This is a genomic window from Streptomyces sp. NPDC051677 (genome assembly GCF_044453465.1).
GTDB lineage: Bacteria > Actinomycetota > Actinomycetes > Streptomycetales > Streptomycetaceae > Streptomyces.
This window is the reverse complement of sequence record NZ_JBITCT010000021.1, coordinates 1-57,671: the sequence shown is the minus strand read 5'-3', so window position 1 is coordinate 57,671 and position 57,671 is coordinate 1. Positions and strand designations below refer to the sequence as shown.

The 57,671-nt window shown below is 72.3% G+C and carries 35 protein-coding genes and 1 riboswitch (1 of these 36 running past the window's edge); of the genes, 17 read left to right on the top strand and 18 right to left on the bottom strand.

Annotated elements, in window-relative coordinates:
- The 7 genes in view from ACIBAF_RS24625 to ACIBAF_RS24595 are tightly spaced (at most 60 nt apart) and all read left to right on the top strand, a layout consistent with a single transcriptional unit that may run on beyond the window.
- Window positions 1–19,132, top strand: partial view of a non-ribosomal peptide synthase/polyketide synthase gene (locus ACIBAF_RS24625; RefSeq protein WP_399465665.1) — the 3' portion only. 5,042 nt of this gene lie to the left of the window's left edge; 19,132 of the gene's 24,174 nt are visible here — the last part of the coding sequence; its start codon lies off the left edge, out of view; its stop codon occupies window positions 19,130–19,132.
- Complete coding sequence (locus tag ACIBAF_RS24620; protein WP_399465663.1) at window positions 19,129–19,362, top strand: MbtH family protein; 234 nt, start codon at window positions 19,129–19,131, stop codon at window positions 19,360–19,362. The genes ACIBAF_RS24625 and ACIBAF_RS24620 overlap by 4 nt, the downstream gene beginning before the upstream one ends.
- Window positions 19,359–20,606: a cytochrome P450 gene (locus tag ACIBAF_RS24615; RefSeq protein ID WP_399465660.1), complete on the top strand. Its 1,248-nt coding sequence runs from the start codon at window positions 19,359–19,361 to the stop codon at window positions 20,604–20,606. The genes ACIBAF_RS24620 and ACIBAF_RS24615 overlap by 4 nt, the downstream gene beginning before the upstream one ends.
- A gap of 5 nt (window positions 20,607–20,611) precedes the next feature.
- On the top strand, window positions 20,612–21,355 hold the full coding sequence (locus tag ACIBAF_RS24610; RefSeq protein WP_399465658.1) for an SRPBCC domain-containing protein: 744 nt from the start codon (window positions 20,612–20,614) through the stop codon (window positions 21,353–21,355).
- Entirely contained in the window at window positions 21,355–21,531 is a 177-nt protein-coding gene (locus ACIBAF_RS24605; protein WP_399465657.1) for a hypothetical protein, read from the top strand. The genes ACIBAF_RS24610 and ACIBAF_RS24605 overlap by 1 nt, the downstream gene beginning before the upstream one ends.
- Window positions 21,532–21,552: 21 nt before the next feature.
- On the top strand, window positions 21,553–22,341 hold the full coding sequence (locus tag ACIBAF_RS24600; protein WP_399465656.1) for a thioesterase II family protein: 789 nt from the start codon (window positions 21,553–21,555) through the stop codon (window positions 22,339–22,341).
- Between the two features lie 60 nt (window positions 22,342–22,401).
- Complete coding sequence (locus ACIBAF_RS24595; protein ID WP_399465655.1) at window positions 22,402–23,682, top strand: cytochrome P450; 1,281 nt, start codon at window positions 22,402–22,404, stop codon at window positions 23,680–23,682.
- A 127-nt stretch (window positions 23,683–23,809) separates the two neighbouring features.
- Here the strand turns inward: ACIBAF_RS24595 and katG are convergent, their stop codons facing one another.
- The 3 genes from katG to ACIBAF_RS24580 form a co-directional block, all read right to left on the bottom strand.
- On the bottom strand, window positions 23,810–26,020 hold the full coding sequence (katG, locus tag ACIBAF_RS24590; RefSeq protein WP_399465654.1) for a catalase/peroxidase HPI: 2,211 nt from the start codon (window positions 26,018–26,020) through the stop codon (window positions 23,810–23,812).
- A gap of 68 nt (window positions 26,021–26,088) precedes the next feature.
- On the bottom strand, window positions 26,089–26,526 hold the full coding sequence (locus ACIBAF_RS24585; RefSeq protein WP_399465653.1) for a Fur family transcriptional regulator: 438 nt from the start codon (window positions 26,524–26,526) through the stop codon (window positions 26,089–26,091).
- 153 nt (window positions 26,527–26,679) lie between these two features.
- On the bottom strand, window positions 26,680–27,885 hold the full coding sequence (locus tag ACIBAF_RS24580; RefSeq protein ID WP_399465652.1) for a cysteine desulfurase-like protein: 1,206 nt from the start codon (window positions 27,883–27,885) through the stop codon (window positions 26,680–26,682).
- A 144-nt stretch (window positions 27,886–28,029) separates the two neighbouring features.
- Here ACIBAF_RS24580 and ACIBAF_RS24575 point away from each other — a divergent pair, with 144 nt between their 5' ends.
- Window positions 28,030–29,655, top strand: coding sequence for a bifunctional 3-(3-hydroxy-phenyl)propionate/3-hydroxycinnamic acid hydroxylase (locus tag ACIBAF_RS24575; RefSeq protein ID WP_399465651.1), 1,626 nt, complete (start codon window positions 28,030–28,032; stop codon window positions 29,653–29,655).
- A gap of 19 nt (window positions 29,656–29,674) precedes the next feature.
- Here ACIBAF_RS24575 and ACIBAF_RS24570 read toward each other — a convergent pair whose 3' ends face one another.
- The 3 genes from ACIBAF_RS24570 to ACIBAF_RS24560 form a co-directional block, all read right to left on the bottom strand.
- Window positions 29,675–30,358, bottom strand: a complete 684-nt coding sequence (locus ACIBAF_RS24570; protein WP_399465650.1) for a response regulator — start codon at window positions 30,356–30,358, stop codon at window positions 29,675–29,677.
- Window positions 30,355–31,593 (bottom strand): sensor histidine kinase, encoded by a 1,239-nt coding sequence (locus ACIBAF_RS24565; protein ID WP_399465649.1) that lies wholly within the window; start codon window positions 31,591–31,593, stop codon window positions 30,355–30,357. Before ACIBAF_RS24565 ends, ACIBAF_RS24570 begins: the two co-directional genes overlap by 4 nt.
- A 146-nt stretch (window positions 31,594–31,739) precedes the next feature.
- On the bottom strand, window positions 31,740–33,956 hold the full coding sequence (locus ACIBAF_RS24560) for an MMPL family transporter (RefSeq protein WP_399465648.1): 2,217 nt from the start codon (window positions 33,954–33,956) through the stop codon (window positions 31,740–31,742).
- Between the two features lie 272 nt (window positions 33,957–34,228).
- On the opposite strand from ACIBAF_RS24560, the gene ACIBAF_RS24555 reads away from it, so the two are divergent.
- From ACIBAF_RS24555 to ACIBAF_RS24545, 3 genes are all read left to right on the top strand, one after another.
- A complete protein-coding gene (locus tag ACIBAF_RS24555) occupies window positions 34,229–35,035 on the top strand; it encodes a VOC family protein (RefSeq protein ID WP_399465647.1) in 807 nt (268 codons plus the stop codon).
- A gap of 312 nt (window positions 35,036–35,347) precedes the next feature.
- Window positions 35,348–35,569 carry a CbtB-domain containing protein gene (locus ACIBAF_RS24550; protein WP_399465646.1) on the top strand — a complete coding sequence of 74 codons (222 nt, stop codon included), beginning with the start codon at window positions 35,348–35,350 and terminating at the stop codon, window positions 35,567–35,569.
- A gap of 22 nt (window positions 35,570–35,591) precedes the next feature.
- The gene (locus ACIBAF_RS24545; protein ID WP_399465645.1) at window positions 35,592–36,350 is read left to right on the top strand and encodes a CbtA family protein; all 759 of its coding nucleotides are present in this window, start codon (window positions 35,592–35,594) and stop codon (window positions 36,348–36,350) included.
- A 137-nt stretch (window positions 36,351–36,487) separates the two neighbouring features.
- Here ACIBAF_RS24545 and ACIBAF_RS24540 read toward each other — a convergent pair whose 3' ends face one another.
- The 4 genes from ACIBAF_RS24540 to ACIBAF_RS24525 form a co-directional block, all read right to left on the bottom strand.
- Complete coding sequence (locus tag ACIBAF_RS24540) at window positions 36,488–37,090, bottom strand: histidine phosphatase family protein (RefSeq protein ID WP_399465644.1); 603 nt, start codon at window positions 37,088–37,090, stop codon at window positions 36,488–36,490.
- Between the two features lie 69 nt (window positions 37,091–37,159).
- Complete coding sequence (locus ACIBAF_RS24535) at window positions 37,160–37,975, bottom strand: ABC transporter ATP-binding protein (protein ID WP_399465643.1); 816 nt, start codon at window positions 37,973–37,975, stop codon at window positions 37,160–37,162.
- Entirely contained in the window at window positions 37,972–39,024 is a 1,053-nt protein-coding gene (locus tag ACIBAF_RS24530; RefSeq protein ID WP_399465642.1) for a FecCD family ABC transporter permease, read from the bottom strand. The genes ACIBAF_RS24535 and ACIBAF_RS24530 overlap by 4 nt, the downstream gene beginning before the upstream one ends.
- Window positions 39,021–40,067, bottom strand: a complete 1,047-nt coding sequence (locus tag ACIBAF_RS24525; RefSeq protein WP_399465641.1) for an ABC transporter substrate-binding protein — start codon at window positions 40,065–40,067, stop codon at window positions 39,021–39,023. Before ACIBAF_RS24525 ends, ACIBAF_RS24530 begins: the two co-directional genes overlap by 4 nt.
- Before the next feature lie 88 nt (window positions 40,068–40,155).
- A riboswitch (cobalamin riboswitch) is annotated at window positions 40,156–40,281 on the bottom strand.
- A gap of 114 nt (window positions 40,282–40,395) precedes the next feature.
- On the opposite strand from ACIBAF_RS24525, the gene ACIBAF_RS24520 reads away from it, so the two are divergent.
- Window positions 40,396–41,049, top strand: a complete 654-nt coding sequence (locus ACIBAF_RS24520) for a TetR/AcrR family transcriptional regulator (RefSeq protein ID WP_399465640.1) — start codon at window positions 40,396–40,398, stop codon at window positions 41,047–41,049.
- A complete protein-coding gene (locus tag ACIBAF_RS24515) occupies window positions 41,046–42,032 on the top strand; it encodes a DMT family transporter (RefSeq protein ID WP_399465639.1) in 987 nt (328 codons plus the stop codon). Before ACIBAF_RS24520 ends, ACIBAF_RS24515 begins: the two co-directional genes overlap by 4 nt.
- Before the next feature lie 2 nt (window positions 42,033–42,034).
- On the opposite strand, the gene ACIBAF_RS24510 is transcribed toward ACIBAF_RS24515, so the two are convergent.
- Window positions 42,035–42,433: a VOC family protein gene (locus ACIBAF_RS24510; protein WP_399465638.1), complete on the bottom strand. Its 399-nt coding sequence runs from the start codon at window positions 42,431–42,433 to the stop codon at window positions 42,035–42,037.
- A 35-nt stretch (window positions 42,434–42,468) separates the two neighbouring features.
- Complete coding sequence (locus ACIBAF_RS24505; RefSeq protein WP_399465637.1) at window positions 42,469–43,671, bottom strand: serine hydrolase domain-containing protein; 1,203 nt, start codon at window positions 43,669–43,671, stop codon at window positions 42,469–42,471.
- A gap of 133 nt (window positions 43,672–43,804) precedes the next feature.
- Between ACIBAF_RS24505 and ACIBAF_RS24500 the strand changes: the two genes are divergently transcribed.
- Window positions 43,805–44,914 (top strand): winged helix DNA-binding domain-containing protein, encoded by a 1,110-nt coding sequence (locus tag ACIBAF_RS24500; RefSeq protein WP_399465635.1) that lies wholly within the window; start codon window positions 43,805–43,807, stop codon window positions 44,912–44,914.
- A gap of 204 nt (window positions 44,915–45,118) precedes the next feature.
- Here ACIBAF_RS24500 and ACIBAF_RS24495 read toward each other — a convergent pair whose 3' ends face one another.
- From ACIBAF_RS24495 to ACIBAF_RS24485, 3 genes are all read right to left on the bottom strand, one after another.
- Window positions 45,119–45,910 (bottom strand): S1 family peptidase, encoded by a 792-nt coding sequence (locus ACIBAF_RS24495; RefSeq protein ID WP_399465634.1) that lies wholly within the window; start codon window positions 45,908–45,910, stop codon window positions 45,119–45,121.
- A gap of 306 nt (window positions 45,911–46,216) precedes the next feature.
- Complete coding sequence (locus ACIBAF_RS24490; RefSeq protein ID WP_399465633.1) at window positions 46,217–49,045, bottom strand: AAA family ATPase; 2,829 nt, start codon at window positions 49,043–49,045, stop codon at window positions 46,217–46,219.
- A gap of 222 nt (window positions 49,046–49,267) precedes the next feature.
- The gene (locus ACIBAF_RS24485; protein WP_399465632.1) at window positions 49,268–50,155 is read right to left on the bottom strand and encodes a response regulator transcription factor; all 888 of its coding nucleotides are present in this window, start codon (window positions 50,153–50,155) and stop codon (window positions 49,268–49,270) included.
- Between the two features lie 183 nt (window positions 50,156–50,338).
- Here ACIBAF_RS24485 and ACIBAF_RS24480 point away from each other — a divergent pair, with 183 nt between their 5' ends.
- Together ACIBAF_RS24480 and ACIBAF_RS24475 are read left to right on the top strand one after the other, a co-directional pair.
- Window positions 50,339–52,009, top strand: coding sequence for an AMP-binding protein (locus tag ACIBAF_RS24480; protein ID WP_399465631.1), 1,671 nt, complete (start codon window positions 50,339–50,341; stop codon window positions 52,007–52,009).
- 35 nt (window positions 52,010–52,044) lie between these two features.
- On the top strand, window positions 52,045–53,676 hold the full coding sequence (locus ACIBAF_RS24475) for an AMP-binding protein (protein ID WP_399465795.1): 1,632 nt from the start codon (window positions 52,045–52,047) through the stop codon (window positions 53,674–53,676).
- A gap of 38 nt (window positions 53,677–53,714) precedes the next feature.
- Here ACIBAF_RS24475 and ACIBAF_RS24470 read toward each other — a convergent pair whose 3' ends face one another.
- Window positions 53,715–54,443 carry a hypothetical protein gene (locus ACIBAF_RS24470; RefSeq protein ID WP_399465630.1) on the bottom strand — a complete coding sequence of 243 codons (729 nt, stop codon included), beginning with the start codon at window positions 54,441–54,443 and terminating at the stop codon, window positions 53,715–53,717.
- A gap of 203 nt (window positions 54,444–54,646) precedes the next feature.
- Here ACIBAF_RS24470 and gcl point away from each other — a divergent pair, with 203 nt between their 5' ends.
- Window positions 54,647–56,431, top strand: a complete 1,785-nt coding sequence (gene gcl / locus ACIBAF_RS24465) for a glyoxylate carboligase (RefSeq protein WP_399465629.1) — start codon at window positions 54,647–54,649, stop codon at window positions 56,429–56,431.
- 64 nt (window positions 56,432–56,495) lie between these two features.
- Here the strand turns inward: gcl and ACIBAF_RS24460 are convergent, their stop codons facing one another.
- Together ACIBAF_RS24460 and ACIBAF_RS24455 are read right to left on the bottom strand one after the other, a co-directional pair.
- Window positions 56,496–57,110: a TIGR04222 domain-containing membrane protein gene (locus tag ACIBAF_RS24460; RefSeq protein ID WP_399465628.1), complete on the bottom strand. Its 615-nt coding sequence runs from the start codon at window positions 57,108–57,110 to the stop codon at window positions 56,496–56,498.
- A gap of 130 nt (window positions 57,111–57,240) precedes the next feature.
- Window positions 57,241–57,477: a hypothetical protein gene (locus ACIBAF_RS24455; protein ID WP_399465627.1), complete on the bottom strand. Its 237-nt coding sequence runs from the start codon at window positions 57,475–57,477 to the stop codon at window positions 57,241–57,243.
- Window positions 57,478–57,671: the final 194 nt, after the last annotated feature.

Sequence of the window (57,671 nt, the reverse complement as noted above, 5' to 3'; positions counted from 1 at the left end):
TGTCGACCCCGGTGTGTCGGTGGACTGGCGGCATCCGGCGTATGTGATCTACACGTCGGGTTCGACGGGGCGTCCGAAGGGTGTGGTTGTTCCGCATGGGAATGTGGTGCGGTTGTTTGCGGCGACGCGGGCGTGGTTCGAGTTCGGGTCGGGTGACGTGTGGACGTTGTTCCACTCCTATGCGTTCGATTTCTCGGTGTGGGAGTTGTGGGGTCCGCTGTTGCATGGCGGTCGGTTGGTGGTGGTGCCGTTCGAGACGTCGAGGTCTCCGGAGGCGTTGCTGGGGCTGTTGGCGAGGGAACGGGTGACGGTTCTCAGTCAGACGCCGTCGGCGTTCTACCAGTTGATGCAGGCCGATCGGGAGAGTCCGGGCACTCGACTGGCGTTGCGTACGGTGGTGTTCGGCGGGGAGGCGCTCGAACCCGCCCGGCTTTCGGACTGGTACACGCGGCACGCGGACGATGCTCCCGTGCTGGTGAACATGTACGGCATCACCGAGACCACCGTCCACGTCACCCACACCGCCCTCACCCGGGACAGCGCGGTCGTCGGTGCCGCGAGTGCGATCGGGACGGCGATTCCCGACCTGCGCGTCCACGTGCTCGACGACCACCTGTGTCCCGTACCGACAGGTGTGGCAGGGGAGTTGTACGTGGCCGGGGCCGGGCTCGCCCGCGGCTATCTCAACCGGCCCGCGCTGTCCGCGTCCCGCTTCGTCGCCGACCCCTATGGCCCGCCCGGCGCGCGCATGTACCGCACCGGTGACGTCGTACGCCGCAACTCCTCAGGCGTGCTCGAGTTCGTCGGACGCGCGGACGACCAGGTCAAGGTGCGCGGTTTCCGGATCGAACTCGGGGAGATCGAAACGGCGTTGGCAGCCCATCCCGAGGTGGGTGACGTCACCGTCGTGGCGCGTCAGGACCGTGCCGACGACACCCGGCTCGTCGCCTACGTCGTCCCCACGCCCGGCAGCACGGCGCACGCGGCCACCCTTCGTGAACACCTCCGTGAACGCCTCCCGGAGTACATGATCCCGGCCGCCTTCGTCGTGCTGGAGGCGCTGCCGCTGACCGTCAACGGAAAGCTCGACCGGCGGGCGCTGCCCGAACCGCAGGTCGGCGGCGGTCTGGGCGCGGGCCGGGCGCCACGCACCCCGCAGGAGCAGATCCTGTGCGAGCTGTTCGCCGAGATCCTCGGTGTCGCCGAGGTCGGCGTGGACGACGGCTTCTTCGATCTGGGCGGTCACTCCCTGCTGGCCACCCGGCTCGTCGCCCGCGTCCGGGCCACCCTGGGCGTGGAGTTGGAGCTGCGCACCTTGTTCGAGGTCCCGACTCCGGCGGGGCTCGCCGCGAGCCTGGCGGGCGCCGGACAGGCCCGGCTCGCCCTCACGCCGCAGGAGGACCGGCCCGACCTGGTCCCGCTGTCGTTCGCTCAGCGCCGACTGTGGTTCCTGCACCAGTTGGAGGGCGCGAGCGCCAACTACAACATTCCGCTCGCCTGGCGGCTGGCCGGCCCGCTCGACCGCGCCGCCCTGGAACAGGCCTTCGCCGACGTCCTGGGCCGCCACGAGAGTCTGCGCACGCTGTATCCGCAGATCGACGGCACCCCGTACCAGAGGATCCTCGCGGAGTCGGCGGAGGAGGCCCGGCTGCGACTGAGGGTGCGGGAGACGACCGAGGCGGACCTGGACGAAGTACTGGCCGAGGCGCTGCGCCGTCCCTTCGACCTGGCCGTCGACCTGTCCCTGTACGCGGAGCTGTTCGCGCTCGGCACGGACGAGCACGTGCTCCTGCTGGTCATCCACCACATCGCGGGCGACGGCTGGTCCCTCGGCCCGCTGGCGCACAACCTCGCCGACGCCTACGCGGCCCGCTGCCGGGGCGCGGAGCCCGACTGGGCGCCGTTGCCCGTGCAGTACGCCGACTACACGCTCTGGCAGCACCGGCTGCTCGGCGACGCCACCGATCCCGACAGCCTGTTCGCGCGTCAGGCCGCCCACTGGACGAGCACACTGAGCGGTCTGCCCGAGCAGATCCAACTGCCCACCGACCGGCCCCGACCGGCCGTCGCCTCCCACCAGGGTGGCTTCGTCCGGGTCCGGCTGGACACCGAACTCCACCGCGATCTACGGGAGTTGGCGCGCAACCAGGGCACCAGTCTGTTCATGGTGCTCCAGGCCGGACTCGCCGCGCTGCTGAACAAGCTCGGCGCCGGCGACGACATCCCGGTCGGCAGCCTCATCGCCGGACGCACCGACCAGGCCCTCGACGACCTGATCGGCTACTTCGTCAACACCCTCGTCTTTCGCACCGACACCTCCGGCAACCCGACCTTCACCGAACTCCTCGACCGGGTCCGGGACGTGGCACTGGCCGCCTACGCGCACCAGGACCTGCCCTTCGAGTACCTCGTGGAGGCGCTCAACCCGGCCCGCTCCCTGGCGCACCACCCGTTGTTCCAGGTGATGCTCGTCCTGCAGAACGCACCCGGCGTCGATTTCGCCCCGCCAGGCCTGCGCACCAGCAGCGTCCAGCTCACCACCACCACGTCCAAGCTCGACCTGATCTTCTCCATGTCCGAACGGCACACGGACGACGGAGCCCCCCAGGGCATCGACGGCTTCGTCGAGTTCGCAGGCGACCTCTACGACCCCGAGACGGTCCAGGCCATGTGCGACCGCTGGGTACGTCTGCTGACCACGGCGGTCGCCGAACCGCACCGCAGGCTCAGCGACTTCGACGTCCTGGCGGAGGCGGAGAGGCGACTGTCGCTTTCCTCCGCCGTTCCGTCCGTCGTGGAGGACAGCCTGGTGGGGTTGTTCGAGGCGCGGGTGCGGGAGGCGCCGGGTGCGGTGGCGGTGGTGTCGGGTGAAGTGGCGTTGTCGTACGGGGAGTTGAATCGGCGGGCGAATCGGGTTGCGCATGCGTTGGTCGGGCGTGGGGTGGGTGTCGAGGACGTCGTCGCGTTGGCGTTGCCGCGTTCGGTGGATTTGGTGGTGGCGGTTCTTGGTGTGTTGAAGGCGGGGGCTGCTTATCTGCCGCTCGATCCGGACTATCCGGCTGCGCGGCGGGAGTTCATGGTCGCCGACGCCCAGCCGGTGTTGACGGTGGATGACGTGGCGGCGTTGGAGTCGGAGGGTGTCTCGGATGTCGACCCCGGTGTGTCGGTGGACTGGCGGCATCCGGCGTATGTGATCTACACGTCGGGTTCGACGGGGCGTCCGAAGGGTGTGGTTGTTCCGCATGGGAATGTGGTGCGGTTGTTCTCGGCGACGCGGGCGTGGTTCGAGTTCGGGTCGGGTGACGTGTGGACGTTGTTCCACTCCTATGCGTTCGATTTCTCGGTGTGGGAGTTGTGGGGTCCGCTGTTGCATGGCGGTCGGTTGGTGGTGGTGCCGTTCGAGACGTCGAGGTCTCCGGAGGCGTTGCTGGGGCTGTTGGCGAGGGAACGGGTGACGGTTCTCAGTCAGACGCCGTCGGCGTTCTACCAGTTGATGCAGGCCGATCGGGAGAGTCCGGGCACTCGACTGGCGTTGCGTACGGTGGTGTTCGGCGGGGAGGCGCTCGAACCCGCTCGGCTTTCGGACTGGTACACGCGGCACGCGGACGATGCTCCCGTGCTGGTGAACATGTACGGCATCACCGAGACCACCGTCCACGTCACCCACACCGCCCTCGACTCCTCGTGCGTCGACGACCCGTCCGGCGTGATCGGTACGCGGATCCCCGATCTGCGGACGTATGTGCTCGACCGATGGCTGCGTCCCGTACCGGCCGGCGTGGTGGGGGAGTTGTATGTCGCCGGTGCCGGGCTCGCCCGGGGTTATCTCAACCGGCCCGCCCTGACCGCCGAGCGCTTCGTCGCCGACCCCTACGGGCCGGCCGGCACCCGGATGTACCGCACGGGTGACCTGGTCCGCCTGCGGGGCGATGGCTCGCTGGAGTACGCGGGGCGTGCCGACGACCAGGTCAAGGTGCGGGGCTTCCGCATCGAACTCGGCGAGATCGAAGCCGCGTTGGCAGGCCATCCCGAGGTGGGTGACGTCACCGTCGTGGCGCGTCAGGACCGTGCCGACGACACCCGGCTCGTCGCGTACGTCGTCCCTGCCGGCACCGGGGCGGTCGACTCGGACCTTCTGCGGGGGTATGTGCGGGACCGGCTGCCCGAGTTCATGGTGCCGGCGGCGTTCGTCGCGCTGGACGCGCTGCCTTTGACCGTCAACGGAAAGCTGGACCGGAAGGGCCTGCCCGAACCGGAGTTCACGCCCGCCGCAGCCGGACGAGCGCCGCGCACTCCCCAGGAGCAGGTGCTCGCCGAACTGTTCGGGGAAGTACTCGGTGTCGAACGCGTCGGCCTGGACGACGACTTCTTCGACCTGGGCGGTCACTCCCTGCTCGCCACCCGGCTCGTCGCCCGCGTCCGCGCCGCGCTGGGTGCCGAACTCGAACTACGTGCCCTCTTCGAGACGCCGACCGTGGCCGGGCTGGCGGAGGGGCTGAGCGGGGCCGGGGAGGCGCGGCCCGCGCTGGCGTCGGCCCCGAGGCCGGAGCGGATTCCGCTGTCGTCCGCGCAGCACCGTCTGTGGTTCCTGCACCAACTCGACGGCAGCAGCCCCGCCTACCACATTCCGCTCGCCTGGCGATTGGACGGCCCGCTCGACCGGCATGCCCTGGGCCAGGCCCTCGCCGACGTGATGACCCGGCACGAGGTCCTGCGTACCCTCTACCCGACGTCCGTGGACGGAGTGCCCTACCAGCGTGTCCTGGACCCCGAAGAGGCCGGCCGGAACCTGCTTCTCACTGGGATCGCCGACACCGTCAAGACCGACGACACCGTCAAGACCGCCGACATCGACGAGGCCGCCGACATCGACGAGGCCGAACTGCCCGGGCTGATCGACCGTTCCGTACGACGGAGCTTTGACCTCGCCGTTGAACTGCCCCTGCGTGCCGAGCTGTTCACCACAGGCCCCGACCGGCACGTGCTGCTCGTCGTCGTGCACCACATCGCGGGCGACGGCTGGTCGCTGGGTCCGCTGTCGAGGGACCTGGCCGCCGCGTACGCCGCGCGCTGCGCGGGGCGGGAGCCGGACTGGGCGCCGCTGCCGGTGCAGTACGCCGACTACACGCTCTGGCAGCGTGAGCTGCTCGGTGAACCGGCCGACCCCAGGAGCCTGTTCGCGCGCCAGGCCGCTCACTGGACGAGCACGCTGAGCGGTCTGCCCGAGCAGATCCAGCTGCCCACCGACCGGCCGCGTCCGGCGACCCCGTCCTTCCAGGGCCGCCATCTGCCCGTCGCCCTCGACGCCGATCTGCACGCCGGACTCCTCGGCCTGGCCCGACAGCACGGCGCCAGCCTGTTCATGGTGCTTCAGGCCGCACTCGCCGCGCTGCTGAAGAAGCTGGGCGCCGGCGACGACATCCCGGTCGGCAGCCTCATCGCCGGGCGCACCGACGAGGCCCTGGACGATCTCGTCGGGTTCTTCGTCAACACGCTCGTGCTGCGCACGGACACCTCCGGCGACCCGACCTTCTCCGAACTCCTCGGCCGGGTACGGGAGTCGGCTCTCGGCGCGTACGCGCACCAGGAGCTGCCCTTCGACCACCTGGTCGAGGCGCTCAACCCGGCCCGGTCGCTGTCCCGCCAGCCGCTGTTCCAGGTGCTGCTCGCACTGCAGAACGTGCCGCGCGGCGACTTCGACCTGCCGGGCCTGCACTCCGAGATCCTGCCCGTGCACCACGCCACGGCCATGTTCGACCTGTCGTTCCACCTGGTGGAGCGCGGCACCGGCGAAGCGGCCGGCATCCACGGCTACGTCGAGTACGCCACCGACCTGTTCGACGACACCACCGTCGAGCGGGTCCTCGCCCGCTGGACGCGCCTGCTGCACGAGGCGGTCGCCCACCCGGACCGGCCGATCGGCCGCTTCGACGTCCTCCTCGACGACGAGCACGACCGGCTTCTCGGCGTGACCGAGGACGGGCCCACGACCGCCGCAAGCCTTCCCGAGCTGTTCCAGGCGCAGGTACGGGCTGCTCCGGACGCCCCCGCGATCGTCGTCGAGGACACCGTTCTGACGTATGCGCAGCTCAACGCCCTCGCCAATCGGCTGGCGCACGCACTGATCGGCCGGGGCGTCGGACCGGAGACGGTCGTCGCGCTCGTGCTGCCCCGCTCGACCGAGCTGGTCGTCGCGATCCTGGCGGTCCTGAAGACCGGCGCCGCGTACCTCCCCGTGGACCCGGAGTTTCCGGCCGCGCGCCGCGCGCTCATGCTGGACGACGCCCGTCCCGTTCTCGTGCTGGACGACCTGGACGACCTGGCAGCCCTGGACGCGGGCGACGGGCACACCGATCCCGCATCCGACCCCGACCTCGTGATCGACGGCCGTCATCCGGCGTACGTCATCTACACCTCGGGTTCCACCGGGCGGCCCAAGGCCGTCGTCATGCCGTCGGCCGCGCTGGTCAATCTGCTGCACTGGCACCACCGCGCCGTCGGCGGCGGCCCCGGCACCCGTACCGCGCAGTTCACCGCAGTCAGCTTCGACGTATCGGTGCAGGAAACGCTGTCAGCCCTGCTGTACCGCAAGACACTCGTGATCCCCAGCGAGGAGCAGCGGCGCAGCGCCGAACTCCTCACCGCCTGGCTGGAGACGCACCGCGTCGAGGAGTTGTTCGCGCCGACCCTGGTGCTGGAGGCGCTCGCCGAGGCGGCGGAGGAACACGGCCGGGACCTGCCCGACCTGAGGACGATCGCGCAGGCCGGCGAGGCGATGCGGCTGGGTGACGCGCTGCGCCGTTTCCACGCCCGTATCCCGGGTCGGCGACTGCACAACCACTACGGCCCGGCGGAGACCCACGTCGTCACCGCTCACACCCTCCCCGCCGACCTCGGCGACTGCCTGCTGCCGGTGCCCATCGGCCGGCCGGTCGAGCACACCCGCGCATACGTCCTCGACGCCGCGCTGCACCCCGTGCCTACCGGGGTCCCCGGCGAGCTGTATCTCGCCGGGGCCTGCCTGGCCCGCGGCTATCTGAACCGGCCCGGACTCACTGCCGAACGTTTCGTCGCCGACCCCTACGGGCCGGCCGGCGCCCGCATGTACCGCACCGGCGACCTCGCACGATGGCGTACGGACGGCGAGCTGGAGTTCCTCGGCCGCGCCGACCATCAGGTCAAGGTACGCGGTTTCCGCGTCGAACCCGGCGAGGTCGAGGCCGCGCTCACCGCTCACCCGACGGTCACGCGGGCCGCCGTCGTCTCCCGCGAGGACAGGCTCGTCGCCTACGTCGTCCCGGCCGCCGGGGCGAGCGTCGTACCCGTAGCACTCCTGGACCAGCTGCGCGACCGCCTCCCCGACTACATGGTCCCGTCGCACGTGGTCACCCTGGACGTCCTCCCGCTCACCCCCCACGGCAAGCTCGACCGTGCCGCCCTGCCCGACCCCGCCCCGGACACGCGGGGGAGCCGGGTGCCGCGCACCCCGCAGGAGCAGATCCTCTGCGACCTGTTCGCCGAGGTGCTGGGTCGCGAACGGGCCGGACTCGACGACGACTTCTTCGACCTGGGCGGCCACTCCCTGCTGGCCACCCGGCTCGTGTCCCGCGTCCGTGCCACGCTGGGCGTGGAACTGCCGCTGCGCCACCTGTTCGAGGCGCCCACCCCGGCCGGACTCGCCGCTCGCCTCGGCGAAGCCGCCGAGGCCCGCCCGGCCCTGACCCCGGCCCCGCGGACCGAGCAGTCGCCGCCCCTGCCGCTGTCGTTCGCACAGCGTCGCCTGTGGTTCCTGAACCGGCTGGAAGGCGCGAACGCCACCTACCACATGCCGCTCGCGCTCAGGCTGCGCGGACCCCTCGACCGGACCGCCCTCGTCGAGGCGCTCACGGACGTCGTCACCCGGCACGAAACGTTGCGCACCGTGTTTCCGCACACCGACGGCGTACCGCGTCAGCGGATCCTGCCCGCCGCCGAGGCCCGGATCCCCCTCACGGTCACCGAGGCGGCCGAGGCGGACCTCCCCGCGCTGCTGACCGCCGCCGCCCGCCACGACTTCGACCTCGCCACCCAACTACCGCTACGCGCCCACCTGTTCATGCTGGCCGAGGACGAACACGTCCTTCTCCTCGCGCTGCACCACATCGCCGCCGACGGCTGGTCCCTGCGCCCGCTGTCGACAGACCTGGCGACCGCCTACGCGGCCCGACGCGCCGGCCACGAGCCCCACTGGGCCCCGCTGCCGGTGCAGTACGCCGACTACACGCTCTGGCAGCGCGACCTGCTCGGCGACGAGTCGGTGCCGGACAGCACCTACGCCCGCCAACTCGCCCACTGGACGGACACCCTCACCGGTCTGCCCGACCGCCTCAACATTCCCGCCGACCGGCCGCGCCCCGCCGACGCCACCCATCGGGGCGGCCTGCTCACCACGTCCGTCGACGCCGGTCTGCACGGCTCGCTGGCCCGCCTCGCCCGCCGTAACGGCGCCAGCCTGTTCATGGTGCTCCAAGCCGGTCTCGCGGCCCTCTACACACGCCTCGGCGCGGGCACCGACATCCCCGTCGGCAGCCCCTTCGCCGGCCGCACCGACCAGGCGCTGGACGATCTCGTCGGGTTCTTCGTCAACACGCTCGTGCTGCGCACGGACACCTCCGGCGACCCGACCTTCTCCGAACTCCTCGGCCGGGTGAGGGAGAACGCCCTCGCGGCCTACGCCCACCAGGACGTGCCCTTCGAGCACCTGGTCGAGGCCCTGAACCCGGCGCGCTCCCTCTCTCACCATCCGCTGTTCCAGACGTTGCTGGCCGTCCAGAACGTCCCCGACGGCGACTTCGCCCTCGACGGCCTGGAGACCTTCCCGCAGCCCGTCCGCACCGGTACCGCCCGGCTCGATCTGGCCTTCGCCCTCACCGAACGGCGTCGCCCGGACGGCACGCCCGACGGCCTCGACGCCGTCGTCGAGTACAGCGCCGACCTGTTCGACGAGGACACCGTCCGCGCGCTGTTCGACCGGTGGGTGCGACTGCTCACCGCCGCCGTCGCGGCACCCGACCGCCCGATCGGCAGCCTCGACGTCCTCGACGCCGACGAACGGCACGCACTCCTGTACGACCACCACGCCGTCGAGATCCCGGAGACCACGTTTCCCGAGCTGTTCCGGCAGCAGGCGGCCCGCCGCCCGGACGCGGTCGCGGTCGTGTCCGGCGACACCGAGCTGACCTATGCCGAACTCGACGCGCGTTCCAACCAGTTCGCGCACGCCGTCGTGGCCAGCGGTGTGGGCGCGGAGGACGTCGTCGCCCTCGTGCTGCCGCGTTCGGTGGAGCTGGTCGTGGCGGTCCTCGGGACGATGAAGGCGGGCGCCGCCTATCTGCCCGTCGACCCCGGATATCCCGAGGCGCGCATCGCACACATGGTGGCGGATGCCCGACCGGCCCTGGTGGTCGACGACCTGGGATTCGCCGTCGGTCGGCCGGAGACGGATCCCGGGGTGCCGGTGGACGCACGGCAGCCCGCCTACGTCATCTACACCTCCGGCTCGACCGGCCGCCCCAAGGGCGTCGTCGTCACCCACGGTGGCGTGCCCAGCCTGGTCGCGGCGCAGGCGGAGCGGCTCGGCCTCGACGACTCCAGCCGGGTACTCCAGCTCAGCTCGCCGAGCTTCGACGCCTCCTTCTGGGACCTGTGCGCCGCACTGCTCACCGGAGCCCGCCTGGTCCTGGCGCCGGCCGATTCTCCTTTGACCGGCCTGACGTCGGACATCACGCATGTGACGTTGCCGCCGTCGGTGTTGGCGGCGGTGGAGGAGTTGTCGGTTGCGACGTTGGTGGTGGCGGGGGAGGCGTGTGGGCCGGAGTTGGTGGCGCGGTGGGCTTCCGGTCGGCGGATGATCAATGCGTACGGTCCGACGGAGACGACGGTGTGCGCGACGATGAGCGGGCCGTTGGCGGTGTCGGGGGGTGTGCCGTCGATCGGGCGGGCGATCGCCAATGCGCGGGTGTATGTGCTTGATGCGGGGTTGCAGCCTGTGCCGGTGGGGGTGCCGGGTGAGTTGTATGTGGCGGGTGCGGGGCTTGCGCGGGGGTATCTGCGGCAGCCGGGTCTGTCCGCTTCCCGGTTCGTGGCCGATCCGTTCGGTGCGTGTGGTGCTCGTATGTATCGCACGGGTGATGTGGTGCGGTGGCGTGGGGATGGGGAGTTGGAGTTCGTCGGTCGTGCCGACGAGCAGGTGAAGGTGCGGGGGTTCCGGGTCGAGCCCGGCGAGATCGAGGCCGCGCTCACCGCCCATCCCGCCGTGGCGCACGCCGTCGTGGCCGTACGGCAGGAGCGGCTCGTCGGCTATGCCGTGGCCGAACGCGACGCCGACCCCCGGTCGACCGTACTGCTCGCGTTCCTGCGGGAGCGGCTCCCGGAGCACCTGGTGCCCAGCGCGGTCGTCCTGCTGGACGCACTGCCGCTGACCCCCAACGGCAAGCTCGACAAGGCGGCGCTGCCCACCCCGGACCTCGCGTCCGAGGCCCCCGGACGGGCGCCGCGCACCCCGAGGGAACAGCTGCTGGCCGGGCTGTTCGCCGAGGTGCTGGGCGTCGAACGGGTCGGTCTCGACGACGGATTCTTCGACCTGGGCGGACATTCCCTGCTCGCCACCCGGCTCGTCTCCCGCGTCCGGACCGTGCTCGGCGCCGAACTCGCCCTCCGCACCCTCTTCGAGACGCCCACCGTGTCCGGGCTCGCCGCGGCGCTCGACGGAGCCGACCGGGCCAGGCCCGCGCTGACGGCCGCCGACCGGCCCGAACGGCCACCCCTGTCGTTCGCGCAGCGCCGGCTGTGGTTCCTCCAGCAGCTGGACGGCCCCGGCGCGAGCTACAACATCCCCCTCGCCCTGCGCCTGTCCGGACGCCTCGACGAGCGGGCGCTGACCGAGGCCCTCGCGGACGTCGTCGCCCGGCACGAGACCCTGCGCACGGTCTTCCCCGAGGCGCACGGCACGCCGTACCAGAGGGTGCTGGACGCCGACACCGCACGCCCACGGCTGCACGCGACGCACACCGACGTCTCCCGGCTGGCGGAGGCGCTCACCGAAGCCGCCCGCCGTCCCTTCGACCTGTCCGTCGAAGTCCCGCTCCGCGCCCACCTGTTCGTCCTGTCGGAGGACGAGCACGTGCTGCTGCTCGTCATGCACCACATCGCCGGCGACGGATGGTCCACGGGGCCGCTCTCCCGCGACCTCGCCGAGGCGTACGCGGCCCGGAGCGTGGGGCACAAGCCCGAGTGGGCGCCGCTGGCCGCCCAGTACGCCGACTACACCCTCTGGCAACGCGAACTGCTCGGCGACCCGGCCGCCCCCGACAGCGTCTTCACCTCCCAACTCGCCTACTGGAAACAGCGGTTGGACGGCCTTCCGGAGCAGCTCCGGCTGCCCGCCGACCGACCTCGGCCGGCCGTCGCCTCCTACCGGGGCGAGCATCTGCTCGTCGAGCTGAACGCCGAACTGCACGCCGGACTGGTGCGGCTGGCGCGCCGGTCGGGCGCGAGCCTGTTCATGGTGCTGCGGGCCGCCCTCGCCGCCCTGTTCACCCGCCTCGGCGCGGGCACCGACATCCCTGTCGGCAGCCCCATCGCCGGCCGCACCGACCAGGCCCTCGACGACCTCGTCGGGTTCTTCGTCAACTCGCTCGTCCTGCGCACCGACACCTGCGGCGATCCCTCGTTCGAGGAGCTCGTGCGCCGGGTCCGGGAGGACGCGCTGGGCGCCTACGCCCACCAGGACCTGCCGTTCGAGACCCTCGTCGAGGAAATCAACCCGGCTCGCTCGCTCTCCCAGCACCCCTTGTTCCAGGTGATGTTCGCCCTGCAGAACGCGCCGATGGGCGAGTTCGACCTGCCCGGGCTGCGGGTCGCGCCCGTGACCGTGCCCACCGGCACCGCCAAGTTCGACCTCGGCTTCAACCTGTACGAACGGCACGCCGGCGACGGCTCCCCGGCGGGCATCGCGGGCGCGGTCGAGTACGCCACCGACCTGTACGACCGGGCCACGGTGGCCGACCTCGTGGACCGCTGGAGCCGGCTGCTGCACGCCGTCGTCGCCGACCCCGCTCGGCCCGTCGGCCGCATCGACCTCCTCTCCGCCGACGAACGCCGTCGCCTGCTGCACGACGCCAACGACACCGCCGTACCCGTCGATCCGGTACCGCTGCCGACCGCTTTCGCGCGCCAGGTACGGGCCACGCCCGACGCGGTGGCCCTGGTGTCCGGCGACACCGAGCTGACGTACGCCGAACTCGACGCGCGCGCGAATCAGTTCGCGCACGCCGTCGTGGCCAGTGGGGTGGGCGCGGAGGAGATCGTCGCCCTCGTGCTGCCGCGTTCGGTGGAGCTGGTCGTGGCGATCCTGGGGACGATGAAGGCGGGCGCCGCCTACCTGCCCGTCGACCCCGGATATCCCGAGGCGCGCATCGCGTACATGCTCGACGACGCTCAACCGTCCCTCACGGTCCGGGACCTGCACTTCACCGCCGGTCAGCCGGAGAGCGATCCCGGGGTGCCGGTGGACGTGCGACAGCCCGCCTACGTCATCTACACCTCCGGCTCGACCGGCCGCCCCAAGGGCGTCGTCGTCAGTCACGCGGGCATCGCGCACCTGGTGGCCGCGCAGGTCGAGCGGTTCGCCGTCGACGCGACCAGCCGGGTGCTGCAGTTCGCCTCGCCCAGCTTCGACGCGTCCGTGTCCGAGTTGTACACCGCCCTGCTCACCGGAGCGACCCTCGTCCTTCCGCCGCCGAACGACCCGCTCGCGGGCCTGACGTCGGGCATCACGCATGTGACGTTGCCGCCGTCGGTGTTGGCGGCGGTGGAGGAGTTGTCGGTTGCGACGTTGGTGGTGGCGGGGGAGGCGTGTGGGCCGGAGTTGGTGGCGCGGTGGGCTTCCGGTCGGCGGATGATCAATGCGTACGGTCCGACGGAGACGACGGTGTGCGCGACGATGAGTGGGCCGTTGGCGGTGTCGGGGGGTGTGCCGTCGATCGGGCGGGCGATCGCCAACGCGCGGGTGTATGTGCTTGATGCGGGGTTGCGGCCTGTGCCGGTGGGGGTGCCGGGTGAGTTGTATGTGGCGGGTGCGGGGCTTGCGCGGGGGTATCTGCGCCGGCCGGGTCTGTCCGCTTCCCGGTTCGTCGCGGATCCGTTCGGTGCGTGTGGTGCTCGTATGTATCGCACGGGTGATGTGGTGCGGTGGCGTGGGGATGGGGAGTTGGAGTTCGTCGGTCGTGCCGACGAGCAGGTGAAGGTGCGGGGGTTCCGGGTCGAGCCCGGCGAGATCGAGGCCGCGCTCACCGCCCATCCCGCCGTCGGACGTGCCGTCGTGGCCGTACGCGGCGAACGACTGGTCGGCTATGTCGTGCCCGCCGCCGAGACGGCCGTCACGTCCCTGCCGGAGCGGGACCACGGCCGCGAGCAGGACCACATCGCCGGCTGGCGGGAGATCTACGACGCCCTGCCGGTCAGGTCCGCGCAGGCCGCACTCGGCGAGAACTTCACCGGCTGGAACAGCAGTTACGACGGACTTCCCGTCCCCGAGGCGGAGATGCGGGAGTGGCGGGACGCCACCGTGGCCCGCATCCGGGCGTTGAAGCCCCGTCGGGTCCTGGAGGTCGGCGTCGGCACAGGACTGCTGCTGGCACGGCTCGCGCCGGACTGCGAGACGTACTGGGCCACCGACTTCTCCGCCACCGCCGTCGACGCCCTCGGCGAGCAGCTGAGCCGGGACCCGGAGCTGGCGGAGCGGGTCGTGCTGCGCACCCGGCCCGCGCACGACATCGCCGACCTGCCCGGCGGGTTCGACACCATCGTGCTCAACTCGGTCGTCCAGTACTTCCCCAGCGCCGCATACCTCCTCGACGTCGTCCGGAAGCTGACCTCGCTCCTCGCGCCCGGCGGCGCCCTGTTCATCGGCGACGTGCGCAACCTGCGGTCGCAGCGGTCACTGGCCACGGCCGTCCAACTGCACCAGGACGTCGACACCGACCCCGTGGAGGTTCGCCGGGCCGTCGAGCGGGCGCTGCGCACCGAGGAGGAACTCCTCGTCGATCCCGACTTCTTCGCCGCCCTGCGGCAGGGCCCGGGGCGGGCTGACGCGGTCGACGCGATCGGCGCGGTCGTCGTCGAGGTCAAGCGCGGCCGGCACCACAACGAGCTCACCCGCCACCGCTATGACGTCACCCTGCACACCCGGCCCGCCGGGAAGTGGAACGGTTTCACGGAGGCCGCCTGGGGCCGTGCCGTGGCCACGCCGGACGACGTACGCGACCTCGTGGCGGCGCAGAACCCGCCGGTCCTGCGGATCACGGGTGTGCCCGACGCCCGCGTGAGCGAGGAGGCGGCCGCGGACCGCGCGGTGCACGGGGACGACGCCGGCGCCGGGACCGGTTCCGGTTCCGGTGCGGCTCTTGCCGTCGACCCCGAGCTCTGGCACGCACTGGCGGCTTCCACGGGCCGCCGGGCGCACGTCACCTGGTCGCCCGACGCCCCGGACGCCCTCGACATCGTGCTCGTCGACCCGGCGCGGGCGGACGACCCGGACGCTCCGGTCGAGGCGTACCGGCCGGCCCGCCGCACCGGGGTGTTCACCAACACGCCCGCCGTCGGCCGCACCCCCGGCTCCCTCGTCCGCGACCTGCGGGACTTCGTACGCGCACGGCTACCCGAACACCTCGTACCGTCCCAGTTCGTCGTACTCGACGAACTACCGCTCACCGCCGGCGGAAAGCTGGACCGGGCCGCCCTGCCCGCCCCCGCCGCGGCTGAGAGCCGGGGGAGCGGCCGCACGGGCCGGGAGCCGCGCACTCCGCAGGAAGAGCTGCTCGCCCACCTGTTCGCCGAGGTGCTCGGTGTGGGCCGGGTCGGCGTCGACAGCAGCTTCTTCGACCTGGGCGGACACTCCCTGCTCGGCACCCGGCTGATCTCCCGTGTCCGGGCGGCCCTGGGCGTCGAACTCGACGTCCGCGCCCTGTTCGAGGCGCCCACGCCGGCCCTGCTCGCCGAACGCATCGACGAGGCCGGGGAGGCCCGGACCCCGCTCACCGCCCGCACGGAGCGTCCCGAGCGGGTGCCGCTGTCGTACGCCCAACGGCGGCTGTGGTTCCTGCACCGGATGGAGGGGCCGAGCGCCGCCACGTACGTCATGCCGCTGGCGCTGCGGCTGACCGGGCCCCTCGACCGGACGGCGCTGCGGCTGGCCCTCGGTGACGTCGTCGCCCGGCACGAAAGTCTGCGGACGGTGTTCCCGGAGACCGACGGTGTACCCCACCAGCTCGTTCTGGACGTCCGCCCGGAGCTGCCGGTCACCGAGGCCGACGGGACGCGGCTGCCGGAGCTGCTCGCCGGCGCCGCCCGGCGCGGCTTCGACCTCGGCGTCGAGCCGCCGCTGCGGGCCGAACTGTTCGCGCTCGCACCCGACGACCACGTCCTGCTGGTCGCCGTCCATCACATCGCCGGGGACGGCTGGTCGATGGGACCGCTGTCCCGGGACCTGGCGACCGCCTACACGGCCCGGAGGGAGGGCGAGACGCCCGACTGGTCGCCTCTGCCGGTGCAGTACGCCGACTACGCCCTGTGGCAGCGGGAGTTGCTCGGCGAAGCGGCCGACGAAGACAGTCGGCTCGCCGCCCAACTCGCTTACTGGACACAGATGTTGGCGGGCCTGCCGGCGCAGATCCCGTTGCCGGCCGACCGGCCGCGCCCCGCGGTCGCCTCGCAGCGCGGCGCCACCTTGCCGATCCGCCTCGACGCCCGACTCCACCGCGCCTTGCGGGACTTCGCCGCCGAACACGGCGCCAGCATGTTCATGGCCCTGCAGGCCGGTCTCGCGGCGCTGCTCAGCCGCCTAGGGGCCGGCAGCGACATTCCCGTCGGCAGTCCGGTGGCCGGACGTACCGACCAGGCGCTGGACGATCTCGTCGGGTTCTTCGTCAACACGCTCGTGCTGCGCACGGACACCTCCGGGGATCCGACCTTCACCGAACTCCTGGGCCGGGTGCGGGAGACCGCGCTCGCCGCCTACGCCCACCAGGACGTGCCCTTCGAGCACCTCGTCGAGGTCCTCAACCCCACCCGCTCGCTCTCCCACCACCCCCTCTTCCAGGTGATGCTGGCCCTGCAGAACGCCCCCGGCGGCGGCTTCGGCCTGGCCGGGCTGACGACCGAGCCGGTGGCCGTGCCGACCGGGACCGCCCGCTGCGACCTCACCCTCAGCCTCGCCGAGCAGTACGCCGACGACGGCGCCCCGGAGGGACTCGTCGGCGCGGTCGAGTACGCCACCGACCTGTTCGACGCGCCCACCGTGGCCACCCTCGTGGCCCGCTGGGTCCGCCTGCTGGAGGCGGTCGTGGCGCGGCCCGGGGAACCCGTCGGCGGCATCGACCTGCTGTCGGACGAAGAGCGCCACCGGCTCCTGGTCGGCCACAACGACACCGGGGCCGTGCTGCCCGCGGCCCGCTCCCTGCCGGAACTGTTCGCCGAGCGGGTCCGGGCCACCCCGGACGCGGTGGCCGTGGCGAGCGGCGACGACACGCTCACCTATGCGCAGCTCGACGCCCGCGCCAACCGTCTCGCTCATGCGCTCGCGGGTCAGGGTGTGGGCGCGGAGACACCGGTCGCCGTGCTCATGGAACGCTCGGCCGACCTGGTCGTGGCGATCCTGGGCGTCGTCAAGGCGGGCGGCGGATACGTGCCGCTCGACCCCGGATTCCCGCCCGCCCGCATCGACCTCGTCGTCCGCGAGACCGGCGCCGCCCTCGTCCTCACCGAGGACGTGCTCACCGCTCTGCTGGCCGCCGAGCCCCGCACTCACGCACCCCAAGTAGGCTGCCGCCCCGACCAGTTGGCGTACGTGATGTACACCTCCGGCTCCACCGGCCGTCCCAAGGGGATCGCCGTCACCCACGCCGACGTGGCCGGGCTCGCCCTCGCGCCGTGCTGGGGCGCCCACGAGCGGGTGCTGCTGCACGCGCCGACCGCGTTCGACGCGTCCACCTATGAACTCTGGGCGCCGCTGCTGACCGGCGGCCGGATCGTCGTCGCCCCGCCGGGCCGCCTCGACGTACGGGAGTTGTGCGCGACGATCACCCGACAGCAGGTGACCGGGCTGTGGTTGACGGCCGGACTGTTCCGGGTCGTCGCCGAGGAGGAGCCCGCCGGGCTCACCGGGGTGCGCGAGGTGTGGACCGGCGGTGACGTGGTGTCCGCGACGGCCGTCGCCCGGGTGATGGACGCCTGCCCGGGCATCCGGGTCGTCAACGGCTACGGCCCGACCGAGACCACCACGTTCGCTGCCCACCACCGCATGGACGGCCCGCCCGACCCCGCCCGTTCCGTGCCCCTCGGCCGCCCCATGGCCGGCATGCGGCTGTACGTCCTCGACGACCGGCTGCGCCCCGCCCCGGCCGGCGTCGTGGGCGAGCTGTACATCGCGGGGACGGGCGTCGCCCGCGGCTACGCCGGCCGGCCCGCCGCCACCGCCGAGCGCTTCACCGCCGACCCCTACGGTCCGCCCGGGGCCCGGATGTACCGCTCCGGCGACCTGGCCCGGTGGCTCGACGACGGCGCCCTGGAGTTCGCGGGCCGCGCCGACGACCAGGTCAAGCTGCGGGGCTTCCGGGTCGAGCCCGGCGAGGTCGAGGCCGCCCTCGCCCGCTGCCCCGGCGTCGCCCAGGCGGCGGTCGTCGCCCGCGAGGACCGGCCCGGCGACAAACGGCTCGTCGCCTACGTCGTCCCCGGCGGCGGCGCCCCGCCCGGACCGAGCACCGGCGTCGAAACCGCTTCCGGAAACGGCGCCCCGACCACGACCGCGGCCGAAACCACGACCGCGACCGCATCCGGGACACCGGCCGCAACCGGTTGCTTCGACCCGCACGCCCTCGCCGACCGCCTCCGGCGTGACCTGCCCGCTCACCTCGTCCCCGCCGCCTTCGTCGCCCTCGACGCGCTTCCGCTGACCGTCAACGGCAAGCTCGACCGGGCCGCGCTGCCCGCCCCCGCATACGGGCCGGGCAGCGACGGCGCCGGGCGCGGTCCGCGTACTCCGCACGAGCAGGTGCTGTGCGATCTGTTCGCCGAGGTGCTCGGCCGGCACCGGGTCGGCATCGACGACGGGTTCTTCGACCTGGGCGGTCACTCGCTGCTCGCCGCCCGTCTCGTCGCCCGGGTCCGCGACGTCCTGGGCGCCGAGCTCGGACTGCGCACCCTCTTCCAGACGCCGACCGTCGCCGGGCTCGCCGAACGTCTCGCGCTGCGCGACACCGACGACTCCCTGGACGTCCTGCTGCCGCTGCGCGCGGGAGGCTCGGGCGCCCCGCTGTTCTGCGTCCACCCGGGCGGCGGCATCAGCTGGTGCTACAGCGGTCTGCTCAACCATCTCGGGCCCGACCACCCCGTGTACGCGATCCAGGCCCGCAGTCTCGGCCGCGACGAGCCCCGCCCGACCTCCTACGAGGAGATGGCCGCCGACTACGCCGAGCAGATCCGCAAGGTCCAGCCGGAGGGCCCCTATCTGCTCCTCGGCTGGTCGGCGGGCGGGCTCGTCGCGCACGCCGTCGCCACCGAACTCCAGCGGCAGGGGCAGCGCACCGCCCTCCTCGCGATCCTCGACGCCTATCCGGTCGCCGATCTCACCTTCGACGAGCCGCCCGTGCCCAGCGAACGCGACGTCCTGGTCGGCATGCTCGACTGCGACCCCGCGGAGGTGGGCGCGCAGCAGCTCACCCACGAGCAGGTCATGGAGGTCCTGCGGCGCCGGGGCAGCGCCCTGGCCGGGCTGACCGAACGGCACATCGAGACCGTCGTCGCCATCATGATCAACAACGCCAGCCTGGCCCTCACCTTCCGGCCGGCCGTGTTCGACGGGGACATGCTCCTGTTCAACTCCACCATCGACCGCGACCAGGACTCCCCGGGCGCCGACGTCTGGCGCCCTTACGTAACCGGTTCCATCGACTCGTACGACATCACCGCCCGCCATGACCGCATGACCCAGCCGGGCTCCCTCGCGCAGCTCGGCCCGATCCTCGCCGCCCGCGTCACCGACGTCCAGCGGCGCCTGCCCGACCGCCCCCGCACCACCCAGGAGAACCAGTCGTGAACAACCCCTTCGAGGACCAGGACGCCACCTACCTCGTGCTCGTCAACGACGAGGCGCAGTACTCGCTGTGGCCCGTCTTCGCCGACGTCCCCGACGGCTGGACCGTCGCCCACCCCGAGGACACGCGCGAGGCCTGTCTGGCGTACATCGAGGCCGCCTGGACCGACATGCGGCCCAAGAGCCTCGTGGAGGCGATGGCCGCCGCGAGCGCGACGGACGCCACGTCGTGAGCACGCTCACCACCGACGTGGGGGACTTCGCGACGGCGCTGCAGTCGGACGCGTTCCGCCACGACCCCTACCCGACCTACGCCCGGATGCGCGCCGAGTGCCCGGTGTACCGGGCTCCGCAGGGCGTCTGGTACGTCACCCGGCACGCGGACGTCGAACAGGCCCTGGGCGACCTGCGGTTGTCGAACGACCGCGAGCGGATGACGGGGGCGCTGGTCGCCCGGGACGGCCGGATGCGCGACCTGAGCCGGCTCACCGCCCGGCTCGGGCGGGTCATGAGCAACACCGACCCGCCGGACCACGCGCGGTTGCGGGGGCTCGTCAACAAGGCGTTCACCGCCCGCCGGATCGAGCAGCTGCGGGAGCGGATCCAGGAGGTCGTGGACCGGCTGGTCGACGACGCGCTCGCCGCGGGGCCGCCGACCGACCTGCTCACCGCGGTCGCCTCGCCGCTCCCGCACACCGTGGTCTGCGAGCTGTTCGGCATCCCCGACGCCGACCGGGACCGCGTCAAGGAGTGGTTCCGCGGGCTCGGCCGTATCCACGAGGACATCGAGCGCGCCGAGCGGGTCGTCGACGCGTTCGAGGCGTACCTGACCGAGCTGGCCGCGCAGCGGCGCGCCGAGCCCGGCGACGACCTGATCAGCGCGCTGGTCACCGCACAGGCCCGCGGCGACCGGCTCACCGACCACGAACTGCTGTCGACGTGCTTCCTGTTGATCACCGCGGGCGACGAGACCACGACGAACCTCATCGGCAACGGCGTCCTCGCCCTGCTCCGCCACCCGGACCAGCTGGCCCGGCTGCGCGCCGAACCGGAGCTGATCCGGACGGCCGTCGACGAGATGGTCCGCTACGACACGCCCAGTCAGGCCATCGTCCGGGTGGCCGCCGAGGACGTGCCGTTGGGCGGGCGCACCCTGCCCGCCGGCGACCTCGTGTATCTCTTCCTCGGCTCGGCGGGCCGCGATCCCGACCGCCACGAGGACCCCGACCGGCTCGACCTGGCCCGCCCCGCCCACCGGCGCCTCGGCTTCGGCCACGGGCCGCACTTCTGCCTCGGCGCGCCCCTGGCCCGGCTGGAGACCGAGCTGGCCGTCGGCACCCTCGTCCGCCGACTGCCCGACCTGCGGCCGGCCGTCGCACCCGGGGAACTGCGGTGGCGCCCCAACCCGCTGCAACGTCGGCTGACGGCGCTCCCGGTCACGTACACCACCAGCAGCACCGTCCGAGAGAGGAAGTGACCCGTATGGCCCGCGAGTTCCGGGTGCGTCGCGAGCAGGTGCTGCCCGCGACACCCGAGCAGGTGTGGAGGGCGGTCGCCACCGGCGAGGGCAACCTCGGCTGGCTGTACCCGATGGACGTCGAACCGCGTGTCGGCGGCGCGGTGTCGCGGGGGCAGGCCACCGTCGTCGAGTGGGAGCCGCCCCGCAGGTTCGCCTGCCGGAGCGCCGACCAGGACGGCTTCAGCAACACCCTCGACTACACCGTCGTACCGCAGCAGGATGACGGAACCGCCCTGTTGTCGATGGGGATCCACTGGGTGCACACCGGCGCCGTGGACGACGGCTGGGACACCCGTGCCGACGCCGCCGAGAAGCACATCGACTTCTACCGGCACAGCCTCGCCGAGTACCTGCGGCACTTCTGCGGCCGCCGCGCCGCCTACGTCAAGGCCACCCGCCCCGACCCGGCCGTTCCCGGCAGCCTCACCGCCGTACGCGACCGGCTCGGACTGTCCGGGACGGCCGGCGCGGGAGACACCGTGAAAGTGACGCTGCCGGGGCGGGCCGGCGCCCCCGTCGAGGCGGTCGTCGACTTCCTCGACGCCGACTTCCTGGGCCTGCGCACCGCCGACGCCCTGTACCGCTTCTACGACGGAAGCGCCTGGAACTGGCCGGTGTGGCTCGGCCACCATCTCTTCGCACCGGATGCCGACGCCGACGACGCCACGCGCGCGTGGGACACCTGGCTGGCGGAGGTGGCCCCCTGATGGAGACGCCTCTGTACTCGGCCGAACTCGTCGAGGAGGACGGCGTGTTCAAGCTCGTCGTCACCGATCTGCGCCGGGACACCGTGCAGACCGCGCACGTCCCCAAACAGGCAGTGGACAAGCTGCCTTACTTCCTCTCGCTCCTCAACTCCCGCCGATTCAGCGCGTTTCGTTAACTCCAGGAGGACCGTCCGACCATGGCGCCGACCCACCTCACGACCGCCGCCGCGTTTCCCGCGCCCCGGCGGGCCCCGGCGGACCGGTGGTTCCGGGTGCACCGGTGCCGTGCGCCCCGGCCCGCCCGCCGCCTGCTGTGCTTCCCGCACGCCGGCGGCACCGCCCACCTCTTCCACGGCTGGCCCGCGCATCTGCCCGACGACGTCGAACTGCTCGCCGTGCGCTACCCGGGCCGCCAGGACCGCCTGGCCGAACCCTGCGTCGAGGACATGGGCGAACTGGCCGACGCCGTCACCGAGGCCCTCGCTCCGTACGCCGATCTGCCGCTCAGCCTGTTCGGCCACAGCATGGGCTCCGCCGTCGCCTACGAGGTGGCGCTGCGGTGGGAGGCGCGCGGTCTGCGTCCGGCGCAGCTGCTGGTCTCCGGGCGGGCCGCCCCGCACCGGGCCCGGCCGGCGGGCGTCGTCGACGGCGACGACGAGGCGCTGCTCGCCACGGTGCGGGGCCTCGGCGACTACCAGGCGGAGGCCTACGACATCCCCGAGCTCAGGGACCTGCTGCTGCCCGCCCTGCGCGCCGACTACCGCCTCATCGAGGCCTACCGCCCCGACCGTCCGGCGCCGCTGCGCACCCCCGTGACCGCCTACACGGGCCGGGACGACGCCAGTTGCCCGGCGCAGTGCGTCGGCGCCTGGGCGGAGCTCACCGAACCGGGCCGCTTCACGCTGCGCTCGTTCCCCGGCGACCACTTCTACCTGGTCCCGCACGAGGCGCAGCTGGTCGCGGACATCGCCGCCCGGCTCGGCTGACGGGATTCCCCGCACCGGCTCACGCGACTGAACAAGCTTGTACGACAAGGAAGTTGCCCCATGGCGAACACGCCCACGCCCTCCCCCCTCACCGCGTGCCCGCCCGGAGAGCTGTACCTCCTCGATCCCGAACTGCAGGCCGACCCAGCCGCCGGCTACGGCAAGGTCCGTGAGCAGGGCGCCGTGGTGCGCGGCTGGCTGACCGAGACCCACCCGGTGTGGCTGGTCACCCGCCACGACGACGTCCGCGACGGGCTGCGCGACAGCCGCTTCGTCAGCAGCCCCGCCGCCATCGAGGGGTACACCGGGGAGGACCCGCGCCGCGCCCTGGTGGACATGCTGAACCTGCCGGAGGAGGTCCAGAAGTACTTCCTCGTCTCGGCCCTGGACACCGACCCGCCGGACCACACCCGGGTGCGCGGAGCCGTCGGCCGGGGCTTCAGCGCCCGCCGTATGCAGGTCCTGCGGCCTCGCGTGGAGGAGCTCGCCGCGGAGATCCTCGACGACCTCCGCCGTCGCTCGGCCGACGGCGTCCTGGAACTGGTCGACGGCTACGCCTACCCGCTGGCCGTCACCGTCGTGTGCGAACTGGCGGGCGTTCCCGAGGAGGACCGTGCGGTCTTCCGCCGCTGGGGCGACGACATCCTGGTGAGGGAACCCGGCCGGCTGCGGGAGTCCTCCCCGGCCGTGGTCGACACGGTCCTGCGCCTGCTGGACGAGCGGCGCCGGGAGCCCGCCGACGACGTGCTGAGCGCCCTCGCCGCCGCCCGCGACGACGACAGGCACCGGCTGACGGAGGAGGAGGCCGTGGCGATGCTCCTCAACGTCGTCATGGCGGGCTACGACAACACCGCCCAGCTCGTCGTCAACAGCCTCGCCGCTCTGCTCACCCACCCCGACCAGCTGAAGCTCCTGCAGGCCGACCCGGGCCTGATGCCGAGCGCCGTCAACGAGTTCATCCGCTGGTGCGGGCCCGACATCATGGTGCGCATGCGCCTGGCCGCCGAGGACGTCGAGTTCCGCGGGACGCGCATCCGCAAGGGCGAGTGCGTCCAGTTCGTCCTGGTCTCCGCCAACCGCGATCCGCGCGTCTACGAGGACCCCGACCGCCTCGACATCACCCGCCGCCCGCACGACGGCTCCGAGGGGCACATCGGCTTCGGCCACGGCATCCACTACTGCCTCGGCGCCGTCCTGTCCCGTCTCCAGACCGAGATCGCCCTGGCCGCCCTGCTGTCCCGCCACCCGGGCCTGTGTCTCGCCGAGGGCCCGGAGAGCCTGCAGCGGACGGTCATCCCGGGGACGGCGCCCCGGCTGCCCCGGCTGGCGGCGCGCGTCTAGGACGACGGACGCGGCGGGGAACGCGCCGGGGCGCCCGGCTCGGCCTGTGCGGGCCGGGCCGGACGCCCCGGACGGTGCTGGATGCGCCGGGCGGGATCACGTACGCCGTGATCCCGACCGGTCGGGATCAGATCAGGTCGAACCGGTCGAGGTTGGAGACCTTGACCCACGCCGCGACGAAGTCGTTCACGAACTTCTCCTTCGCGTCGTCGCTCGCGTAGACCTCGGCCACCGCGCGCAGCTCGGAGTTCGAGCCGAAGACCAGGTCGGCGCGGGTGCCGGTCCACTTGACCTCGCCGGAGGCGTCGCGGCCCTCGAACGTGCTCTGGTCCGAGGACGTCGACGACCAGGTCGTCCCCAGGTCGAGCAGGTTGACGAAGAAGTCGTTCGTCAGCGTGCCCGGGGCGTCGGTGAAGACGCCGTGCGAGGACTGGGCGTGGTTGGCGCCCAGGACGCGCAGGCCGCCGACGAGGACGGTCAGCTCGGGGGCGGTCAGCGTGAGCAGGTTGGCCCGGTCGAGCAGCAGGTACTCGGCGGGGAGGCGGTTGCCCTTGCCGAGGTAGTTGCGGAAGCCGTCGGAGGTCGGCTCCAGCGCGGCGAACGACTCGGGGTCGGTGTGCTCCTCGGTCGCGTCGACACGGCCCGGCGTGAAGGGGACCTCCACGTCGACGCCGGCGTCCTTGGCGGCCTTCTCGACCGCGGCGCCACCGCCGAGGACGATCAGGTCGGCGAGGGAGACCTTCTTGCCGCCGGAGTTGAACTCCTGCTGGATGCCTTCGAGGACCCGCAGCACCTGCGCGAGCTGGTCGGGGTCGTTGGCCTCCCAGCTGCGCTGCGGCTCCAGGCGGATGCGGGCACCGTTGGCGCCGCCGCGCTTGTCGCTGCCGCGGAAGGTGGAGGCGGACGCCCACGCGACGGACACGAGCTGCGAGACGGTCAGGTCCGAGGCGAGGATCTTGGCCTTGAGGGCCGCGATGTCCTCGGCGCCGATGACCTCGCCCGTGGCCTGCGGCAGCGGGTCCTGCCACAGCAGGGTCTCCGCCGGGACCTCCGGGCCGAGGTACAGGGACTTCGGGCCCAGGTCGCGGTGGGTCAGCTTGTACCAGGCGCGGGCGAAGGCGTCCGCGAACTCGGCCGGGTTCTCGTGGAAGCGGCGCGAGATCTCACCGTAGATCGGGTCGAAGCGCAGCGAGAGGTCGGTGGTGAGCATCGTGGGGAGCTTCTTGGAGTCGCTGTGGGCGTCGGGGATGATCGCCTCGGCGTCCTTGGCCACCCACTGGTTGGCGCCGGCGGGGCTCTGGGTCAGCTCCCACTCGTAGCCGAAGAGGATGTCGAAGAAGTCGTTGCTCCACTGGGTGGGCTTGGTGGTCCAGGTCACCTCAAGGCCGGAGGTGATGGCGTCGCCGCCCTTGCCGGTGCCGTAGCTGCTCTTCCAGCCGAGGCCCTGCTGCTCGAGGGAGGCGGCCTCGGGGTCGTCGCCGACGTTGTCCGCCGGGCCCGCGCCGTGGGTCTTGCCGAAGGTGTGGCCACCGGCGATGAGGGCGACGGTCTCCTCGTCGTTCATCGCCATCCGGCGGAACGTCTCACGGATGTCGCGGGCCGCGGCCAGCGGGTCCGGGTTGCCGTTGGGGCCCTCGGGGTTGACGTAGATGAGGCCCATCTGGACGGCGCCGAGGGGGTTCTCCAGCTCGCGGTCGCCGGTGTAGCGCTGGTCGTCGAGCCAGGTGGTCTCGGGGCCCCAGTACACGTCCTCGTCGGCCTCCCAGACATCGGCGCGGCCGCCGCCGAAGCCGAAGGTGGTGAAGCCCATCGTCTCCAGCGCGACGTTGCCCGTGAGGATCATGAGGTCGGCCCAGGAGATGGACTGGCCGTACTTCTTCTTGACCGGCCACAGCAGACGGCGGGCCTTGTCCAGGTTGCCGTTGTCCGGCCAGCTGTTCAGCGGCGCGAAGCGCTGCTGACCGCGGCCGCCACCGCCGCGACCGTCGCTGATGCGGTAGGTGCCGGCGCTGTGCCAGGCCATCCGGATCATCAGCGGGCCGTAGTTGCCGAAGTCCGCTGGCCACCAGTCCTGCGAAGTGGTCAGCACTTCGGCGATGTCCTGTTTGACGGCCGCGAGGTCGAGGGACGCGAACGCCTCGGCATAGTCGAAGTCCGCACCCAGCGGGTTCGCGACCACCGGGTCCTTCGCCAGGATCTTCAGGTTGAGCCGCTCCGGCCACCACTGGCGGTTTCCGCCGCCCTGGGTCGGGTGCGCGGCGCGACCGTGCGCGACCGGGCAGCCACCTGCCTCCGCCGCCTTGGGGTCGGTCACGATCGCATCATGGTTCTCGGTCATGGGGGAATCCTTCTGGGCTGGTCGGATCACATGAATCACGTGCCGCGGCGCTCGGGTGCTGCGGCTGCTCAGGTACTGCCGGCGGTGGAACAGGCGGGGCACATGCCCCAGTAGATGACCTCGGCCTCGTCTATGGAGAAGCCGCGGTCGTCGGCGGCGGTCAGACAGGGGGCGTGGCCGACCGCGCAGTCGACGTCGACGACGACGCCGCACGAGCGGCACACCAGGTGGTGGTGGTTGTCCCCGACGCGCCCCTCGAACCGGGCCGGGCTGCCCGGCGGCTCGATACGGCGCACCAGTCCTGCCGTGGTCAACGCGTGCAGGGCTTCGTACACGGCCTGCAGGGAGATGTGGCCCACGCGGTCGCGCACGCCCGTGGCGATCGCCTCGACGCCGAGGTGATCGCCGCCGCGGACGGTCTCGAGCAGGGCGACACGGGCGGCCGTCACCCGCAGGCCGACACCGCGCAGCGCCTCCGCGGTGGTCGGTGTACGGGGTGCTGTCATGCCGCCGAACCTACTTCATAAACACGAACGATTCAAGAAAACGAACAGTGCAAGTCTGGGAAACGGCGCAGGTCGGGGAGAGGAAGCCGGAGGAGGCCGGGGGAGGCCGGGGGAAGCCGGGGGGAAGCCGGAGGGGGCCGAAAGAAGCCGTGGTCAGAGGAACGAGGCGAGGCCGTCGAGGAGCCGGTCGACGTCCTCGGCGTCGGTGTAGGGCGCGAGTCCCACCCGCAGCGCGGGGTCGTGGAGCTTCAGCGCGGTGAAGGGCTCGTAGGCGTAGAAGGACCCGGCCGGGGCGACGACCCCTCGGGCGGCCAGGTGCGCCTGTGCCTCGCGCGCGTCCCGGCCCTCCAGGGTCATCAGGACGGTCGGGGTGCGGTCCGGCGCCTTCGAGTGGACGGTGACGGCGTCGCCCAGCGCGCGCAGCCCGTCCTCCACCCGGGCGCGCAGCGCGTTCTCGTGCGCGTGCAAGGACGCCAGCGAGCGTGCCAGCCGCTCCCTGCGCGACGCCCCCGCGGTCTGCGTCGCGTCCATCTCGGCCAGGAAGTCCACGGCGGCGGTGGCGCCCGCCAGGATCTCGTAGGGCAGCGTCCCGAACTCGAAGCGCTCCGGCACCGCGTTCGTGGACGGCAGCAGCTTGTCCGGCTCCAGGGCTTCGAGCAGGTCGGGGGATCCGGTGAGCACACCGCAGTGCGGTCCGAGGAACTTGTACGGCGAGCAGACGAACAGGTCCGCCCCCAGCGCGGGCACGTCCACCAGGTGGTGCGCGGCGAAGTGCACCCCGTCCACGTACAGCAGGGCGCCCACCTCGTGGGCCCGGTCGGCGATCCGGCGCACGGGCGGCTTGGTGCCCAGCACGTTCGACGCCGCCGTCACCGCGACCAGCCGCGTCCGCGGCGACAGCGCCCGCTCGTAGGAGTCGAGGTCGAGTTCCGTGGTCCCGGCGTCGATCTCGATCCAGCGGACCGTGACCCCGGCGTGCTCGGCCGCCTGTATCCAGGGGCGCACGTTGGCGTCGTGATCCAGACGGCTGACGACGATCTCGTCGCCGGCCCGCCAGTCCTTGGCCAGGTGCCGGGAGAAGTCGTACGTGAGCTGGGTGGCGCTGCGCCCGTGCACGACGCTGCTCGCGGGGACGCCGAGCAGGTCGGCGTAGGCGGCGCGGAAGTCGGCGACGGCCTGTTCGGCGTTGCGTTCGGACGGGCTGACGAGACCCCGGTTGGACAGGGGGCCGGTCAGCGTCCTGGTGACGGCCTCGGCGACGGGGGCGGGGGTCTGGGTCCCGCCCGGTCCGTCGAAGAAGGCGAGGCCGTGGGTGAGGGAGGGGAAGTGGGCGCGGAGGGCGGCGACGTCGATGGCCATGGCCCAGACTCTGGCATCCGGGATCGGGGCCCACCAGCACATCGCGCCGGTTCGACCGGATCGCGCCGCCCCGAGAAAAACCGTCAGACCCTTGACTGTCTTGGTTTTGACAAATACGTTCCGTCGAGTCGGAAGGGGCTGCAGGTGACCGAGCACAACGAGACCGCCGAGAACTTCGACGCCGACGTGGTGATCGTCGGGCTGGGCCCGGTCGGCGCCACGGCCGCGAACCTCGCTCACGACCTGGGGCTCCGCGTCGTCGCGTTCGACCGGGCCGCGGAGATCGAGAAGCGGCCCCGGGCCATCGGGTTCGACCAGGAGGCGATGCGCGTCTTCGCCGGCCTCGGGCTGGCCGAGGCGATCGCCGACCACACCATGCCGTACCGGCCTTCCGAGTACCGCAACGCCGACGGGCGGGTCATCAAGCGCATCGGCGCCGCGCCCCCGCCCCACCTCCTCGGCTGGGCCCCCAACTACGTCTTCGACCAGCCCCACCTGGAAGGCGCCCTGCGCCGACGACTGGAACGGTCCGACGGCGTCGACGTCCACCTCGGCACGGAGGTGACGGACGTGCGCCTCGACGACGACGGCGCCGCCGTGGACGCGGTCGACGCGGCAGGGCGCCCCCGCACGGTGCGCACGCGGTACGTGCTGGCCTGCGACGGCGGCGCGAGCCCGTCGCGCAGACGCCTCGGCCTGCGGATGGACGACCTGGAGTTCGACCAGCCGTGGCTGGTCGTGGACCTGCTCCTGCGCCCCGGCGCCGGGGCCGGGCTGCCGCGGACGAACGTCCAGTACTGCGAGCCGGCCCGGCCCAGCACCTTCGTCGTGGGTCCCGGGAACCACCGCCGCTGGGAGTTCATGATCAACCCGGGCGAGCGGCCCGAGGACGTGTCCGACCCGGACGTCATCCGCGCCCTGCTGTCGCGCTGGCTGGCTCCCGGGGAGTACGACCTGTGGCGGGCCTCCGCCTACCGCTTCCACGCCCTGGTGCTGACGCAGTGGCGCGTGCGGCGGCTGTTCCTCCTCGGCGACGCGGCGCACATGACCCCGCCGTTCCTCGCGCAGGGCATGTGCCAGGGCATCCGGGACGCGGCCAACCTGATGTGGAAGCTCGCCCTGCGCCTGCGCGCCGGCGCCGACGACGCGCTGCTGGACACCTACCAGCGGGAGCGCGAGCCGCACGTCCGCCAAGTCACCCTCACGGCAAAGGAGTTCGGTCACGTCATCTGCGAACGCGACGCCGGCCTGGCCGCCGAACGGGACGCCGGCCTGCTGGCGGAACTGGCCGCCCGGCCCGAGGGAACCGTCCGGCAGTCCCTGATCCCCGGACTGCACGCGGGCTTCCTCGCACCGCAGGGGTTCCCCGCGCGCGGCGACCTCCTGCCGCAGCCGAGGGTGACGGACGCCCGGTCCGGCGCCGGCCTGCTCGACGAGTTCACCGGGAGCTCCTTCCGGCTTGTGCTGCGACACGACACGGACCGGGCCGCGGCCGAGTCCGCCCTGCGCGCCCACCTGTACGAGGGCGGCTTCCCGCTCCGCCTCGTCCGTCTCGTCGACGCCGGCCGGGGCGCCGCGCCCGCCGGACCGGACGAGTACCGCGAGGAACAGCCAGTCCTGGACGGCTGGTTGCGCCGGCAGTCGTGCGTGGCCGTACTGGCCCGCCCCGACCACTATGTCTTCGGCGGCGTCCGCTCGACCGACGACCTCGGCGCCCTGCTCGCCGCCGCCCGCCGGCAACTGCGCACAGCGGCACCGGAGTCCGCTTGACCGGTCGGCACCCGCCGACTCAACCGCCTTGCTGCGGAGGGGGTTTGACCAGCCCGCTCTGGTAGGCGATGACGACGAGTTGGGCGCGGTCGCGGGCGTGGAGTTTGGTCATGGCGCGTTGGATGTGGCTGCGCACGGTCAGCGGGCTCAGGACCAGCTCGACGGCGATCTCGGCATTCGACCTGCCGTGCGCGGCCAGGGCCATCACCTCGCGTTCGCGGTCGGTGAGGGCCTTGAGGACGTCGGGGAGGGCGAGGGAGTCGTCGGTGTCCGGGGTGGCCAGAAAGCGGGTGATGAGGGCCTGGGTGGCGGTGGGGGAGAGCAGGGAGTCGCCGGCCGCGACCGTGCGGACGGCCGACAGCAGGACGTCGGGGCTGACGCCCTTGCCGAGGAAGCCGCTCGCGCCGGCCCGCAGGGCCTTGGCGACGTTCCGGTCGTTCTCGAAGGTGGTGAGGATCAGGATCCGGGTGTCCGACAGCTCCGGTCGGGCGCAGATGGCGGCGGTGGCCGCCACACCGTCGAGGTTCGGCATCCGGATGTCCATGATGACCACGTCGGGCCGGTGGGTCGCGGTGAGGTCGACGGCCTCCTGTCCGTCCGCGGCCTCCGCGACGACGGTCAGGTCCTCGACCGAGTCGATGAGGATGCGGAAGGTGGCCCGCAGCAGGGCCTGGTCGTCGGCGAGCAGAACGCGGATGGTCATGAGGCGGGGCCTTCGGGATCGCTGTCGTCGGGGCTGTCGTCGCTGTCGCTGTCGCTGTCGTCGTCGTTGCGGAGCGGAAGGGCGCAGGCGACCTCGAAGCCGCCCTGCGGGCGGTGGCCGGCGTGGAAGGTGCCGCCCGCGGACGTGGCCCGCTCGCGCATCCCGAGCAGGCCGAAGCCGCCGCCGGGAGCGGACGGCGCCGCCGGGCGGTCCGCGCCGGTCGCGTTGGCGACGGTCAGGGTCAGGTAGTGAGGGGTGTAGCCGAGCCGGACCTGTGCGGTGCGGGTCGTGGCGTGCTTGGTGACGTTGGTGACGGCTTCCTGGATGATCCGGTACGCCGTCAGGTCGAGGACGGGGCTGAGGCGGCGCGGCTCTCCCTCGACGGTGACCGTCACCTCCAGGCCGACCGCCGAGCAGCCGTCCACCAGCTCGGGCAGCTGTCCCAGCCCGGGGGCGGGGGCCAGCTCGTCCGCCGGGTCGGTGTCCTCGCGCAGCAACCCCACGGTGGCCTTGAGCTCGCGCAGCGCCGCTGCCGTCGTCTCCGGCAGCTTCGCGATGATCTCGAAGGCCTTGCCGGGGTCGGTCCGGGAGAGGTGGGCGGCGGTGCCGGCTTGGGCGTCGGCCAGCGTCAGGTGATGGGCGACCACGTCGTGCAGCTCCCGGGCGATGCGCATGCGTTCCTGGATCACCCGGTGCCGTGCCTCCTCCTCGCGCTGCCGGTCGGCGTGCTCGGCACGGGCCACCGCGTACTCGCGGCGCACCCGGACGTACGCGCCGACGGCCGCCGACAGCAGCACCCAGGCCGTCGGGTTGCCGATCGCGAGGACCGGCGAGTGGAGGAACGACGGGACGAACAGACCGGTGACGGCGATGCCGGCGGTGGCCGCCAGCGCGCTGTTCCAGGTGATGCGGCGGGGACTGCGCAGGCTCGTGGAGTACTGCGCGACCAGGAGCGGGCCCATCACCCCGGGAGTCAGGAGGTAGCCCAGCGCCGCCAGAGCCATCGTGCACAGCAGGACCGCGGCGAGGACGTACAGGGGGCGGTCACGGCGCCAGGCCAGCGCGCCGCACCCGACGGCGGCGAGCGCGACGCCGGGCCACAGCGCCGGCGTCTCGGACATCACCGTCCGGGTGAGGAGGACGCCGGCGACCGTGAGAGCGAACAACAGGACCAACGCCGTCGCCTCGACGGTTTTCGGACGGGTCGCCGCTCGACGCCGCCAGCTGGTGTTCATCACGCTCCGGGGAAGGGTCCGACATTCATGCTCACACACGGCAGGTCGCGGCGCCGTCGTCCACGGCGCCGCGACCTGCCGCACGGCCGTACGGGGAGTACGGGGAGTACGGGGAGTACGGGGAGTACGGGACCGGGACACGGGGCTCAGATACGGGCCGGTTCCTGCGGCGCGGGCTCGCTGCCCGCCGGCGCGCCGGAGAGCTCCCGCGACGCGGTGAGCCCGGCCCCCTCGACGTCCACGTGCGGCAGCAGCCGGTCGAGCCACCGGGGCAGCCACCACGCCCTGTCGCCGAGCAGCGCCAGCACCGCCGGCACCAGCGCCATACGGACCACGAAGGCGTCGAACAGCACCGCGACCGCGAGACCGAAACCGATCGTCTTGATCATCGACTCGTCGGCGCCGACGAACCCGGAGAACACCGCGATCATGATCACCGCCGCCGCGACGACCACCCGCGCACTGTGCCGGAAACCGGTCACGACCGCCTGGGGGGCCCGGTCCCCGTGGACGTACGCCTCACGCATCCGGGCCACCAGGAACACCTCGTAGTCCATCGCCAGGCCGAACACGATGCCCACCAGGAAGATCGGCATCAGGCTCATGATCGGACCGGTCTGCTCCACGCCGAGCAGCTGCGCGCCCCAGCCCCACTGGAAGACCGCCACGACGGAGCCGAGGGCGGCCAGCACCGACAGCAGGAACCCGAACGCCGCCTTGACGGGCACGAGCACGGAACGGAAGACCACCAGCAGCAGGAGCAGCGCGAGCGCGACGATGACGCTCAGATAGGGCACGAGCGCGTCCTGCAGGGCCTGCGCGACGTCGATGTCCATCGCGGTGCTGCCGGTGACCTCGAACGTCGCCCCCGTCGTGCGCTCCAGCCCGGGGCGCTTCGCGCGGATGGTCTGGACGAGGTCCTTGGTGCGCTCGTCGTTGGGGCCGGTGGCGGGCACGGCCGAGAACAGCGCCGTGTCGCCGGCCTGGTTGAACCGAGCCGGAGACACGGACACGACGCCGTGCGTCGCGCCGATCTCCTGGGCGATCTCGGTCGCGGCCGCCTTGGCATCGTCCGCTCCCCTGACGTCCGCCACGATCGTCAGCGGTCCGTTGAAGCCCGCGCCGAAGCCGTCCGCGAGCGCGTCGTAGGCGCGCCGTTCCGTGGACGAGACGGGCTTGGACTCCGCCCCCGGCATGCCCATCTCCAGGTGCGTGGCCGGCAGCGCCAGGGCGCCCAGGCCCGCGATGCACACCAGCAGCACGGCCAGCGGGCGGCGCAGCACGAACCGCGCCCACCGGGAACCGCCGTTGTCGGCCGGCCGAGCCGGGCCGCCGCCCTTGCGCGCACGACGCGAGAGCACGGCGTCCGGCCACATGCCGAGCAGCGCGGGGACCAGGGTGAGGGCGATCAGGACGGCGACGACCACGGCGCCCGCGGCGCACAGGCCCATCTTGGTCAGCATCGGAACGCCGACCACCGACAGGCCCGCCAGCGCGATGACGACGGTGAGGCCTGCGAAGACCACGGCGGAGCCGGCCGTGCCGACGGCGAGGCCGGTCGCCTCGCGCGGTCCGTGGCCGCCCGCGCGTTCCTCCCGGTAGCGGGAGACCACGAACAGGGCGTAGTCGATGCCGACCGCCAGTCCCAGCATCGTCGCGAGCGTTCCGGTCGTCAGGGACAGGCCGAAGACGCTGCCGAGGGCCATGATCGAGGCCATGCTGATCCCCACGCCTATGACGGCGGTGAGCAGCGGGAGACCGGCGGCCGCGAGGGAACCGAAGGTGATCAGCAGGACGACGGCGGCCAGCGCGATGCCGACGGCCTCGGAGGAGCCGCCCGCCGCCGGCTGCTCGGCGAGCGCCGTGCCCCCGACCTCGACCGTGAGGCCCGACGCGCGCGCCACGTCGACGGCCTTCTCCAGGGCCGCCTTGTCGGCGTCGGTGAGATCGGCGGCCTTGACCTTGTAGTTCACCGTGGCGTAGGCGGTGGAGCCGTCCTTGCTCACCGCGCCCGCCGTGAACGGGCTCACGGCGCTCGCGACCTGGGGCTCGTCGGCGGCCTCCGTCACGAGCGCGTCGATGGCGGCCCGGTGCCCGGCCGCGGTCACCTTCTCGCCGTCGGGGGCGACGAACACGATGCGCGCGCCCGCCCCGTTGGCGTCCGAGCCGGGGAAACGCTCTCCGATCAGGTCGAACGCCTTCTGCGCCTCGATGCCGGGCATGAAGGACGTGCCGTTGTCGGAGGCGGCGGGAGCCTTGGCGGCGCCGAACGCGACGGCGCCGAGGATCACCGTCCAGAGCAACGCCACGAGCCAACGCCGCTGGAAGGCGGTCCGGCCCATCCGGTACAGGAAGGTAGCCACGAGAAACGGATCTCCAGGTCTGGGTTCGGGTGGACCACCAGCCTGGCCTGCGGGGGTGCGCCGGGGCATCGTGCTCGTGCTCGCACTCCCGCCTGGTGCCGACGCACCAAGTGACGCCCGCTTGTCATCCCCAAGGAGGAGAGCCGGATACCGCCCGAGCATGAGACGGGGGCCTGCACGCGCGGTCCGGAGCCGCTCCGCCGACGCGCGATTGTCGGTGCCGGATGCCAGGCTGAGGTGACAGGACTTGCGACCTGCGAAAGGGAAACGCCGTGATCACCACCGACCTCACTCCCGGCTCCCCCTGCTGGATCGACCTCGGCGCCCCCGACGTCCGAGCCGCCGCGGACTTCTACGGTGCGGTTCTGGGCTGGGAGTACGAGCCCATGGGGGGCGAGGGGGAGGAGATGCAGGGCGGGATGTTCCGCAAGGACGGCAAGACCGTCGCCGGGCTCGGCAAGCTGACCGAGGAGGGTGCGCGCTCCGCCTGGATGATCTACTTCACCGTCACCGACGCGGACGCCACGAGCCAGGCCGTGGAGCGCGGCGGCGGCACGGTGCGGGTTCCTACGCGGGACCTCGAGGACTGGGGCCGGATGGCACAGTTCAACGACCCGCTGGGCGGCCAGTTCGCCGTCTGGCAGCCGGGCAAGGACTCGGGCTTCGACCTGGCGGACAAGCCGGGCTCGCTGTCCTGGACCGAGCTGTACACGAGCGATGCCGGGGCCGCCAAGGAGTTCTACGGCGGTGTCTTCGGCTGGCAGTTCGGCGACATGGAGCTGCCGGGCGGCGGGGGCACGTACACCCTCATCACGCCCGCCGGTCAGCCCGAGGAGCGCATGCAGGGCGGCCTCATGGAGGTCGCGAAGGAGGACCTCGCCCTGGCGCACGGGCGGCCGTACTGGCACCCGGTCTTCGCCGTCGCCGACTGCGACGCGGCGGTCGCCAGGGTCAACGGGAACGGCGGCAGCGTGCAGATGGGACCGGCGGACGCGGAGGGCGTCGGCCGGCTGGCCGTCTGCCTCGACCCGTCGAACGCGGACTTCGTGCTGCTCACGCCGACCGAGGCGACGAGCTAGGGCGTGTTTCGAACATCCCGTCTGCCCGGCGGTGCGCTGTGACGCGGGCCGGTGGTGCGGGCCGGTGATGCGGGCCACTTGGCGGGCGAGAGCGCGATCACGCCAGGTGGGGCGGTATTGGCCATGAACCCGACACACGGTACCGTCACTCTGATATCGACGACGGCATCACGGAAGCCGGTGGGAACCCGGCACGGTCGCGCCACTGTGGTCGGTGCGCCCCTCTCGACGGGGCGCATCGCGAGTCAGACCCGGGACCGTCGTCCTGTGCACCACCGAGATGGGACGCGAACTCCCAGAGGAGGCCCTGCCATGGCCCAGCACGTCGCCCAGCCGACCGCCAACACCCCCGTCGTGCCCGCAAAGCTGCCGCTGAAGGACATCGCCCCGTGGGCCGTCTTCTTCGGCGTCCTGATGCTGGTCCTGCTGTACTTCGTCGGCGCCGAGCAGGGCGCCACCTCCGTCGTCTCCGGCGAGGACGTCCACGAGTGGGTGCACGACGCCCGCCACCTCCTCGGCTTCCCCTGCCACTGACCTGAGGGACGCCGCGACCCCCATGAACTCCGCAACGGTAAGAAACCTGCTCGTGCGGGGCATGCTCGCCGGCCTGGGCGCCGGCGTGCTCGCCCTGATCGTCGCCTATTTCCTCGGCGAACCGTACGTCGACAGCGCCATCGGCTTCGAGGAGTCCCACGCCGCCGGCCACGAGCACGAGGTCGAACTCGTCTCCCGCAGCTTGCAGTCCACCGCGGGGTTGGCCACGGGGGTGCTCATCTACGGGGTGGCCTTCGGCGGCATGGCCGCCCTCGCCTACTGCTTCGCGCTCGGCCGCGTCGGCCGCTTCGGCCCCCGGGCCACGGCGCTGCTGCTGTCGGGCGCCGCTCTGCTCGCCGTGTACGTCGTCCCGTTCCTGAAGTACCCGGCCAACCCCCCGTCCGTCGGCGACGCGGACACCATCGGCAAGCGCACCACCCTGTACTTCCTGATGATGGTGCTCAGCGTGCTCCTCGCGGTCGCCGCCGTGATCGCGGGCAAGCGGCTCGCGCCGAAGCTGGGCAACTGGCACGCCACCGTCGTCGCCGTCCTCGGCTTCGTGCTCGTCATCGGGCTGGCGTACGAGTTCCTGCCCGTCGTCAACGAGGTTCCGGAGGACTTCCCGGCCACGCTGCTGTGGCGGTTCCGGCTCTCCGCCCTCGCGATGCAGGTCACGTTGTGGGCTGGCTTCGGCCTCGTCTTCGGCGAACTGGCCGAGCGACTGCTGCATCCGAAGCCCGCCGGCGTGTCCGCGGGCTCGGCGGCGGCCGCTCGGCGCTGACAGGTCCGGCACCCCGGTCGGACATACCGTTCGACACCACGGCCGGACGCCACGGCCGGACGCCACGGCCCCGGACGCCACGGCCAGACACCACGAGAGTGCCCGCGAACTGTCCGCGGGCCCTCTCGGGTTTTCCGTCATGGCCCGTCGGCGTGCGGCTCGGACGGGCCCAGCGGATGCCCGATCCGCAGGTTCCAGCGGCCGCTTCGCCCACTGATCGCGGTGGCCGTCAGCGGCGGCACGTCGACCCGCCAGAAGGCCGCCGGGGGAGCCCCCAGCACATGGACCACCACGGCCCGCACGACCTCCGGTTCGACGACGGCGAGCGTACGGCCGCCCGTGTCCCGGGCCGTCTCCAGCCAATGCTTCACCCGCCCGCACAACTCCTCGACGGACTCCCCGCCATGGGGCGCGGACGCGGGATCGGCGAGCCAGCGGGCCACCGCCTCCGGCTCGGCGGCGCCGACCTCGGCGAGGGTCAGGCCCCGCCAGCGCCCCATGTCCAGCCCCGCCAACTCGGCCGTCTCCGCCGGCTGTGCCGCGTCGAGCCCGAGAGCGGCCGCCGTCTGGCGGCAGCGCACGCTCGGTGAGGTGACGACCCGCGCGGCCGCGGGCAGGGTTCCGGCCCCGGCCCGGGCCCGGGCCTGCCCGGCGGCGTCGATCGAGCCCCCGTCGTCGAAGCGGGCCTGACGCAGCGACGCGTTCGTCGCGGGCGAGACGAAGGTGACACGGCTCGTCATGGGGCGGCTCCTCTTGGTCCGGTCACGGTGCGGTCCTGGCGTGGTCCTGGGCGTGGTCCTGGTGTGCGCTCACCGTGGTCCCAGAAACCGTATGTGCGGGCGGTCGTCGGGGCCGGTGCGGGTGACGGTGGCACGTACGCCGTACACGTCGGCGACGAGGGTCTCGGTGAGGACGTCCTGCGGGCTGCCGGCGGCCACCACGCGCCCCTGTCGCAGGACGACGACCCGGTCGCAGTACATCGCGGCCAGGTTCAGGTCGTGCAGGGCGACGACCGTGGTGAGGCGGAGTTCCCTGATCAGCGTCAGCAGGCCCAACTGGTGCTGGATGTCCAGGTGGTTGGTGGGTTCGTCCAGCAGCAGTTCCCGCGGCTGCTGGGCGAGGGCGCGGGCGATCTGGACGCGCTGGCGTTCGCCGCCGGAGAGGGTGTGCCAGGGGCGGTGGGCCTTGTCGGCCAGCGCGGTGCGCTCCAGGGCGCCGCGCACGGCCTCCTCGTCCTCGGCCGAGGCGGGGGCCCAGGCCCGGCGGTGCGGGACCCGACCGAGGCGTACGACGTCGAGGACGCTCAACGCGACCTGGGTGTCGGCCTGTTGCTCGACGACGGCGACCCGCCGGGCGACCGTGCGGCGCTCCACCCGATCCAGCGGGTGGCCGTCGAGGGTGACGACGCCGGAGGCCGGCGCGACGACCCCGGCCAGCAGGCGCAGCAGGGTCGACTTGCCGGAGCCGTTCGGGCCGAGCAGGCCGGTGACGGTGGCGGGGCGGGGGGCGAGGCTGACGCCGTCCAGGATGAGGGCGCCGCCGGCCGTGTGCGCGACGCGCTCGGCGCGCAGCCCGCCGGCGTCGCAGCCGTCGCCCTCGCCGCCGGCGTCCGAGGCGCCGGTCATCGTGCGCTCCTGGTCCGGTACAGCACCAGGACGAACGCCGGGACGCCGATCAGCGAGGTCACCACGCCCACCGGCACCTCCTGCGGGTCCAGGACGGTGCGGGCGAGCGTGTCCACCCACACCAGGAACACCGCCCCGGCCAGCGCAGCAGCCGGCAGCAGCCGGGTGTGCCCGGGGCCGGTCAACGCGCGGGCGGCGTGCGGGAGGACCAGGCCGACGAAGCCGATCGCGCCCGCCGAGCTGACCAGGGCAGCCGTCAGCAGGGCGGTGGTGCACAGCAGGACCAGCCGGGTGCGCGCCACGTGCACGCCCAGGGACGCGGCGGCGTCCTGCCCGAACGCGAACGCGTCCAGTGTCGTCGCGTACGCGGCGCACACCAGCAGGGTGACCACCAGTGCCGCCAGGCCCACGCCCACATCGTTCCAGCCGGCCCCGCTGAGCGAGCCGAGCAGCCAGAACAGCACCCCGCGCGTGGTCTCCGCGTCGGCGGCCGTCATCACGACGAACGAGGTGAGCGCGGAGAAGAGCTGCATGGCCGCCACACCGGCGAGGACCACCCGGTCCGTGGTGCCGCCGAGGGTGTGGCTGAGCAGCAGCACCAGAGCGAACGAGAGCGCCGCGCCCAGGAACGCGCCCCCGGAGACCGACACGACACCGCCGCCCACGCCGAGCACGACGACCGCGACCGCGCCGGTCGAGGCCCCGGACGAGACGCCGAGGACGAAGGGGTCGGCGAGCGGGTTGCGCAGCAGGGACTGCAGCACCGCGCCGCACACGGCGAGGCCGGCGCCGCACACGGCGGCCAGCAGCGTGCGCGGCAGCCGCAGATTCCACACGATCCCGTCCCGGATCGGCGTCAACTCCGCCTGCCCCCAGCCGAGATGGGCCGCCACCGTCGCCCACACGTCACCGACCGCGATGTCGGCCGGGCCGATGGTGATCGCCACCGCGACGGACCCGCACAGCAGCGCGAGACCGGCCGCCCACAGCGCCGCGCGACGCAGCCCGCGCACCGCGGCCGGGGTCGCCGACGACAGGGCGTCTCTCATCCCCCGAGGCCGTACGCGCGCAGCGCAGCCGCTGCCTTCTCCACGCCCTCGACGGTCCGGACGGTCGGGTTCATGGCCTGCCCGGGCAGCAGCACGTACCGCTTCTTCCGCACCGCCGTCATGTTCTTCGTGACCGGGTCGGACTCCAGGAACGCGATCTTCTTCGCGGCGGTCTCGGCCGTCTGCTGCCTGCGGCTCAGGTCGCCGATGACGAGGACGTCCGGGTCGCGGTCGGCGACCGTCTCCCAGTTGACCTGGGGCCACTCCTCGTGGGTGTCGTCGAAGGCGTTCTTCGCGCCGAGTTCACGGGTGATGACGCCGGGCGCGCCGCAGCAGCCCGCCAGATACGGGGATCGGGAGTCGGCGAACCAGTACATGAGGCTGACGTCGTGCGCGTCGAGCCCCGAAGTGGCCTTCTCCACCCGGGACTTCAGCTCGGCGACCAGTTTCGTGCCGCGCTCCTCGACGCCGAAGATCTTTGCCAGGTCGGTGACTTCGCCGTAGACCGCGTCCATGGTCAGCGGCTCGGTGCGCGAGCCGTCGCCGTCGCCGGCGTTGTCCTTGCCGACGCAGTCGGAGGGGGAGAGGTAGGTGGGCACGCCCACCTTCGCGAACTGTTCGCGGGTGGCGACGCCGCCCTCGCCGAGAGTGGAGGCGAACGACGCGGCGACGAAGTCGGGTTCGGTGTCCAGGACCTTCTCGAACGACGGGGCGTTGTCGGCCAGCCGCTTCACCTTCGCGTCGGCCTTCTCCAGCCCCTTCGCCACCGGGTCGGTCCAGGTGGCGGTGCCCGCCATGCGGTCGGCCAGCCCGAGGGAGAGCATGATCTCGGTCGTGCCCTGGTTGAGGGAGACCGCCCGCCGCGGAGGACCGTCCACGCGGACCCGCTGCCCGCAGTTGTCGAGCGTGACCGGACGGCCGGCGGAGTCACCCGACGAAGAGCCAGCCGAGTCCGTCGCGGCGGGGGAGCCGCCGCAGCCGGTCAGCAGCAGGGCGGCTGCCAGGAGCGGGACGGCAGGACGGACGGGGCGTGCGAACGGCACGGAACTTCCTTCGGCGTCGAGGGCTCTGGCGCGAAGCCCGGTCGTACGGTGCTCCCCCGGCCGTCTTCCGGCGTCGGAGGCCGCCAGCAGGTCTTCGGACTCGGGGTCATCCGGACGAGGCGCCTTCCCGGACCGCGATCACGCTCCAGTGGCCAGTGCCCCGCCCGTCGCCCTTACCGCTGCGCGTCAGCTCCGGAGTCGCACCGGATTCCCTGACCCGCGCACGTACGGATACGCACATGGGTACGACTGGCCTCGGCAAGCTACCACAGCCCTCCCGGCACAGCTTCTAGGTAGACTGACCTACCTAAAAAACGGAGGGAGAGGCATGAGCGAGACCACGGCCCCGGCGGCGCGACGCGGCAAGAAGCAGGGAAGCGCGCGCACGCGGCTGCTCGCCGCCGCCACGCGCCGCTTCTACGCGGACGGCGTGTCGGCGACCGGGATCGACACGATCACCGCCGAGGCGGGCGTGGCGAAGATGAGCCTGTACAACAACTTCTCCTCCAAGGCCGACCTGGTGCTGGCCTACCTCGACGCGCGGCACGAGGAGTGGCTGGGCCTGTACCGGCGACGGCTGGCGGAAGTCCAGAACCTCCAGGAGGCCCAGGACGGCCGGGACGGCCAAAGCAATGGTGTCGGTGGCGCCGGTGTGCTGGCCGTCTTCGACGCGTACGCCGATCACGCCGCCTGCGCCTACGAGCGCGGTTTCCGGGGCTGCGGGCTGCTGAACGCGGCTGCCGAACTGCCCGCCGGGCACGAGGGGCGGGAGGTGGTGCGCCGGCACAAGGAGGACGTGGAGTCCCTGCTCGCCGGACACCTCGAGGAACTGCTGCCGGACCGGCCCGAGGAGGCCCGCGCGGTCGCCGAGCATCTGGCGTTCCTCCTGGAAGGCGCGATGGCGCGCGCCGGTCTGGAGGGCGCGGGCACGCGTCTGGAGCATGCGCGGACCATGGCGGCGAACCTGCTGGACCGGCTGTGACGCGGCCCGCCGGACACCCGGCCCGCTCGGTGGGCATGGGCTCGCTGTGCGTGCTCATGGCATCGGTGCTGTGGGGCACCACCGGCACCGCCGCGACCTTCGCCCCGGCCGTCGGGCCCCTCGCGATCGGGGCCGCCGCCATGGGCCTGGGCGGACTGCTCCAAGCCCTCATGGCCGCACCCCGTATCGCCCGGGAAACGTCCGCGCTGCGCGCGCGGCGCGGTGTGGTCGTGCTCGGTGCGCTGTCCGTGGGGGCCTACCCTCTGGCGTTCTACAGCTCCATGCACCTGGCCGGGGTCGCCGCCGGCACCGTCGTGTCGATCGGCTCGGCCCCCCTCGCCTCGGCCGTGATCGAACGCGTGCGGGACAAACGCCGCCTCACGCGCGACTGGCTGATCGGCGCCGCCCTGGGCCTGTCCGGAACGGTGCTGCTGTGCATCGCCGAAGCGGCCGGGACGGACTCCGGCTCCGGGACCCACTCCGCTCGGACGACCGTGCTCGGCGTGGTGCTGGGCCTGGCAGCCGGCTTCACCTACGCCCTGTACTCCTGGGCGGCCCACCGCCTGATCAGCGACGGCGTCTCCTCCGGTGCGGCCATGGGCGCCGTCTTCGGACTGGGCGGTCTGCTGCTCCTGCCGGTGCTGCTGGCCACCGGCGCCCCGCTTGTCGACTCATGGTCCAACGCGGCCGTCGGCGCCTACATGGCCCTGGTGCCCATGTTCGTCGGCTACGTCCTGTTCGGCTACGGCCTGGCGCACGTTCCCGCGAGCACCGCGACCACGCTCTCGCTGCTGGAACCAGCCGTCGCGGCCGTGCTCGCCGTCCTGGTGGTCGGCGAACACCTGCCTCCGCTCGGCTGGGCGGGCATCGCCCTGGTCGTCGGCTGCCTCGCCGTTCTCACCGCGCCCACCCGCACGACGCCGAAGCCCCGAGCGACCGCCGACGCCCGGGAAGACACCACAGCTGACGTGCGGGTCGGTTGACCTCAGTTCCGTTCGGGTGGCCTGATCGCGACGAGTTCGACCTCGAAGCCGTCCTCGTTGGCCAGGTAGGCGGCGTAGTGCTGCCGGCCGCCGGCGTAGGGGTGCCGCTCGGGGAACATCAGGCGCCAGCCGTGCTGCGCGGCGTCGGCAGCCAGCTCCTCGACCATGGCGGCGTCCTCGACGTGGAAGGCCAGATGGTTCAGTCCCGGCCGGCAGCGGTCGTGCTCTTCGGCGGTGAGGGCCGAGGACTGCTCGATGACCAGATAGGTCGGCCCGAGCCGCCAGCTGCGCCCGCCGCTCCAGCTCTGAAAGGGACTGTGCCCCAGGGCCTCCAGCAGCCAGCCGAAGGAGGCGACGGCGCGGTCGAGGTCCGGCGTCCACAACTCGATGTGATGCAGCATGCCGTGCGTCGGCGGACTCGGCGGAGTCGGCGGACTCACTTCGCATCACCCGCGATCACGGGACGCGCCGGGGCTCCTGCGCACAGTGCGTGGTCGACCAGGGCGCCAGCCGCGTTCTCCTGGTCGAGGATGTGCTCCGGGGTGTCGCCGCGTGCCTCGGACATGGAGACCACGGCGCTTCGGCCGCCGTCGTCGGTGACGCCGTTGAGGGTGATGTAGCCGCCGTCCCCGCCCTCGTGGCTCCAGTAGGTCCCTCCGCAGCTCAGGGGGCGTTCGACCAGGCCGAGCCCGTATCGGCCGCCGGGCCACAGCTGTTGGACCTCCGCGCTCACGGGGACGGTCTGCTGCATCTCGGTCAGTTGTCGCGTCGGCAGCAGGCGGCCCGCGAGCAGTGCGCGGAAGAAGCGGTTCTCGTCCCGCGTGGTCGTGACGAACGCGAGGTTCTCGTGGTCCACCGGCACCTGTTCGGTGACGTCCACCCGGGAACCGGGACCGAAGAGCTGGTAGGCCTTGGCGTGCGGCTCCGGCAGGGTGGGCGAGGCGCCGACCCACCGGGTCCGGTCGAGGCCGAGCGGGCGCAGGACGCGGGCTTCGATCTCCTGGTGGGCGGGTCGGCCGGTGGCCTTCTGGATGAGCATGCCGAGCACGACGTAGCCGGTGTTGGAGTACGCCCAGCCCTCGCCGGGCGGGAAGTCCGGTGCGTGGGCCATGGCGCGGGCGACCAGCTGCTCGGGGCTGTAGACGTTGTGCCGCTGCTCGTAGTACTCCTCCGGCGTGGTGTATCCGGGCAGGTCGTCGTGGATTCCGCTGGTGTGTTGGAGCAGTTGGCGGACGGTGATCCGGCTGCCGTCGTTGCCGTTGCCCCGCACCACCCCTGGCAGCCAGTGGTCGACGGTGTCGTCGAGGGAGAGCCTGCCCTCGGCCTCCAGTTGGAGGACCACGGTGGCGACCAGCGTCTTGGAGGTGCTGGCCATGCGGAAGTAGCCGTCGGAAGGGACCGGGCGGCCGGTGTTCAGGTCGGCGGCGCCGCTGGTGGCGACCGACTGCCGGCCGTCAGGCGCGACCATGCGGGCCTGCACACCGCTGACACCGAGGGCGTGGATCGCCTCGGTGTCCCGGCGTAACCGCTCCACGGGGGAGCGGCCGGCGGACTGGGCGATGGCGGTGCTCGCTTCGGCGGCGAGCAGCGCGGCGACCCCGAGTGCCAGGGCGAGGCGCCTTCGCAGAGTGGACGTCATGGCCGAACGCTAGTTTGACCCCCGGCGGGGCACGATCCGGCACACCCCAGGACCGGCAGGGGGATATCCCCAGCGCGGGCCGTCACCGCCATGAGGACAGCAACTGTCCTCAATCCCGGCTAGCTTGCCCTGCATGACGAAGACGACGTCCCCGGCGACCCCCGTGCTCGGCGCCCGTGCGCTCAATCGCGCCACCCTCGACCGGCAGCTGTTGCTGCGTCCCTCGTCGCTGTCGGCCGCGGCCGCCATCGAACACCTGCTCGGGCTCCAGGCGCAGAACGTCAAACCGCCGTACTACGCGCTCGCCGCCCGCCTCGACGGCTTCGTCCCGGAGCAGCTGTCGACGCCGATGGCCGACCGCGAGGTCGTCCGCATCGTCAGCATGCGCTCCACCATCCACACCCACACCGCCGACGACTGCCTGACCCTGCGGCCGTTCGTCCAGCCCGCCCGCGACCGTGAGCTGACCTACTTCCGCAAGGGCCTCGCCGGAGTCGACCTCGACCGGCTCGCCGCCCTCGCCCGCGACCTCGTCGAGGCCGAACCGCGCACCATGAAGCAGCTGCGCGACGCCCTCTGCGGTGAATGGCCGGACGCCGACCCCCAGTCCCTCGCCGTCGCCGCCCGGTGCCGGCTGCCCCTCGTCCAGGTCACCCCGCGCGGGCTGTGGGGCAGGAGCGGGCAGGTCGCGCTGACCACCGCCGAGCACTGGCTCGGCCGGCCCGCCGCACCGGCCCCCGCGCCGGACGCCGTCGTCCTGCGCTACCTGGCCGCCTTCGGCCCGGCCTCCGTCAAGGACATGCAGACCTGGGCCGGTCTGACCCGACTGCGCGAGGCCTTCGAACGCCTCCGCCCCCGCCTGCTCACCTTCCGGGACGAGCACGGCGTCGAACTCTTCGACCTCCCCGACGCCCCCCGCCCGGACCCCCAGGCCCCGGCCCCGCTCCGCTTCCTCCCCGAGTTCGACAACCTCCTCCTCTCCCACGCCGACCGCACCCGAGTCGTCCCGCCCGAGTACTGGGGCCGCAGCTGGCAGGGCAACCAGGCCTACTGCACCCTCCTCGTCGACGGCTTCCTGGCGGGCCTGTGGAAGCTGGAGCAGGACACGCTCGTCATCGAGCCGTTCGGCCGCCTCACCAAGGCCCAGCGGGACGAGGTGATCGGAGAAGGCGAGCGGATGCTGTCCGCGATGCACCCACGCCGGCCCCACGACATCCGGTTCGGCGCCGTCGTACGCCCCTGACGCGCCGGCCACGGGCGGGCTCCAAAGCTCACCGTCGACAGGTGAGCAGCCCCTGTCGGGGACGACCCCGAACAGGCCGAAGCCCCCACCGGTGAGCGGTGAGGGCTTGGATAGGGGGCGCTGCGGGCCGCTCGTGGAGGCTCGCAGCGCCCCCCGGTCTTTCCCTGAGGAGTGCTCAGGAAGTTCTTGGGGGCTCCCCGGTGACTACGAGTCGACCTGCGCCGTCACCAGGCTGGAGAAGGTGGTCAACCGGGTGTACACACCCGGGTAACCGGCCTCCGCGCAGCCCTCGCCCCAAGAAGTGATCCCTGCCAGGACGCCCCCGATGAGCAGGGGACCGCCGCTGTCGCCCTGGCAGGTGTCTGTGCCGCCGGAGGTGTATCCGGCGCAAACCATGTCGGACTTGACGTAGTCCGAACCGTAGGAGCTCGCACAGCTGGTGTCGGACACGATCGGGACGGTCGCGGTCCGCAGCTGGTTGGAGGAGCTGCCGTTCTCCGAGGTGGTGCCCCAGCCGAGGATGCGGGCGGTGGCGCCGGCCGCGTACACCCCGGTCTGGGACGAGGAGACGTACGACGCCGTGGTGTACGGCATCGACGTCGACAGGGTCAGGACGGCCACGTCGTCGCCGTTGGTGGCGTCCGTGTAGTCCGGGTTGATCCAGATCTTGCTCACCCGGCTGACCGTGCCGTTGGTGCCGTTGAGGTACGTGCGCCCACCGACGACGCGCACGCTGCTCGTGGTCTCGCCGACCATGCAGTGGGCGGCCGTGACCACCTTGGTCGCCGAGACGAGGGTGCCGCCGCAGAACTGGTTCTGCGAGGCGTCCGTGATCTGCATCATGAACGGGTACGTCGTGGTCGTGGTCGTCGTGCCGCCGACGATCGGCTGGGGCGCTGCGACAGCGGTGGGGGCGCTGAGCAGTGCGGTCGCTGCCGCGGCAGCGGTCGCCGCGAGGACCGTGGCGGTCTTCTTGGCGCGGTTGAGCCCGAACATGGAACTCCTCGGTGGAGATGGCCGGTGGGGGGTCGCGCGGGTGTGGGGGTGAGCACGGGGGTCGCGGGACCGACCCCCGTGTGCCCGGGCGAGCGGCACGTCCCTTACGCTAGGACCCGGAACCCGCTCATCCCAATGAGGGAACCCCCTAGGGGAGTTGGGGCAGGGAAAACCCTCGGTCGCCCCAGGGAACCCACAGTCGCCGCCGATGGGGCCGCTGGAGGGAACCCGCCGCGCGGGGCGGAGACCCAGGAGAAACCCACTAAGGGTAGATAGCCCCCCAGGGGCGGTTGACCCCCGGATTCCTCACTTCGCGTGACGCCCTGCCGCCAGTCGGACGATGTCCACCCGGGAACGGATCCCCAGCTTGCGGTAGACCCGGGTCAGGGTCGCCTCGACCGTCTTGACGCTGATGAACAGACGCGCCGCGATCTCCCGGTTGGTCGCGCCCTCCATGACGAGCGCCGCGACCTGACGCTCCATCGAGGCCAGACCCTCCAGGGCGTCGGACGCGGGCCCTTGCTGGGCGACGGCTACGGGCTGCGCCTGCCCCTCCGCCGCGGCGGCGTCCACCTGACGCAGCCAGGGCAGCGCCCGGCACCGCCGGAACAGCCGCGCCGCCTCGTCGTACGACGTCGGCCCCGGAACCGTCCCCGGCCGCAGGGTGCGCAGCCGGGCCAGCGCGAACGCCGCCCGTGCCTCCTCCAGGCCGTACCCCAGCTTGGCGAGCCGGTCCTGCACCGACGTCAGCCGGGACAGCGCCGCCTCGTGGTCGCCGAGCGCCGCCCGCACCAGCGCCTCCGACCGGTCCAGCACGGCCAGCACGCTCTCCCGGCCCAGCCGGAGCGCGTGCTCGCGCGTCACGTCGATGACGTCCTGCGCCTCGCCCGGCTCGCCGACCCGCACCAGCGCCTCGGCGAGGTCGCCCTGCCAGCGGCCCCGCGCCGGATCGGTGATGCCCAGGCCCTGCTCCAGCTCCCGCACCCGGCGCAGCGAGCCGACCGTGCCCGCCGCGTCCCCCGCCACCAACTGGGCGTGGCCGAGGGCGGCCAGGGCGCGGGAGACGTACATCTGGTCGCCGTCCTCCTCGGCGTGCTCCGCCGCCTCCCGGGCCAGCGCCAGCGCCCGGTCGACGTCACCCCCGGAGGCCTCGGCGAGCGAGGCGAGCATCGCGGAGGCGCCGAGGCCGATGCCCGAGTCGCGGGCCAGCCTGAGGCTCTCGCGGGCCAGGTCCAGGGCGCGCCCGCAGTGCCCGGAGCGCAGTTCGGTCTCGGCGAGGAAACGCTGGAAGTGCACCTCGCTCTCGACCATGCCGCGCCGGCGCACCTCGCGCAGCAGCGCGGTGATGGTCGAGCGGGCCTCGGGCAGCTGGTCGCTCATCAGCAGCCAGCGGAACCGGGCCGCGCCCACGCCGTTGTGATGGCAGGCCACGTACGGGTCCTGAGGCTCCTTCAGGGCCCGCTTGATGGTCGCGGGGGCGTTCGGATGGCCCATCAGGGCCTCGGTGTGCCCCTGGAACGACAGCGCCATCAGCTCGGTGCGCCGGTCGCCGCCGCGGGCGGCCAGCTCCGCCGTGTGCGCGGCCTCCTGCCGGGCCTCGGCGAAGTCGCCTTCGACGATCACCTTGCGCCAGGCCAGCCGGTAGTGGACCAGGGCGAGCAGCCGCGGGTCGTCGCCGGCGTCGGCCAGGGCCTGCGGGAAGACGGCGTCGACCTCGCCGAGGGACTGCCCGGCGGCCTCGATCACCACCTCCCAGGCGCGGATCCGCTCGGCGGGCACGGTCGCCCGGGTCAGCACCTCGCGCGCGACGTCCCGGGCGAGGTCCACCTCGCCGGCGGTGATGGCGTCCTCGGCGGCCTGCAGTCGCCGGTCGTCCGGGGCCGGGACGCCGTCCGGCGGGGTGTGCCGGGCGGCCAGCAGTCCGAGCGAGGCGGCGACCGAGGGCGCACCCCGGTCGCGGGCCAGGGCCGCCGCCTCGGCGAGCCGGGCGGCCACCTCCGGGTCGGTGCCGGTGGTGGCCAGGGCGAGGTTGCGGGCCCGCTCGATCGGGTCGGAGGCGGCCGTGGACAGCGCGGCGTGCGCGGCCCGGCGCTCCTGCGCGGGCGCCTCCGCGTACAGCGCGGCCGAGATCAGCGGATGCGCGAACCGTACGGCCGGACCCTCGGGCTCCGTCGCCAGCAGCCCGAGCGCCGCGGCCTGCGCGGTCTCGGCCTCGGCGTTCTCCCGGCCGGCCGCGTGCAGCAGGGCCAGCGTGGGGCGGGCCCCGGCGCTGGCCACGAGCAGGGTGCGGCGGGCTTCGTCGGAGAGCATGTCGAGGCGGCTGAGCACCAGGGCGCGCAGCGAGGTCGGCACCGGCAGCGGCTCGCCGGGCCGGGGCGGGGTCGGGTTCTCGCCGAGGGCGCGGCCGAGCTCCAGCGCGAACAGGGGGTTGCCGCCGCTGGTGCGGTGGACCTCGCGGACCGTCGAGCGGGGCAGGTCGGTGTAGCCGCGGTGGTCGAGCAGCGCGGAGACCTGGGCGCGGGAGAGGGGGTTCAGCCGGACGGCGAGGGTGTCGGGCGGGGACGCGCGTAGATGACGGTCGTACTCCTGGCCCTCCGTCCGCACCGCGCACAGCAGCTGCACGGGGGTGTCGCCGAGGCGGCGGGCGGCGAAGCCGAGGAGTTCGGCGCTCGCCGAGTCCAGCCACTGGAGGTCGTCGGCGACGAGCAGGACGGGCCCTGCCGCGGCGAGGGCGCGCAGGGCGGACAGCACGGCCAGGCGCAGGGCGAGGCCGTCGCGTTGCAGAGTCGACTCGCCTCGGCCGGTGAGCGCCGATTCCAGGGCCGTGCGCTGGGCGGCGGGCAGCTTGTCCGAGATCTCGTCGAGGACCAGACCGAAGAGATCGGCCAGGGCCAGGAAGGGGAGGTGGGATTCGGACTCGGTCGCCGAGCAGCGCAGCACGGTGCGCGCCGCCTCGCCGTAATCCGCGGCCAATGCCCGCAGCACGGTCGACTTTCCTATTCCGGCGGGGCCGTGCAGCAGCACACTGCCGCCGCGAGTCAGCTGCTCACGGGCGGCCGTGAACAGCTCTTCCCTGCCGATGACCAGGTCGGGGCGGCATCTGGCAGGCTCCTTGAACTCCCGTCGCACGGTCACCGCTCCCCTCCGAGTGTCGTGTCCGGGCCAAATTCTAGGCAATGACTCTTTGAAATTCGGAGACGCGGCGTGGTGAGGGATATAACAACGTGACGCATGGGGAAATTCATGGCGGCTGCGAGTGAATGGTCTCTTGTCGTGAGGCACCTCCCTGGCTTGATGTGATCGCTGCTCCCCGGCATCCTGCACCGTCCGCGCTACAGGCGTGTTGCGCGCCCCTCGCTACGGCAGCAGACCCGCCCTGCGGGCCAGCACCACCGCCTCTCCCCGCGTGTGCGCGCCCAGCCTGCGCATCGCCGACCTGAGGTACCCCTTGACGGTCTCCGGGCGCAGCCCCAGCCGCTCGGCCGCCGCCGCGTTCGTCGCCCCCGCCGCCACGCAGGCCAGCACGTCCAGCTCGCGCGCGGCGAGCGTGACCTGCGGATCGCCGTCGCTGCCGGAGGCGAGCAGCCCGCAGGCGTCGAGGAGTTCGGCGCGCAGGGCGGGGTCGGTGATCCGCGGGGCCAGGGCGCGCAGGGCCGCGTGCGCCTCGCGCACCTGCTCCCAGCCGGCCGCCGCACCGGCCCTCGGATCGGCCTGCGGACCGGTCCGCGGACCGACGCCCGGTCCGGCCCCGCCGCCCGCGGCGCCCGGCCGGGCCGCCGTGAGCAGGTCGCGCGCCTGGTCCCCGACCAGCAGCGCCTGCTCCACGTCCCGCGCCACCTGCACGGCCGCGGTCAGCGTGCGGTCGCCCAGCGGCTGCGCCGTGCGCAGAGCTCCGTACAGCACCCCGCGCACCCGGCGCCGCACGATCACCGGGATCGCCAGCACCGAGCGCAGGCCCTCCTCGGCGACGGCCGCGTCGTACTCGTGACTGATCTGCCGGGAGACGGAGTAGTCGGTCACGGCGCACGGGCGGGCCAGCGCGACGGCCTTGCCGCCGAGGCCGTTGCCCGAGGTCACCGCCAGTCCGCGCAGCGCGAGACCGGTCGCGCCGCTGAACTCACTGATCCGCATCCGCTGCCGCCCCGGCTCGACCAGCCCGCCGAAGGCCACCGGCAGCCCCGTCGCGCGCCGCAGCCGCGCCAGCGCACCGCGCATCTCCACCGTTCCGGCCGCATCTGCTGCCACGTTCGCGCCCTTTCTGTGCGGCCTGGTACCGCACACCCCCGTTCGGGGGTAGTGAGACCTGCACCACGGATTACACGATGGCAGAGAGCCGCCCGGCAATGGTCCGGCACCACGGGAGTGAACCGCGAAGGCGCACCGGCCGCGGGCGCCCGGCGATGAACGACCAAGAAAGAAGGAGGACGGATGACGACGGCGACGGAGCGTTTCCGTAGAGCCCGCGACTTCCTGCTGGAACACCGCGATGACTACACAACCGCTTACGAGCGTTTCGAGTGGCCCCGCCCCGAGCACTTCAACTGGGCCCTCGACTGGTTCGACGCCATCGCCGACGGCAACGACCGCATCGCCCTGCACATCGTGGAGGAAGACGGTTCCGAAACGCGTCTCACCTTCGCCGAGCTGTCCGAGCGCTCCGACCGGATCGCGAACTGGCTGCGCGGGCGCGGGGTCGCCGCCGAGGACCGGATCCTCGTCATGCTCGGCAACCAGGCCGAACTGTGGGAGACCGCGCTGGCCGCGATGAAACTGCGCGCCGTCGTCATCCCGGCCACCCCGCTGCTCGGCCCCGCCGACCTGACCGACCGCGTCGAACGCGGCCGGGTCCGGCACGTTCTCGTCCGGGCCGAGGACACCGGCAAGTTCGACGAGGTCCCGGGCCGCTACAGCCGCATCGCGGTCGGCGGCGACCCCGAGGGCTGGCAGCCGTACGAGGACGCGTACACCGCCCCGGCCGGCTTCACCCCCGACGGCCCCACCCTCGCCGACGATCCGCTGATGCTCTACTTCACCTCCGGCACGACCGCCCGCCCCAAGCTGGTGGAGCACACCCACACCTCGTATCCGGTCGGGCACCTGTCCACGATGTACTGGATCGGCCTCAAGCCCGGCGACGTCCACCTCAACATCTCCTCGCCCGGCTGGGCCAAGCACGCCTGGTCCAACCTCTTCGCCCCGTGGAACGCCGAAGCAACCGTTTTCATCCACAACTACACCCGCTTCGACCCGGCCCGGCTGATGACGGAGATGGACCGGGCGGGCGTGACGACCTTCTGCGCGCCGCCCACCGTCTGGCGCATGCTCATCCAGGCCGACCTCACCCAACTGCGGATCCCGCCCCGCGAGGCCGTGGCCGCCGGCGAGCCCCTCAACCCCGAGGTCATCGACCAGGTGCGGCGCGCCTGGGGGGTGACCGTCCGGGACGGCTTCGGCCAGACCGAGACGGCCGTGCAGATCGCCAACAGCCCTGGACAGGAACTGAAGACCGGCTCGATGGGCCGTCCCAGCCCCGGCTACCGGGTGGAGCTCCTCGACCCGGTGTCCGGCGCGCCGGGCGCGCAGGAGGGCGAGATCGCGCTCGACCTGTCGACCCGGCCGGTCGGCCTGATGACCGGCTACCACGGCGACGCCGACCGTACGGCGGAGGCGATGGCCGGCGGCTACTACCGCACCGGTGACATCGGCAACCGCGACGAGAGCGGTTACATCACCTACGTCGGGCGGGCCGACGACGTCTTCAAGGCCTCCGACTACAAGATCAGCCCCTTCGAGCTGGAGAGCGCGCTGCTGGAGCACGAGGCGGTCGCCGAGGCGGCTGTCGTCCCCGCCCCGGACGAGCTGCGCCTCGCCGTGCCCAAGGCGTACGTCGTCCTCGCCGAGGGCTGGGAGCCGGGCCCCGACACCGCGAAGGTGCTGTTCGAGCACTCGCGCCAGGTCCTCGCCGCCTACAAGCGGGTCCGCCGCCTGGAGTTCGCGCCGCTGCCCAAGACCGTCAGCGGCAAGATCCGCCGGATCGAGCTGCGCGAGGCGACTGCCGCGGGCTCGACGGCGGAGTACCGCGAGGAGGACTTCCGGTGAGCGGGCCGTCGTCCCCGCAGACGTCGGGGCAGGGGTTGGGGAAGTCGTCGGGGCAGGCGCCGGGTTCCTCGTACGCGCACGGGACGAGCGCCACCGCGCTGCTCGGGGACACCATCGGGGCCGATCTGGACCGGGCGGCGCAGCGTTGGCCGGACCGCGAGGCGCTGGTCGACGTGGCGTCCGGGCGGCGCTGGACGTACACCGAATTCGTGGCGGACGTCGACCGGCTGGCGTGCGCGCTGCTCGCGAGCGGGGTCGACAAGGGCGACCGGGTGGGCATCTGGGCGGTCAACTGCGCCGAGTGGGCGCTGGTCCAGTACGCCACCGCCCGCATCGGCGCGATCATGGTGAACATCAACCCCGCCTACCGCACCCACGAGGTCGAGTACGTCCTCGTCCAGGCCGGGATCTCGGTGCTGTTCGCCTCGCTCACCCACAAGACGAGCGACTACCGGGCGATGGTCGAGGAGGTGCGAGGCCGCTGCCCGAACCTGCGGGAGACCGTTTACATCGGCGATCCGAGCTGGGCGGCGCTCGTCGCGCGCGCAACGCCCGAGCTGCGCGCGGAACTGGCCCTCCGGGCGGAGGAACTGTCCTGCGACGACCCCATCAACATCCAGTACACCTCGGGCACGACGGGCTTCCCCAAGGGGGCCACCCTCTCCCACCACAACATTCTCAACAACGGCTACTTCGTGGGCGAGTTGATCGCCTACAGCGAGCAGGACCGGGTCTGCGTCCCGGTGCCCTTCTACCACTGTTTCGGCATGGTGATGGGAAACCTCGCGGCCACCTCGCACGGCGCCTGCATCGTCATCCCGGCTCCGTCCTTCGACCCGAAGGCCACGCTGGAGGCGGTCCAGCAGGAGCAGTGCACGTCGTTGTACGGCGTCCCGACGATGTTCATCGCGGAGCTGAACCTGCCCGACTTCGCGACCTACGACCTGTCCTCGCTGCGCACCGGCATCATGGCGGGCTCGCCCTGCCCGGTCGAGGTGATGAAGCGGGTCGTCGCCGAGATGAACATGGCGGAGGTGTCGATCTGTTACGGCATGACCGAGACCTCGCCCGTCTCCACCCAGACCCGCCGCGACGACGACCTGGAGCACCGCACCCAGACCGTCGGCCGAGTCCTGCCGCACATCGAGGTGAAGGTCGTCGACCCGGTGAGCGGGGTCACTCAACCCCGGGGCATCTCAGGTGAGTTGTGCACCCGCGGCTACAGCGTGATGCTCGGCTACTGGAACGAGCCCGAGAAGACCGCCGAATCGATCGACGCGGGGCGCTGGATGCACACCGGGGATCTGGCGGTGATGCGCGAAGACGGTTACGTCGAGATCGTCGGCCGCATCAAGGACATGATCATCCGGGGCGGGGAGAACATCTACCCGCGCGAGATCGAGGAGTTCCTCTACGCCCACCCCAAGATCAGGGACGTCCAGGTCGTCGGCGTCCCGCACGAGAGGTACGGCGAGGAGGTCCTCGCGTGTGTGATCCCGCACGACGCGGCGGACCCCCTGACCCTGGAGGAACTGCTCGCGTACTGCGAGGGCCGGCTGGCGCACTACAAGATCCCGAGCAGGCTGCAGATCCTGGACGCCTTCCCGATGACCGTCTCCGGAAAGGTGCGCAAGATCGAACTGCGGGAGAAGTATCGAACCGCTTGAGAAACACGGCCGTTGGCGGTTACCGCCCCGGGTGACGGTCACTGCCCCGGGCAGTGGTTGCCGCCTCGGGCGTCGAGGGCGTCGGCGAGCGCGTTGACCGGCTGCGCAGTGCCCGTGAGGTCCAGGACGAAGAGCGGGACGTGCAGCTGGTCGGCGCGGGCGCGGGCGTCCTCGTCGTATCCGGCGAGGGAGAAGTAGACGCAGTCCGCGGACTCCGTCATGGCCGTCAGCCACAGACACTCCACGTCCCGCAGGGAGGCAGGGCGCACGCTCGGGTCCACCTGGACCAGGAGCCCGCGGGCGGCCAGGCCGATGCCGCAGGTGGGCCGCTGGTCGGCCCGCCGTATGTCCCTGTGCCCGAGCCAGTTCAGGTACAGGGCGGTGGCCGTGACCGCGTCGAGCGCGGTGCGGATGGCGACGGGCTGGAGGGCAGGCCGTCGCGTCACCGGCATGGGTTCGGGCGCGGGCGTCGGTGTTTCCGGCTCGGGCTCGGCGGGCGGGGCGGCCACCGGGATCCGTAGCACTGTTCCGCAGGCGCAGCCGAACTCCGGGTGGGGCCACTGGCCCCGGCGGCCGCAGGCACGGCATCGCAGGGCGATCCACTCGTCGTCCCACACCCGGTGCGCGACGGCCGTCGGCGCCGTCCGCCCGTCGAGTACCGGCGTGACGGGGGAACCGCACGCGCACGGATAGGTCGGCGCGGTGTAGAGGCGCTCGCGCCGACAGGCCGGGCAGCGCACCGGCACGCTCTCGGGCATGGCCCCCATCGTCCTCCTTCGGCCCCCGCTTGTCCGTCTCTTGACGACCTTCGCGCACCCACTTACATTACTTCCAGATAGTAGAAAATAATTTCCGTAATACGGAAACTCCGCGGAATCATCGCGGAACCGGCAGAGCTCACCGCGGGGCGCGACGGGAGAGCGGAATCCGACAGCTGAACCAGCTGAAGCAGGCGAAGCAGGAGTACTCCATGGCTCGTATGACCGCTGCCCGCGCGGCAGTCGAGATCCTCAAGCGCGAGGGCGTCACCAGTGCGTTCGGTGTCCCCGGCGCGGCGATCAACCCCTTCTACGCGGCACTGAGGGCGTCCGGCGGCATCAACCACACGCTCGCCCGTCATGTCGAGGGCGCCTCGCACATGGCCGAGGGCTATACCCGCACCCGCTCCGGCAACATCGGCGTCTGTGTCGGCACCTCGGGGCCGGCCGGCACCGACATGATCACCGGGCTGTACTCCGCCCTCGGCGACTCGATCCCGATCCTGTGCATCACGGGCCAGGCGCCGACCGCCGTGATCCACAAGGAGGACTTCCAGGCCGTCGACATCGCCTCCATCGCGGGGCCGGTGACGAAGACGGCGGTCACCGTCCTGGAGGCCGCCCAGGTCCCCGGGGTCTTCCAGCAGGCCTTCCACCTCATGCGCTCCGGCCGACCGGGCCCGGTCCTGATCGACCTGCCCGTCGACGTCCAGCAGACGGAGATCGAGTTCGACCCGGACACGTACGAGCCGCTGCCCGTCTACAAGCCGGCGGCGACCCGCGCGCAGGTCGAGAAGGCGATCCGGATGCTGAACGCCTCCGAGCGTCCGCTGATCGTCGCGGGCGGCGGGGTCATCACGGCCGACGCCACCGAACTGCTCGTGGAATTCGCCGAGTTGACGGGGACTCCGGTCATCCCGACGCTGATGGGCTGGGGTGCGATCCCCGACGACCATGAGCTGAACGCCGGCATGGTCGGCCTGCAGACCTCGCACCGCTACGGCAACGCGACCTTCCTGGACTCCGACTTCGTTCTCGGCATCGGCAACCGCTGGGCCAACCGTCACACCGGCCGCATCGACGTCTACACGAAGGGCCGCACCTTCGTCCACGTCGACGTCGAGCCCACCCAGATCGGCCGGATCTTCGCCCCGGACTACGGGATCGCCTCGGACGCGAAGGCGGCTCTGGAGCTCTTCGTCGCGGTGGCAAGGGAGTCGAGGGCGGCGGGCACCCTTCCCGACCGCTCCGCGTGGGCGGCCGCCGCGCAGGAGAAGAAGGCGACCCTCCAGCGCCGTACGCACTTCGACGACATCCCCATCAAGCCGCAGCGCGTCTACGAGGAGATGAACAGGGCCTTCGGCCCGGAAACCCGTTACGTCACGACCATCGGCCTCTCGCAGATCGCCGGCGCCCAGATGCTGCACGTCTACCGACCGCGCCACTGGATCAACTGCGGCCAGGCGGGTCCCCTCGGCTGGACGATCCCGGCGGCCCTGGGGGTGGCGAAGGCCGACCCGGAAGCGCAGGTCGTCGCCCTCTCCGGGGACTACGACTTCCAGTTCATGATCGAGGAGCTGGCGGTCGGCGCGCAGCACAAGATCCCCTACGTCCACGTCCTCGTCAACAACTCCTATCTGGGCCTCATCCGGCAGGCCCAGCGGGCGTTCGACATCGACTTCCAGGTCAAGCTGGAGTTCGAGAACATCAACTCGCCCGAGCTGGGCGTCTACGGCGTCGACCACGTCAAGGTCGCCGAGGGCCTCGGCTGCAAGGCGATCCGGGTGACGGACCCGGCCGAACTGGGCGCCGCCTTCGAACAGGCCAAGAAGCTCGCCGCGGAGTTCCAGGTGCCGGTCGTCGTGGAGGCGATCCTGGAACGCGTCACCGACATCTCGATGAGCGGCACCAACGACATAGGAAACGTTGTGGAGTTCGAGGAGATCGCCACCGAACCGGAACACGCGCCGACGTCGATCAGGACGCTGAAGGTCTGACCTGGAGAAGGGGCCTGTATCTCGGCATGTCTGCAGACGGTTACCGTACGTGTTTCTGCCGGGCTCAGTCCGTGCCGCCGCCTCCGCCGCCGCAGGAGTACATGACGCCTCCGGTGCCGCCGCCCCGGGGAGCGCGTCGGTGGAAACCCTTGTCCGCCACTTCGGCGCGGGCGATCAGTCCCGCCCGCAGGGCGAAGCGCGCGGCGAGAACGCTCAGGGCGGGCTCCCCGTGCAGGGCCACCGCCATCAGGATGCCGTCCGTCGCCAGTCCCTTGCGGTCGGCCGGCAGAGTCGGCAGGGGATGTTCCGCGCGCAGAGCGCTCAGAGTGCGCCGGGCGGCACGTGTCCGGCGCGGCGGGAGGGAGCGCAGCATCCCGGCCGCCACGAGCCCGGCCCGCAGCTCGGCGAGCGCCCGGCGCACGTCCGGCAGGGTCTCCAACTCCGGGATGCTCACGAACCGTTGGAGCGTCGCGTACACGGCCGTGGGTAGGGGAGGGAGGTGGTCTCCCGCGTCCTCGGAGGGCGCCGTCCCCGTCGCCCGGATCCTCCCCGGCCGGCCCACCTCGATCAGTCCCCGCAGCTGCAGGGCGAGCACGGCCACCGTGACCGCGGCCCCGGAACCGCCCTGCAACAGTGCGACCTCGTACGGCTCCAGCCGGACCGACGTACCACCGCTCATGTCATCACCCCCGTGGCGGGGCCCGCCGCCCCCGTGTCGGCGGGCCCCGCGTGACGACAATGTGCCCTGCCCCGGGGGCGGTTGAAGCCCGCTGAACCATGTTCAGAGGTTGATTTGAGGTTGACGTGTCCTATGCCCCGTGCGGCTCGGACAGCCCCGGCCAGTCCTCGGGGCCGCCGCCCTGCCACTCGATGAGGTCGCTCTCCTCCACCTCGATCCGGTCGAGGTCGGCCAGACGCAGGATCTCGACGACGTCGTCGAGATGCGAGGCGACCCCGAGGACGGCATCGCCCGAGGTGACCCGGCGGGATCCGTCCAGGGCCGGGGGATGGACCACGATGTGCGGAGACTGCGTCGGATTGCCCATGCCCCCAGCCTCCTGCGGACGGCCCGGATCCGCACGCCGGACGGCCGCGAGGCGCACCGAGGCCACGTGCGGTGCCCCTGCGTGCGGCGCACTGCGGTACTAGAAGGTCGATGAAGATCTTGGGTTCTGGCCCTGCCGCATGAGCGGCAGGGCCAGACTCGTCTTGTGGCGATGGGCGAATGGGTGGGCGAGAC

Bases quoted from the DNA above. Each gene is read 5' to 3' on its own strand.
- ACIBAF_RS24505 (WP_399465637.1), bottom strand. From the start codon at position 43,671: ATGACGTCCACTCTGCGAAGGCGCCTCGCCCTGGCACTCGGGGTCGCC.
- ACIBAF_RS24520 (WP_399465640.1), top strand. From the start codon at position 40,396: ATGAGCGAGACCACGGCCCCGGCGGCGCGACGCGGCAAGAAGCAGGGA.
- ACIBAF_RS24460 (WP_399465628.1), bottom strand. From the start codon at position 57,110: ATGAGCGGTGGTACGTCGGTCCGGCTGGAGCCGTACGAGGTCGCACTG.
- ACIBAF_RS24495 (WP_399465634.1), bottom strand. From the start codon at position 45,910: ATGTTCGGGCTCAACCGCGCCAAGAAGACCGCCACGGTCCTCGCGGCG.
- ACIBAF_RS24605 (WP_399465657.1), top strand. From the start codon at position 21,355: ATGGAGACGCCTCTGTACTCGGCCGAACTCGTCGAGGAGGACGGCGTG.
- ACIBAF_RS24565 (WP_399465649.1), bottom strand. From the start codon at position 31,593: ATGAACACCAGCTGGCGGCGTCGAGCGGCGACCCGTCCGAAAACCGTC.
- gcl (WP_399465629.1), top strand. From the start codon at position 54,647: ATGGCTCGTATGACCGCTGCCCGCGCGGCAGTCGAGATCCTCAAGCGC.
- ACIBAF_RS24480 (WP_399465631.1), top strand. From the start codon at position 50,339: ATGACGACGGCGACGGAGCGTTTCCGTAGAGCCCGCGACTTCCTGCTG.
- ACIBAF_RS24510 (WP_399465638.1), bottom strand. From the start codon at position 42,433: ATGCTGCATCACATCGAGTTGTGGACGCCGGACCTCGACCGCGCCGTC.
- ACIBAF_RS24610 (WP_399465658.1), top strand. From the start codon at position 20,612: ATGGCCCGCGAGTTCCGGGTGCGTCGCGAGCAGGTGCTGCCCGCGACA.
- ACIBAF_RS24530 (WP_399465642.1), bottom strand. From the start codon at position 39,024: ATGAGAGACGCCCTGTCGTCGGCGACCCCGGCCGCGGTGCGCGGGCTG.
- ACIBAF_RS24470 (WP_399465630.1), bottom strand. From the start codon at position 54,443: ATGGGGGCCATGCCCGAGAGCGTGCCGGTGCGCTGCCCGGCCTGTCGG.
- ACIBAF_RS24550 (WP_399465646.1), top strand. From the start codon at position 35,348: ATGGCCCAGCACGTCGCCCAGCCGACCGCCAACACCCCCGTCGTGCCC.
- ACIBAF_RS24585 (WP_399465653.1), bottom strand. From the start codon at position 26,526: ATGACAGCACCCCGTACACCGACCACCGCGGAGGCGCTGCGCGGTGTC.
- ACIBAF_RS24570 (WP_399465650.1), bottom strand. From the start codon at position 30,358: ATGACCATCCGCGTTCTGCTCGCCGACGACCAGGCCCTGCTGCGGGCC.
- ACIBAF_RS24500 (WP_399465635.1), top strand. From the start codon at position 43,805: ATGACGAAGACGACGTCCCCGGCGACCCCCGTGCTCGGCGCCCGTGCG.
- ACIBAF_RS24595 (WP_399465655.1), top strand. From the start codon at position 22,402: ATGGCGAACACGCCCACGCCCTCCCCCCTCACCGCGTGCCCGCCCGGA.
- ACIBAF_RS24535 (WP_399465643.1), bottom strand. From the start codon at position 37,975: ATGACCGGCGCCTCGGACGCCGGCGGCGAGGGCGACGGCTGCGACGCC.
- ACIBAF_RS24540 (WP_399465644.1), bottom strand. From the start codon at position 37,090: ATGACGAGCCGTGTCACCTTCGTCTCGCCCGCGACGAACGCGTCGCTG.
- ACIBAF_RS24545 (WP_399465645.1), top strand. From the start codon at position 35,592: ATGAACTCCGCAACGGTAAGAAACCTGCTCGTGCGGGGCATGCTCGCC.
- ACIBAF_RS24455 (WP_399465627.1), bottom strand. From the start codon at position 57,477: ATGGGCAATCCGACGCAGTCTCCGCACATCGTGGTCCATCCCCCGGCC.
- ACIBAF_RS24600 (WP_399465656.1), top strand. From the start codon at position 21,553: ATGGCGCCGACCCACCTCACGACCGCCGCCGCGTTTCCCGCGCCCCGG.
- katG (WP_399465654.1), bottom strand. From the start codon at position 26,020: ATGACCGAGAACCATGATGCGATCGTGACCGACCCCAAGGCGGCGGAG.
- ACIBAF_RS24580 (WP_399465652.1), bottom strand. From the start codon at position 27,885: ATGGCCATCGACGTCGCCGCCCTCCGCGCCCACTTCCCCTCCCTCACC.